The sequence below is a fragment of the Candidatus Fokinia solitaria genome (genome assembly GCF_003072485.1).
Taxonomy (GTDB): Bacteria; Pseudomonadota; Alphaproteobacteria; order Rickettsiales; family Midichloriaceae; genus Fokinia; species Fokinia solitaria.
Genome location: NZ_CP025989.1, coordinates 692059 through 749729 on the forward strand (window position 1 = coordinate 692059; position 57671 = coordinate 749729).

Consider the following 57671-nt stretch of genomic DNA (forward strand, 5'->3'; position numbering starts at 1 on the left):
TCAGCTTCTCTACCGCCCATACCAACTGCTATATCAGCGAGCATCTTTTCCTTCGTCTCTAAGTACTTATCATGCTCAGGTAATCTCGCAGTTGCGCCTAATGAATATCCGCGTGGCATTATAGTGACTTTATACAAAGCATCAGATGCAGGAGAATGCAAAGCTACAACACTATGTCCAGCTTCATGATATGCTGTTACACGTCTTTCATGCTCAGTCATTCCTATAGATTTTCTTTCTGGCCCCATCATCACTTTGTCACGTGCGTACTCTATACAATACATTTCCACTTTATTTTTACCGCACCTTACAGTGTAAAGTATCGCTTCATTGATCAAGTTGCTAAGGTCTGCGCCAGTAAATCCCGGAGTACTTCTCGCTATCGCCTTTATGTCTACATCGCCCGCAATAGGAACGTTTTGCATATGTATTTTCAATATCTGCTCTCTTCCTCTAATATCAGGCGCACTAACTACTACTTGTCTGTCAAATCTTCCTGGACGTAAAAGCGCTTGATCTAGCACATCAGGTCTGTTTGTTGCGGCTAAAACTATCACAGTTGGTGCTGAAGGCACATTACCGAAGCCATCCATTTCCACCAACAACTGATTAAGCGTCTGCTCTCTCTCATCATTTCCGCCACCGTGTCCGCTACCTCTTTTTCTTCCTACTGCATCTATCTCGTCTATAAAGAGAAGGCAAGGTGCTTTTTCCTTAGCTTGTTTAAACATGTCACGCACTCTACCCGCACCAATACCGACAAACATTTCCACGAAATCAGAGCCGGAGACATTGAAGAACGGTACCGAAGCCTCACCTGCAATAGCTTTAGCTAGAAGTGTTTTTCCTGTACCTGGAGGCCCTACCAATAAACATCCTCTTGGTATTCTTGCACCTAATGCCTTAAATTTTTCAGCGTTCTTCAGAAATAGCACAATCTCTTCTAATTCTGCTTTCGCTTCGTCTACACCAGCAACATCTGCAAACGTGACTTTATGCCCGTCAGTAACAAGCTGCGCGCGAGATTTCGAGAAGCTCATAACCTTCCCTCCTCCTTGCATCGTTCTCATATAATAGCTCCACATTCCAAGCAACAATAACCCTGGCACCCACGATAAAAGCACACCTAAAAATCCTCCTAAAGGAGTTTCTAGCGGAGTGAATAGCACCTTTACGCCTTTCTCGAGAAGAGTATTAACTAACGCCATACTTATATACAGCTCAGGCACTAAAGTACTGATCGTAGTACCAGAACTATCATTTGCTTCTACTATGCTTCCGCGAATCGTTACAGTTTTTAAGTGATTTTTATTCAGAAGCTCCATGAAATCCGAAAAACCTACTTTTTTTACACTCACTACGCTATCAACAAAAATACCGTAGAGTGCTACTAACATACCTACGATGAGGCACCATGTTAAAAGACTTTTTCTCTTTTTAAGATCGAACATTGTGTAAGTTACTATTATGTAGAAAAAATATAGTGCAAAATTCGTCATACGCAATACCGATTACGTTAGTACGATCACAGTATGTCTCATTATTTGCTTAAAACAGCGAAATAAAAGATCTGATTGGTGTTTTTTGTTTTCGTCTGCTATATACCGATCTTATGATTGATGTTATTTTATGACATTTAACGGATTGCACTTTCTCCGCAATAAGTATTACGTAGTTGTGGTAGTACTTTCGATATTAGTTCTGTGGATGCTCTCTGGTGTATTCACCTCAAAGCATGGTGAAATGCCTCAACAAGATGAGCACAACTACTATAAGGTAGAAACATTCACTCCAGGCAAGCACGCTTCTACCTTGAAAGCATTTGGTATACTGGAAGCAAGCGATAAAATTCTACTCACTGCTGTAACTGGTGGAAAGGTACTAAAGGTGTTCGTACAGTCTGGCACTTATTTAAAGAAAGGAGGTAGCATACTAAAGGTAGAAGACGGAAGTGCTAAGGAAAGGCTAACTAAGGCAAATGCAGCATTAGCGAAAGCACAGCTTATATATGATTCGATATCCAATTTATACAATAAAGGCAGTGCATCGAAGTTTGAGATGACAGATGCAACTGAAAAATTAGAACTTGCTACAGCTGAGTTGAAAGATGCAGAAAAAGCACTAGACGATACAGTTGTAAAAGCGCCATTTGATGGCTTCGTAGATTTTATAAGCGTAGCAAAGGACGATATGATAGGATATGGTACAAATGGCAATAGAGTAGTTGGAGAATTCTATAAAATAGGTGCGTTTAAAACAAAAGTATACCTTTCTCAAACAGAAGTAAGTCAAATTACTTATAATACTCCAGCAACTATATCCGTAGTAAACGGAAAAGGCGAAAGTGTCTCTTTAAACGGTATCATTACTTTTATCAGTAAAGTAGCGGCAAAAGACACAAAAGCATTTCTCGTTGAGATCGCTGTAAGTGATAGCAGAAACAATTTGATGAATAATATTGACGCAACAGTCACTTTCAATCTTGTTTTTGATAATTGTATCTTAGTACCAAAATCAGCGCTTTCTATAGATGCTTCAGGTAATTTTATTTTAAAATCAGTACAGAACAATAAAGTGCAGTCGCTTGTAGTGAAGGTAGTATTTGAGAAAGACGATTATATCGGAATACTATATGAAGATACATTGAATATAGTCACAGTAGGTGCGCAATACCTTACGGACGGCACTGTTATTGATGAGTCACAGAAGAAATAAATATTTCAAAAATCTTTTAAATTATCCTTAGGTTTCGCGCATCGCATCCAATCGCTCCTTACTTTTACGTGTAGCTGTAACTCAACTCTTTTATCTAAAGTAGCTTCTATCTGTCTTGTAACTCTCTCCCTCAAAGACTTTATCATCTTGCCTCCTCTTCCTATAAGAATCATTTTATGAGACTCTCTCGTAGTGATAATATTTTGAGATATTTGTATTCCACAATCTTCAAATTCTCTCCATACTACAGTTTCTACCATGCATGAATAAGGCACCTCTTGATGCACTAAAAAATATATCTGTTCTCTCGTAATTTCTTCCGCAAGAACCTTCTCAGATACATTCGTATATGCTAATTCATCAAAGCAACGGTAAGTCGGAGTACTATAAGAAGCACAAATATCTAATACATCGTCATAACAACTTGATGTTACTGAATTCATTATGCACTTCATATTATACTTCTCCGACAATTCTTCTAGACACTTAGCCACCATATCACGCATTTCATACGGTATCAGATCGTACTTTGATAATAGTAGTAACTTTTGCTTTTTGGAAAAATCGGTAAATTTCTTTTTCGTAGAAACAATATGTGGAAGCTTTTCCATTAAGGAAACAATATCGATTAACTCTTTTTCAAGAATAGAGTAAACTGCAGCTGTCTCATTACGTATACGTTCTGCTGAAATCATAATCATCATCACATTACACCAAGAAAGTGCTTGCACTGCTTGCGTAAGTAAATACTCGCGTAACTGATATTTAGATGCTTCAAAAACGCCAGGCATATCAGCAAATAGCATAGCAATATCTCTATGCTTTACCATTCCTACTACATTATCTCTTGTAGTTTGTGGCTTATGCGTAGCTATAGCAAGTTTTTGTCCTATGATGGCATTTAAAAGTGTTGATTTACCTGCATTCGGTGCTCCGCATATACCAATTTTCACACTCATGCATGGCGTAGTAGTATCTCTTATCATAATCGTAATAACACTTTCCGTATATCGTATTACATTTGATCAAGTTAGTAAAAGCCCCTTCATCATGAATCTGCAAGAAGTACATCGATCTTCTGAAAATTAATATAATCTTGAGATTTATAGAATATATATATATGATTATCTTATGCTTCATGATGCTGCATTCGTTTGTCAAACTTCAAAAGTATCCGCTGCATCACTGGCATAATATTAGTTGTACTATCATTCTTACCAAGCACTACCAGCGCTCGCCATCAAGGACAGTGCTACGCAGCAGATGATGTAAACGCAAGCAATACCGTTACAATATATTCTAATCCTCAAGAACTGATCTCTTCTGTGCCGCAAACACAGCAAGTCGCTCCATGGATAGACACAGGCTTGATATCAATAGGAGGCACAACTGCAGGCACATTTGCTATCACTGGCACTATACGTGGTTCATGGGGACCGCTTGGCAGTGCTGCTACTCCATGTAACTTGGTAGACTGTAATGTTAGCAATAGCACGGGATTTGGCAGCAATGAAGTAACAACAATATGTCTTGTACAGGGCACACCTGGCATACAGCATACGGGGCAAAACGTGGTATTTACAAGTACCACTTATCCATGCATTTTATCAAATGGTATAGGACTATATATGCTTATAACGGATGATTCAAACGGTTCATTCTCAGCAAATTACTCAGCGCAGCAAGCTATTAATTCAAATGATAACGTAGCACAACTTACGTCAAATGCACTTGATCCAAATGCAGACATCTTATCTGCTTCTGCACCAATGAATGGAGAATATCTTGTGCCAACATGGCATATGAACGACTACGTTACTTCTTCTACAAACGAAGTATCGCAATTTGCAATCAAAAGTGCAGTAAAGTGTCCAATGCTTCCAAGTACACTACAATGTGAAGAAATAAGCGTACCTGCAGGAAGAATATATTTGAAGATTGTAGACAGTTATTACGGCGATAACTACGGCTCTTACACAGTTACTTTTGATACTGGAGTATTTCAAGTAGGATTCTTATTTCGTGCAGTCCAAGCATTTGACACCATTCTTAGCAATAGCAGTAAGATAATCGCTACATATGTGATGCAGGCGCTACAGCCTATCTTCATAATTATACTTACTTTTTACATCATGTGGTATGGCATCGCATTCGCAGTTGGCGCACTAGAAGTAAAAACTCACGATATGGTAATGAGAATGATCAAATTATGCACCATGAGTTTATTATTTACTCCTTATGGTCTTTTCATTGTGGAAGCATATTTGATAGATCCGTTTTGGATGTTAGGAAGCGCAATGTCTGATATCATCTTAATGTCGGTACTATTCAACGCCACTACTGGAGAAATTCCTACTCTTTCAACAGCAGCAGAAACTGTAATGAGTAAATTATGGTATATAGCAGTGTATGATGCAGTTCTTAATATTTTATATTCTACGCCAATCAATGCTAAAATTTGGGGCATTTTATTCAGTTTGAAGTTTTACTACATACTGCTGTTATATGCTTTAACAATGGTATTGACGCTTTCTATATTTAAGGCGGTCATATACTCTTTGGAGGCAATGATAAGATTCTATCTCGTAAAAATGGTATTTCCTCTATTCATGCTACTCAGTGTGATTCCTACATTAGAGGATTTTTTAACAACGCTTTTCAAACAGCTCACAGTGGTAGCAATCACACTAATACTAGTAGCGCTATGCTCTGCCTTGATGATAACAATGCTCGATACATCGTTCCAATCTCTCTATAATTATACAGTTTGCTGGCGTTCTATCATCGATATTCCAGTATTAGCGCTAGTCAGATTCTTTATGCCTACTCCTTATGCAGAAGCAAAGGAAGCGCTAAAATTTGACGTATATATGTACACTATCGTAACAGCTGCTCTATTTTATGAATTATTCAATAAATTAGGTGGAATAATAGATAGTCTATCCAGTGTTACAACTGATATAGAAAAGATGATGAGTGGACGCACGGAAAAACTTTTTGAGAGTAAGATTAAAAGTAAGGTGAGGAGCGGTACATACAAAATACTCGCATATGCTGGAGATAAAACAATTGCAACTCCTTTATCGATACTCTTCTCTCCTCTAAAAGCACTTATTACGAAATTAAGAGGAAAAGGCGATCAATCAAAAATTTCACGAGATGGACTTTCAGGCGATTCCGCAGAAGCAGATACTCAAAAAGAGCACGAAGCACAACAATCTCGTGCGCAAAAAAAGAAACGTTCAGACTCATCGTCTGCTTCGCATCAGCATCAGCATCCGCATCACGGGCAAGAATCGCACTTACCGCCAGGAGATAATAGAGCACTCTCAGAAGATGATCACGAATCTCAGTCGCATCATGCGCAAGAATCGCACTTACTACCGGGAGATAATAGGGTACTCTCAGAAGATGATCGCGAATCTCATTCATATTCTCATAATCTAGAAAATGCTGATAGCTCTCTCTTCGATGATGATATGGAGGCGCATACTTCGAAACGTAGAAATACAAGACTTGGCAATCTTCAGCACGATAATGAAAATCTCAGTGTAGAGGAAAAACTTAATAAGCTGCGAGAGCAATTCGAAAATACCAAAAATAGAAAACAATCACATGTGAACAGAGATGGAGAAGGTAGCAGTAGCGAAGAAAGTGGAGAATTTGCGGATAGAGAACATAATGTATTTCACGAAAATGCAGATTCTGCAGAAGATATGGTAATTCATAGAGATAGCGGAAGTATGCAAAGTAAAAGTAATAGAAAATCCTCTCTAAGCAAGAGTTCTCCGGGCAAAAGTGATGATAGTTCTTCAAAAGGAAAAAATAACAAGATAGCAAGAGCAAGGACAGTTACCGATGAATATGCTAATAATCATAAAAAGAAAAATTCATGATATTATAATATATATTACATCTATAATTAAATACTATTTATTCTACTGCATCATACATAACATACTTCAAGACTTTTTATGCGTACTTCATAATCGAAAATACTTTTTAGTTAATTTATATATCGCTATTGCGCAATCTTTTATAGAATGGTTACACTTACCATGTAGTGTGGTACTCGTACTTATGAATACATCTTCTATGAACATACTTCATCCTAAGAATACTAATGGCACTCATAAAGCGTTCGAACTTTTGAGCGAATTTGACGTGGCAAAAGATGCGATTGATGATTATATTCCATCTCCAGATGAGGAATATATGTCGGAAAAGCATCTACAATTTTTTAAGAGTGCAATATCTAACTGGAGAGGAAGATTATTACGTGCACTGGAAAATGCTAAAGAATATTTAGCTAAGTGCGCAATCAGCAAAAGCGAAGAAATGGACGGTGCTGTCGAAGAAGCGAATATACATATAAAAGTGAGAGAAACAGAAAGATTACGGAAATTAATTGAACGCATAGACAGCACATTACGTTTAATAGAAGATAAAAAATATGGCTTTTGTGAAGAAACTGGCGAACCGATAGGAATTATGAGATTACTTGCTAGACCTACAGCACGTAAGTGCTTAATGGCGCAAGAAATACATGAAAATTTTGAAAAACGACATAACAAGCAGATCTTCCAAGAACATACATTTTTTGAACAGATAGACTGAATACAGATGATAGATTCATGTCACTTTCGACTCTCATAAGCTTTAGCGATACAATATCACTTTGAAAGCTTCAAAAAGTTCGAAAGTGACTGAAATCTTCTCAACTTGAAGAATACTAATCAGTGCTATGAGAAATCTCGAATCTAGCGGCATCGAAAAAGTAGTGCACGTTTACTTGCTACAAGTTTTGTAGTTATGCTCTCGTTATAAAAATGCCTTACAACTCTGTAGTGTTTTCTTAAATCATGCTCATAGTAAAGAACAACTGCCACCATGACTGAATTCAAAAACATCCGCTTATTGACCTTGTAAAATATCTTAGATACCATTAAGTGATTTCGTGTAACTTCACACTGCATGTTTTATAAAAAATTAGAAGTAATCAATGTTTAGGTGCGCGTCGTACTGTATCGGCTCTGGATGCGATTTATTCGCATTCTCTGAAGTCTTCACCAGTATTGAAACGCCGGTGAGAGTTTGCAGTTCTGATGCAATTCATGTGACAAATTCGTCAAAAACTCAGAAGGAAATATTCGTTTTTTCCTACGGATGCGTGATATTCTGGAATTATTCCGAAGAAGAGGAGGCGCTTTTCTTGAAGAATCTGATCGAATACGTAGATGCGCCTCTTGAAAACTATCTCTCAGACTTATGCTACTACGTTGTACTAGAGGATGGTCCAACTAATATAGATATGGCAAGTGATGTAATACAAATTTCTAAGAAGAATGACGACAATCCATATACTAAGTTGGCACTTTCTTATGGATTATCACAATCTGTTAAGCTGAGAGTATTCGAGATCTCAGTTTTCTCCTTGATAGAAGAGAACAAAAAAATCCCTCTTGAGTTGGTAAAAAGAGGATATATAAAGGTACCTAGAAGAGAACTTGCAAAAAAAATAGGAATGCTTTTTATGGAAAGAAGCGCAATAAATCTGAGTAATGATGTTTTAGATATTCCAGGATTTTTTTGGAAGAATCCGAAATATGAAAACGTCTATGATGCTTCTCGCAAATTCATGGATATTCAACAAAGGAGTGATAACTTAAACAGAAGACTCGCAATAATATATGAGTTATATGAGATATTGCGAGATGAGGTCAATCACTCGCATTCTCTAAGATTAGAAATGATAATAATATTTCTGATATTTGTGGAAATGGTACTATCAATGGTCGAAATAATATCCAAATTCTTCTGAATAATGAAGATCGTAGTAACGTATAATAATTAAGCAAAAAGAACATATATAGGGAAAAGTAGCAAATGAATAAAATGAAATTACATATTCATACTTTATTTTGGTAAATTTCTATGATACAAGAAGTTCGCATTTCTCAACTTTCTCAAACTTGGTAATGAAGCGCTTTCGCCGCATAATAAGCGCTATCATCTGCTCATCCCTCGTATGTGGATGTGCATCTAATGTGAGGAATTACTCTAAAAAAGATCCTGCGCGACTTTACAGTACAGCAATGCAAAAAAAAGATAGTCACCCTAACACTGCACTAGAGGATATAGCAGAGATAGAAACATACTATCCTACTTCTTCGGAAGCAGAAAAGGCATTGTTGCTGAAGATATATATCTTATATCAGGAAGGTCGTTTTGATGAATCTATAGAAGCAAAAGATGACTTTCAGATTCGCTATCCAACGAGTAAGTATATAGCTTACTCTTACTATATGAGTGGTATAAATTACTACACTCAAATTGTAGATATAGGAAGAGAGCAGTACATTACATATAAAGCAAAAGAAGCACTAGAGTTCGTCGCGCAAAATTTTCCGGATACAGATTATGGACGTGATGCCGCAAGAAAAGCTCGTTATTGTGCACATATACTAGCAGCAAAGGAAATGGATATAGGACGCTTCTATGAGAAAAAGGGCGATTATCTTGCAGCTTCTAACAGATATAAAAAAATCTTGGAAGGGCAATACGATAGTGCATTAACACAAGAAGCAACATATAGAATGGCTGTATCGTGGTATGGCATGGGGATGAAGCATATTGCAAATCTTTATTATTTATCCGCTAAGAAAGATTACCCTGATTCAATATGGACGAAAAGGATACACCAAGTGCTATTCCGGTAACGTTATATAGATAAGTATACGCGCATCACAATAGACGCTAGCATCATACTGTCAAATCTATCTAGCACACCACCATGCCCTGGTATTATACTGCCGCTATCTTTTACCATGAAATGTCTTTTAAAAACTGATTCTAAGAGGTCTCCGCAATGAGACGTAACACTCAGAAGCAATATGAATACTACATGCTCTAAATGCGATACAGTACAGCTATAAACACCATACCTTTGCATCATCTCAATAATCGGATACACAATTATGACTGTCATTATAATACTAAGAAACAGCCCTTCATAAGTTTTACTAGGGCTAATATAAGAAGGTAGACATCTCTTGCCAAATAACTTTCCGCTAATATAAGCACAGGTATCTGTACTCCATACAATCATAAATAGTAATGTTACAATCCATTTTCCATTTTCTACCTCTCTTATATACAGCATACTGTCAATAAAGCATAAAACACATGCAATGCTCAAAAGCATCCATTCTAGTATCTTCAATCTTCTATGCGCACCGCTTGATATTTTTCCGTAATAAGACACTATCATTTTTCGCAACTCCACTATCATCAGTAGTCCTATAGCTGCTAAATACAACAGAAATAAATATCCTCCAAAAAAATTGAAACATAATGACGCAGCTACTATGAAGCAACCGGAAAAACAGCGTGCTATAAAATTATTTCTCAAAAACCCTATATGATTCATTTTTTTCTTAAAGTATTAAAAAAATTCTTCAGTAATATACTGCTTTCCTCAGCAAACAGCCCTGAATATATCAAAGGCTTATGATTTGTGCTGGCATCATCAAAAATACGTACTCCATTTTTTATCGCTCCGCCTTTTGCATCATCAGCAGCATAGTAGATACTTCTTACTCTACTCAATGACAACGCCTTCGCACACATCGCGCATGGCTCTAATGTAACATAAATAGCGTGATGATCAAGAAAGCCCATATTAATAGAATCTGACGCTTTCGATATTGCAATCATCTCCGCATGTGCATTTCTATTACACTTTTGTATTGTGAGGTTATGAGTAGCCGCAACAATAGTATCGTTCTTTATATTAACAATTACCGCTCCTACAGGTACTTCTTTTACATCTGCGCCTTTTTGCGCTATATCCAATGCTATTTGCATATAAAAGCGATCTTTAGCGCTGTAATCACTCATAAGAAATACAAATAATTCTTTGCTCTAGTGACAGCGACATATAAAAGCTTATCAAGGTCCATTTGCTCGCACTGATTCTGAGTAGTCACACTCTTATAAAAACTCTCTCTTAGAGTTGGCAATTTCAACACAATCTCTTGGCTATCATTAATAACAATTCTCTTTCTATTTCTGCTGCGAAATGGATAGTCTGCTATTATGACGTGAGATGCTTCCATCCCTTTTGCACTATGCACGGTACTAAATACAATACCAGTATCTTTTTCTAAACGATCGTTTTTCTTTAATTTTTTGAATAAAACTTCAGAAAATTCATTCCATCGTAGACATAATTCAGCTATCGAAGTACACATCACATCAGATTCGAGATTCTCAAGTAACTTTTCTACGACAAAAATAGTAGAATCATTCATTAGAGATAGAAAACGACGTAATAGTATTAGAAGAAATCTAAACTCACTCCATTTACCTAGCTCACAACACTCTTGCAAAAAAATCACAAACTTTTCATTACCTCTTTTACTTTGCAATACCTCCCATAACGAAGAAGAATGTTCGCGCTCGCTATCTATATCGTTTTGAATATCTTGTATATCTGTCACGCATGATAAAGCGTAAAGGAGATTACTGTTATCATATGGATTGTAAATAAATTCCAACAAATATCTTATCTGAGTTAAAACTTTTTCATATTCGCTACTCGCACTGTGATGCGCTGTAAATCCAGCATCAATTGCTGCTCGTACCATTTTTTCATACCCTGTTTTTGCCGTACGAAATAATACCAACACATCAGATAGTTCAGAAATTTTCGCGTTAGATAACTCGGCAATTCGACATAACACTTCTATCAATCTTTCTTCGCTACACTCGCTACTGCTTTGTATTACCTCTATATCGCTTCCTTCATCAGCTGGAATATTCAAATATATTTCTTTATATGCTGTAGTATCTTGGAAAAAATACACTGCACCATCCGAATCGTAAGATGCAATCATTGCTGTATATTGAGGAAAGCGACTGAATAAGCAATTCGCAAAATTCACAATACTTTTATTTGATCTGCAGTTATCGGATAGTTTATTGCGAATAAAATCCTTTCCTTGAGAGCGAAAATGATTACGAAATTTCTGAAACTCTGCATCAAAAGAAGGAATTTCTTCGTTATGAAAGTTAAATATCGCTTGATTTGGATCTCCAACAATAAAAATGCTTTTACCTGTATCATCAAACGCAAACTCATCCATAATAGAATGCAAAGCCTGCCACTGCAATGAGTCTAAATCTTGCGCTTCATCGATAAGTATATGACTTATCTTTTGATATAACTGATACTTATTCGCCTCTTCTTTCAACATGAAGCACGCAGATGTCATGATATCATTATAGCTACGTACACATTCTGTATCTTTGAAATTAGAATACCCTATATGAGACACTACAGAAAAAAGCGCGATACCGTAAAATGTTCTGATATATCTCAGTTTATCTATAGCAATACTTAATTTTTCGATTTTTTCTCTTTCATTCTTAAAAATTCGTGCTGATAACTCACATGAAGAAAATTTGCATTTTTTTCTCATCTCTTTCTTCTCAGTAAGAAAGCATTCTATGTAATCATTGAAACGTGTTTTCTTACTCTCCGCACTCAGTTGCGTCCATTCTATAAACTTTTTGTACTCTACATTTGATTTCAAAGAATCAACCATTACAAACGGTGTAGACAGATATTCCTCTTCTTCAAATGAAGCGATATAAATCTTCAAATGTTCATCTATCAATTTCGTACAACTCTCTGCTAAGCAAAAATTGTCCACAAGAAGATTTATAGGATTCTCTCTATTGTACTCTTCTATTAAGCGAGTAATGCAAGTTTTGTCATCATCAATAGTGACTTGTTTCACGACATCAAGCAACTCTTCATACTTAATATTTTGTAACATTGATTCTATATCGCTAAAAATCGTCAGTACTGCTATCCGCTCTTTCAGCAGCATGTAATTGCTGCGCTTCTTGCTAAACCACATTTTTGTGAATTCATACACGAAATCACCACAACTATCTAAAAGACTAAAATTTAATTCCAACGATAGTATTCGTAATGCATTACATAATGATTCGATTACGATATTACCAGTATGAGTACGCAATAAATTTCTTACGATAGTAACAAAAACTTTTTGAAAAATTGCTTTATCATCTTCCTCGGAAATAATTTTAGCATGTATATGTGATATAGCACTGAAATAACCGTGAATAGTTTTGATCAGTACAATCTCATCCAACTTTGCATACAATTCGCTAAACATTTGGATATTCGTCTCAGAAAGCCATGCTTCTCCAATATAACTAACATACCTAGCGTCCAATTTTTTCCCTAAAGCCAAATCGTTTATCACTTTTGCTAATCTGTGAGATATCTCATCAACTGCAGTATTTGTGTGAGTAATACACACGATTTTGCAATAATTATGAGAGGAAAGAACTTTTGACACTGAAACACGCGACAGAAGTTGCAAAATATATCCTATTAATCTAGTTGTCTTGCCGCTGCCTGCAGATGCAGAGATAAAGCGAAAAGATGAAATATTCTGATCCATAAAAAAGCGTTGTAATTACTTTAAAATAATTTTCCTTCAATTTTCTTACAAAGCAGTTCTATAAGTAGTACTAAAGCGTAGTAATATAAACCTGCAGTTATTAGAGGCCAGAAGTATGAAAATTCCTCTGCTCCTACAATTTGCGCTCTTCTCATTATCTCCATTCCTCCAAGAGTAGCTACTAATGCTGTTTCTTTAAGTAAAGTGATAATCTCATTCGTAAATGCAGGAAATGTATTTCTGAAAACTTGCGGTAATATTATATCTTTCCACATTGGCAACACTGGAATTTGTAAAGCAATTGACGCTTCAAATTGCCCACTTGGAATACTTTTGATACCAGCTCTCACTATTTCCGCTATATATGCTGCGCTATTAATACCAAGAGTGATAAAGCCTGCACTCTCTGCTTCCATGGAAAGACCGGTAACTTGCGGCACAACAAAATACATAAAACTTAACTGCAATATCATCGGCGATCCACGTACAAACGATACAAAAGCACCTATACTACGAGAAAGAATCCCGTTAAATCTGAGAATTGCAAGTAATGTGCCTAAAAATAAGCCTATTGTAAAGCTCACAAACAATAGCTTTAAAGTTAATAAAGCGCCTGTTCCTATAAATAATATTTTAGGCAAAAATTCATCACTCATCACACTGATATAATAAGAGAACTAATATCGTAAAGTAGCATAAAAAACTAAAATGAACTGGTATTTTCCTTGTATTTATTTGATTTTCGTATGGAAATTAAATAAAATCCCGTGTAGCAGGACGATTACGTTCGCTATTGTATATAACTCTTTACGTATTATTGTGGCAATAAAAATCTTAGTTAGAAGAACGGATGATAAAACTTGCGATGTGAGTAGCGCACTTGCTGAGTTGTCACGCCGTATGTATAAGGAAAGGATATTAGAAACAGTGAAGATGAAGAGATTCAGAGAAAAGCCGTCTCAAGCAAAGAGAAGAGCAATGTTAGATGCTGCAAGAATGGTAAAAAGAGTAGCAAGGTTAAGAATGGCACAGAAGAAATAAGATTCATACGGATTTTATATTTTCCGATATTTGTCGGCAATGGCTGGATAGCAAAGTGGTAATGCAGCGGATTGCAAATCCGCTATACGTCAGTTCGATTCTGACTCCGGCCTCTTTTAGAAAGTTTAATGATACGATTCTTACTTTTCGTTATTTTTTCCAGTTTTCTTGTCACTGCTTTACGTTCTTTTTCGAATGCAGCGGAAGTAGATATGGATATCAAGCATAACTACTGTAGTTCCGGTGATTATGTCACTGCAAGTTACAATCTATTGAATATTCCATTTGCAATTATAGACGAAAAACAGATTTCTCTTGCGCATTTATACCGAAAAAAAGTAGTAGTCGCTTTTTGGACACAGTGGGATATAGAAGCATTCACTCTTTTAAAATCGATACATGTAATGGAGAGATACGCTATTATCAAAGATAGTAACGAACTCTTTCTCATGGCAATAGCAATAGACACGCCATCTATAGATGTGATTAATGAGATATTCGAAAGAAATGGTATTACTCTACAAAATTCCTTTATTGACGCTTCTTTAGTGTTCTCAAATGCAATACCGGCAATAATGAATCGCACTAACGTTATGTTATTCACAGAGGGTAAATATTGTATCTTAACGGAAAAAGAAAGAGCAGTACTTTCACATCAAGAACCGGAGGAGAATGAATTGATGATGATGAAGTATTTTTCTGATCTGATAAAAGCTACTGATAATAATACGAATAAAAACGATTTCGTTTTCCACGTGAATAATCAGAAGGAAAATCAAGCAACACAGTATAATGATAAAAATACTAATATCGTGATATATTCTTCACATTCTGAAGCAGCGCCAAAATTAATACAGTAATAACTATAATAATTCTCCAAATAACTTTAATTCGTCTTTATTTTGCGTAATTTCAACAATTTTCACTGGTAATAGCGCATTCTCTTGCACCTGCGTATTTACATATACCTTACTATTGTTTTCTGTTTTACCTTCATTACCTTTCTCAAAGAGGACGGTAACAACTTTTCCTATACATGTGCTATAGTATTCCCGTAATATACTATGACCTATCTCACGTAATTTATACGCTCTTTCTCTACGTATATGATGTGCAATCTGTGGCATTTTAGCTGCAGGAGTGCCATCTCTCTGAGAATATGGAAACACATGTAAATGCGAAATGGCATTTTCCTCTACCAGCTTGCAAGTATTATTAAAATGCTCCTCCGTTTCAGTAGGAAATCCTGTAATAATGTCGGCGCCAAATACTGCATCTTTTCTATATTCTCTTACTATTTTACAAAAATTCGTAACATCCTCGGGAGAATGACGACGCTTCATCCTTTTTAAAATCATCGCATCTCCGGATTGCATACTAATATGAAAGAAAGGCATCAATCTTTCCTCTTCGGCAATAACTTGTAACAATTCTTTATTTACCTCTGATACATCTATAGATGATAATCTCAGACGTATAATATTCGGCACACATGATAAAAGTCTTTTTACAGCTTCTCCTAATGTTATCTTTATCGGTAAATCTTGGCCATAATCTGTAATATCAACTCCAGTCAGCACCACTTCCTTATATCCGTAATCAATCAAATTTCTAACACGCTTCACTAAACTACCTAACGGTACACTTCTATTATTACCTCTACCAAATGGGATAGTGCAGAAAGTGCATCTATGATTGCATCCATTTTGTATTTCTACAAATGCTCTTGTCTTACTACCTTCAGCTATTACGTATTCATCTTCATACGTATGCTGTACTGACATGATATCACCAACTGCGACACTACCATATTCATTACTCAACATCTTTTCTTGTATATCGAAATATGTCGTTTCTTGCATTTTCTCTTTATTTCCTATAACAAAATCTACTCCATCGAAATTCTTGTAAAAATCTGGAGATATCTGCGCAGCACATCCAGTTAAGATGATAGATAAATGAGGATTCTTTTTCTTGAGACCTTTTATTGTTTTTCTCAATTTTTTTTCCGCTTCATTCGTAACAGCGCAGCTATTAATGATAACAGCATTTGTCAACGACGCTGTTTGCGCATTTCTCTTGATAATATCACTCTCATATGAATTTAGCCGACAACCAAACGTAATAACATGCACACTCATATTTCATATGATAAAATAACTAAAAGAACTTTCACTTCCTTACTATACAGTGATATCACTCGCATATTCTTTTTGATATCAGAGCGAAAATGCAAATTGTAATCAAACTATTACTCCAATATACTATACTATTCGCCTCGAACAAATAATTATCTAACTGTAAAAGAATGCAGAAATAACACTTAGCATTACTAGTACTATACTATTCTGACGTTATCGATTCACTGTCTGAAAATACAGTAAATGCTAGTACGCTTATTTGCATTAAATCATCACTCCTTTACTGCTATTTCACGAAAGCTACCTCTTACATTTCTCTTTATATACTGAACTTTTACCCCTCACATGAAGAAAATCGTGAGATATCTTACAACAATTACGATTTTTCATAGAATAATAAAGTGACTTTGTAATAATCAAATGATCGAATAATTTAATATTTGCTCTTCTTAAATGCTCTTCTATCACATTGGTAACTTCTATATCAGCTGATGAAGGATAAGGATTCTCGCTTACATGATTATGCACTACTATTAATGACGAAGCTTTCTTCCATGCTGCTAATTTAGCAAGTTCTTTCGGGTACACTGGTACTCTATCTGTTGTACCGATACCTACTACATCTTCGTCAATAATGATATTTTTCGCATCTAAATGAAAGATATACATACTTTCTCTAGGTGCAAACGACATAGTAATCCTGCAATACTCTACTAGCTGATTAATGTCCTTAGAAACATATAAGCCTATTAATCCTTTAGGCGAAATGAATCTGAAGAACACATTAGATAGCAGTGACATAAAAAATTCTACTTTTTCATTGATCTCGCCACGATACGGGAGATAGTAGCCGTGAACTATACTGGTGAGATTATCAAAATATGAAAGAAGCTGCTTTGCTATCACCTCCCCTTGATCTCTCCTTGCTACGTACTTACACACATATGCGAGAAGTTCTACATCTGTCATTGAAGAGAAATACGCTTTCAAATCTATTTGAGAATCTTTTTTCCGAATCATCACTCATAAACAATTTACTCTCAATGACAATATCGCAACTAAGAAAAGCTAAAATTTATAAGATAACTCAATTATACCATACAGTGATGTACTTCCGGATTTACTTATCGATGAAGGGGTGATTACATATGTTCTATCCGTCGATGATTTGGAAGCATTAAAAGTACCATATTGTGAACACTCTCTCACGACATCATTCTTCAATGTTGCATCTAATATTCCGCTATTTTGAAAATTCTGCTCTATTTTAGCGCCAAAACTGACAATCACATTTCCATCAGTAATACGAATACCAGCTACTGCCGCTCCATACATTCCTGATACATCATCTGCGGTAACTTTTCCTCGAATACGATAGCCCTCACTCTCTTCACAATCTCCTCTATCGATTATCCTTACGCTGGAACTCGACACATCAATAACATCTTTTAGAGAAGTATAGCTCATAATAGACCATCCTAACTGCCCTTCAACATATGGTATGATGTGAACATCACTCTCCGTGCTTAGCGGTAGCATAAGCAATTTTGAACTTACGCCGAACATCATACCTCTTCCACTTAAGATATCTCCTGCAACAAATTTACTACCTAAAAATGCCCCCACAAGTACAGCAAATGTTTTAGATTTCTGCACTTCTCTGCTAAGCGATAAGGTAAGATTATACAACGAAGCACCAACAACTCTATTTCTCTCTACAGTAGAGTTATCTATCAATTGCAATGAGTGTCCTATATTTCTGCCTATATCGATACCTATACCGATCTCATTTTTACACTCTACATCTTTGGAAGAACGCACTTCTCTCGATACTCCAGCATCTAAAGTTTTATTCGAATTGCTTATAGTTAAAGCATTATTACGATTATCTGTCGTAAATTTTGCCGCCGAATGACTAGCAACAACTACAGGAGTGCTATATTTTGCGATAGCTGCAGTAGATGCTTTTCTTAGCACAATAGCGCTATTCGAGATAGTGCTAGAAGGCTTCTTCTTAGCAGAGTGAATCTTTTTCTTATATATTTTCTTCATACGCTTTATCCTCGAAACAACTGCCACTTTCTTCTTGGCAATCTTTTTACGCTTAGTAGTTACAGATTTTTTTGTCGATTTCCTTATGGATTGCGTAGAGGAATATACATTAGTGAAAGTAGTAGAAGATCCTGTAAGATCTGCTTCTCCAGCACATACTTTATCATCGACTACGATATCATCTATATTACTTGCTGAGGCTACTTTTGCACCAGGATTTGCGTAAGCTACTTCCTCACGTACTTTAGGAATCAAAATAAATAATGATATCAATATTAAATAATATACTCTCATGGCACCACCGCACTATTTATAGAAGCACTTTGCATGCTTACTTAACAGAAAAAGCACATTTTGTAAACGCTGTACTTTTTACATAATTAGCAATCTACTTATCATTTTTCTCTGCTTTCGCACTGTATTTGACGACATAAGCCGCTTTCAAAGCCGCATACTCATCAAGAGAGATATCATTAATCTCTTGAAGCAAATCTAAATTCTCATCAATTGCTACTATTATTTCACCAGAAGAAATCGCAATTAATGCACCAATTGGAAGTACGAAATTTAACGGATCTAATATAAGATCCATTGCAAGCGCAAACGTATCTCTCGAGCAAGATGGACCAAAAAGAGGTAGCATATTGTAATTTCCTGCACGAATACCCCATTTGGTAAACGTGACGGAAAATCCATTTTTAATCTCCGCAATACCAATCTTTGAAGCAACATCGATAGTACCTAGCAATCCCGCTGTAGTATTAAACATGAATCGACACATACTTTGCGCAGCCGCTCTTGGATCGCCCTGTAATAATCCGTTCAAAGCGTATAATGGCTCTCTCAGATTATAAAAGAAGTTGTGTATAAAATTTCTATGATATTGCTTATGATTGCCTCTTATTGCCTTCGCAATCGGGAAAAGGACTTTATCACCTAATACGGCATTGAATGCCATAGTATTTCTGTGCGTACTTTCGCATACATCATTCAGCTCACGATACGTATTTTCCGCTGCAAAAATATCATGCGATATCGCAATGCAATGCCATAAAAAAATGAGTGAAATAACAATTTTACCTAACATTCGAATATTTGACTTTCTAAAAGTGTATCCATAGAATTGTAGTGCTACTTGCACCGGTAAGATAGATCTTAAGGAAACGTCAATGCAAAACAAAGAACAAAACGCACCTACATGGTATAAAGAATCATACGAAATAGCCATTGTGCAACGTAATGTTTTAGCAGTACTAGTTGTGTTATGCTTACTTGGATTAATAGCTTCCGCGCTTTTAATAAAACATATCAAGAATACAGAATCCATAGAGCCATTTGTCGTAGAAATCGATAGTATTACTGGTATTCCTACAGTCGTAAAATCTGTTCCAGTTGAAGAATATTCAACAAGTGTCGCAATGAAGAGAGCATTAGTAATGCAATATATCAGAGCAAGAGAGGAGTATATTCCTCAAACATTCAGATATCAGTACAAAATCGTAGTACCATCAATGTCATCTCCCGATTCTTACGATAGCTATGTGACAAAAAATACTCCTTCTAATCCTCAAAGTCCATCTGCAGTATATGGAGAAAAGGGGATTATTACGGTAGATTGGAAATCTATAGTATTTTTAAATGATAACACCGCACAGGTAAGAATAAATGTGAATTATCCTGGTAAAACGCCTGTAGGGAAATTGGTACTGGTAGCATTTGAATTTAAGAACAATAGACCACTTTCAGCAGAACAAGCCCTTGCTAATCCATTGAATTTTTACGTCACTCTCTATAGAGTCACTGACGAAAATGCATAGCTTAACAGAATGTCACCTTCTACTTCTGAAAAGAGCAAAAAACCGGATTGGATCAGAGTAAAAGCACCAAGTGCGCACTTTGACGCTACACATGATATTGTACAGCGCCACTCTCTTCATACTGTATGCGAAGAAGCATCATGCCCTAATATAGGTGAATGCTGGAGTAAAAAGCACGCAACTTTTATTGTAATGGGAGATACGTGCACACGCTCATGCGCATTTTGTAACGTCAAAACAGGAAAACCGCAAAAATTAGATTCTACAGAACCATTTAGAGTAGCCAAAGCAGTTCAAGAAATGGCACTAAAACATGTAGTCATCACCTCTGTAGACAGAGATGATCTAAAAGATGGTGGCGCTTCTCATTTTTCTCAATGCATCAAACTTATAAGAGAGTATTCTCCACATACAACAATAGAAGTACTTACTCCGGATTTCAGAAATAAGAACGATGCGCTCCACATTATAGCATCTGCAAAACCTGATGTGTTTAATCACAACTTAGAAACAGTACCAAGCAAATACATTGCAATCAGACCAGGTGCAAGATACTTCCACTCTTTGCAATTACTCTTTCAAATGAAGCAACTCGTACCAGATATTTTTACTAAATCTGGCATTATGCTTGGACTTGGCGAAACAAAAATTGAAGTCATACAGCTTATGGATGATCTAATCGCCGCTAAAGTAGATTTTATCACTATAGGACAATACTTACGCCCTTCTCCAAAGCACGTAGAAGTTTCAGAATATATCACACCTGCCGTTTTTGATGAGTACAAAACAATAGCACTGAGTAAAGGCTTTCTAATGGTAGCTTCAAGCCCGTTAACTAGATCCTCTTTTCACGCTGAAGAAGATTTTTTACAACTAAAGCGAAATAAAATCCTATCTTCACAGTCATTTAAATGAAAGGTATAATGTACTTTTTCTTGTGCTGTTTTTATGCTATAGATTGTGAACTGTATCGGCAGTTTTTAACAGATTATCACCGCTGTATGAGTAGAATGAAGTTTATGCTTATAATGCTTTTATGCATGCCTCTTTTCCTCAATAGCGCACACAGCATAAACGAAAATAATATATCATTCGGTTTTGGTGCAAGCGTAGGTACAATTGAACAAATAAGATTACGTACTTCAGAAAAAGCAGGTAGTATCGGCGCTGCTGAATCACTAAAAGGAGAATTTCCATATTATCTCGAATGTAGCTATGGTAGAAGTCTTTCAGACATCGCGCGTATAGGAGTTGATGTAATTTTCTCCAATATACCAATACAGAAAATCGCTTCTCTCGAACCAATTTTGCAGTGCTACGGTATTATGGCCGCAACAAAGCTTTTCATACCATCATCTATGCGAGTAGTGCCATATTTGAACATTGGCATAGGATATGGATGGTATAGCAGCAAGACAAGTGACGATTTATTCTCTGAAGAGATGGAGATTTATCTTATGCGCGAGTACAAAAATGTACGGTACAATCTTTTCAATGATATAGAGAGAAACGGCTTGTTATGGAAATTAGGCGCCGGCACAGAGTATAGATTAAATTCAAATTTATCATTATTCTTACAAACAGAAGTATTACGCCAGCCAAGTCTTACGCCTGCCGGTTCATTCGGTAATAAAGCAGCAATAAGATGGAGAGGTGTTCTATTTGGAGGAGTGTCAATGAATTTTTAATATAATACGTATGACTAAGAATAAAAATATTATCAAAATTCTGATAGGCGTATTCTTCACCGTCTTTCTAGGTTATAGACACATTATAAGATATTCAGTAGGAGTACTAGGTACTATCATAGGACGTTATATACCGATAAAATATCGCAGTGCACTATCGCATAACAGCAAATATCTCAGAATCCTTATTACCGTATTCTTAAGCTGTTTTTATGGCTATCAATACGTTATAAGAATACTACCAGCAATTTTGATAAATTACTTTCCAGCAAGATATCATGTCAGCCCTCATGAATTTGGACTTTTCGCAAGTATTTATTATATCGCATATTCCACCGCACACATTCCTGTTGGATTAGCATTAGATAGATTTGGACTAAGAAATGTAATTTTTCTATCTGTATTCTTATTGTCATCTAGCTTGATACTGTGCATTGTATGCGACACATGGTATGCGGTAATCTTTTCGAGAGTGATAGCTGGTATAGTATCATCTGCTGCCATTCTTGGCTGTTTTAAAGCATTATCAACAATGTTCTCGCCACAAGTATTCAACTTCAGTCTTGGCATTGCTGTGTCTATAGGATTAGCTTTAGCCGCTATTGGTAATGTGTTAGTGAATAACATGTTTTTAGCACGAGGATTTGATGCATTATTCATACATCTTTCACTCATCGGCTTAGGACTGACATTGATCATTTTCTTATTAATACCAAATGCTAAAAACTTCTCACTAATTTCGTATCATCATCAAAAGAGTGATGCGAAAATTACTTTTTCTGCGATCTGGTCTATCTTTAAGAATAAGCAAATAATCACTTTATTCTTAATAAATGGTGCAATGATAGGCGTAATGGAGGGATTTATGGATGCTTGGGGTAGCACATTTTTGCAAGAGAAAATAGGCATTTCCGCATTAGAAGCTTCTTACGTAGCGACAGTGATTTTGTCGGGACATGCTATCGGTGCTCCTATAATAGGGTATTTAAGCAGTAGATACATAGGATGCATACCATTAATCAGATATTGCGGTGTCGCTCTGCTAACGCTTCTTGTGTTCTTTGCTACAGTCTCTTCTGATGTGTTACAATACAGCATACTAGAGATAAGAAGTTGTTACATCGCATTATTCATCATGGGTATCGCAACTGCTTACCAAATACCGCTGATCGCCGCTACTATCGCGTTAGCAGATCCTAAAGTAAGCGGCCTTACTGGCGCTCTTTGCAATATGGTAGGAATGGCATTCGGCAGTCTTTTTCATCATACTATACCATTCATTAACTCACTGTGCGATAAAAAGATGGAAGGTGCACTGTACACACTACTTTGCGGTACAATCTTCGGATTGCTAGGCACTTTTTATCCAAAATGGACTCAGAAGCTTACAAAAATTTCAAATCATTAATGAATTTATAATGCTTAGGTATTTTATTATGAATATACTGACTCACTTTATTGCAAATACCTATCTCTCAATATAGTATTACACCACCTTTATGTGATGTAGTTACCTATAGCATGGCTGTACCTAAGAGAAAAACTTCTCCTTCTAAGAGAGGCACAAGAAGAGCGCATAATGCACTCAAAGCACTAAATATAGTGATAGATCCAAAGACAGGAAAACATCACCTCCCTCATATGATGTCTGACGACGGTTTATATAGAGGACGTAGTATACTAAAAAAGTCCTAGTTATAATTATAACTTGGATGTATGAAACATAGTGCAGTTAATGCACTTGATGAAGTACTTGGTCAGCGATTTGATGTACTAGACAAAGGCTTCATAAGAGTGATCGATTACATGGGTGACGATAGTGCAGTTGTTCAAGCTGCTAGAGTTTCTTATGGAAAAGGCACAAAGAAGGTGCTAGAGGATCGAGGTCTCATCAGATATCTGATGAGAAATCGCCACACCACGCCGTTCGAAATGTGCGAAATAAAATTGCATATAAAACTTCCAATATTTATAGCTAGACAGTGGATGAGACATCGAACTGGTAGTTTCAATGAGTATTCTGCGAGATATTCAATACTTGATTCTGACATGTATACTCCGGATGATTCTACACCATGTTTGCAATCATCATCCAATAAGCAAGGGCGTGATACAACTGTAGATACCACCTTAGGCAAACAAATTAGCAGTTCTATTCAGAAAAATAATGAGACAGCATATCTACTATATGAAGAGTTGCTTGCAAATGGAGTAGCAAAAGAAATAGCAAGAATTGTACTACCTCTAAATTGTTATACGCAATTTTACTGGAAAGTTAACCTTAATAATCTGATGCATTTCATAAAACTGCGTCTTGATAGACATGCACAGTATGAGATAAGGCAGTATGCTAAGATACTGTACGATATCCTAAAAATTTGGGTACCAACGTCGTTAGAAGCATTTAACGATTATCTGCTGAATGGTATGTACCTTTCCGAAAAAGTAATGACGATATTGAAACGCAAAATAAAAGGAGAAAATATACAATACGAAGATTCAGGATTATCTAAACAAGAATGGGCTATCATAGAAGATTGTTTTATTTAAACATCATTGAATAATGATCAGAGATTTTTTCGTAATCGCCAACTGGAAAATGAGTGGCTCATTGCTATTCATACAACAGATGAACACATTTATTGCATCATGGCAAGAAATAAAGGACGTCGCGTTTCGTAAAAATTCCGTACGCATTAAGATTGTAATATGTCCTCCACATCCCTATATCTCATCACTACATGATGTTATTACATCACTCGATTCAGATCTGCTTTACTTGGGTGCGCAAGATTGTAGCAAGTATGAGAATGGCTCTTATACAGGAGAAGTAAGCGCTAAAGCGCTGAAAGAATTTGGATGCTCATATGTAATACTTGGCCATCAAGAAAGAAGGCAAATGCATGAAAATCATGATATCATTACACAGAAAATTGAAGTAGCCAAGAAATATGATATCGTAACAATACAATGCGTAAATGATCACGACATACAAGACAAAGTTGCTTTATCTGGCGATATAATAGCATATGAGCCTGCACAACATATTGGTGCTACAGAATGCGAATCTATGGATAAAATATCATCAATTACGCAATTAGTAAAAAGTACCGAAAAGCGCAAAGTAATATACGGAGGCGCCGTCAACTCTGATAATGTGCATCTCTTATACCAAATCACTGAATTAGATGGCATACTCGTCGGAAGAAGTAGCCTCGATTATACAGAATTCACGAGGCTGCTATATAACGTAGCATAATCGTCATACATATAGTTTTCTTCTCATATCTTCATTTAGCAGAATCTAGATAGTTGCTTTTTGTAATAGTCAAAACACTCTACAAACTTATTAATAAACACATTTAGATCCCCTCCTCTTGATGAGGCCCTCCAACCACAAGATTTATCTCCTGTCCGAAGAGATTATCCGGATCGTGTGGCACTTCCTCATAATTAACTTCCTCATGATTAACTTCCTCATTATCGTTAATGTCATGAAAAACTTCTTGTACTGAGCTATCCCGATTACTACCATCAGCTTGCGGTACTGCAATATCCCGATTACTGCCAACTTTCCGAGCACCACTGACTGGTAAAGGAATCATCCTAGAACTACCGAAATTTGGTATCTCCTCAGCCATAAAGATATTATTTGCATCTCCGATATCAGAACCACTTGCAACACTTGAAACATCTATATCATCCTCTTTTTGCAATAGTGGTGTAGAGAAAATATCGAAAGAAGAGGTGCCATCATTGTACTTTCTCTCTTCTAAAGAGATTTTATTATAAGCGGCTATTTGTAACATTTCGTTATATAATTTCACCCCTTCTGAGGCAATATCTTTAGCATTAGGATCTTTCTTCAACATCTGCATCTGTGCATTTAATACAACAATTTTTCTATCATGCTCCAACGATAGATCTTCTATTTTATGCAAATGATCTATACGTTTCTTCTGAAGCGATGAAAAGAGCGCATGCTCTCTTTTATGAGGCTTTACTTGCAATAAAAATTCTGTTGTTCTGTCGCTTTCATCTGCATATGCACTTTCCTCTTCCTCATACTGTAATCCTAATGCAATCAGATCTTTTTTTCGCGCATCTCCTCCTCTTTGAATCTCCTGCAACTTCTGCTTCAATCCCTCAACTTCTATAATCCCTTTATCGAATTTCATCTTTTGCATACCTGCATCGCGCACCTCTTCTGCATACGTCACGCCATTAACAAAACTGATGGTAGCAGCGTCAAAATCAGCAGACTTCTGATTACGTAGTGCGATTTGATCACCACTATACTTACCATCTACAATTTTCCCTGCACCATCCTTAACAGGTCGTAAGCTTTTGATATATTCTTCTGCAGCATTCAATACATTTTCATACTTGCTAGATAATGCATCTCTCTCGTCCTTTATAAAAGACGCTGCATCTTGAGCATTTTGATCCAACGTCAATTGAATAGCATTAGATTGGCAATTCAAATCCTCTCGTTTCCTAACGTTTTCTTCACTCTTCTCTGATAGCTTTTTTTCTTCCTCTCTTATTTCATTAATCTCATCATGCAGCTTATTCATTCTATCAGCAACCACTTTTATCTCATCATCATGCACTACACCGTCTTGTATCAGAAGTTGATACTCTTTATCATTTTTAGGCATGCCGTGCTTATTTAATGCTACATGTATCACATCATTAAGTTGAGCAGCTAAAATATACTCACGTGCATCAAATGCTTTAGTCAGATAATGTAATAGTTTTCGCATCTCCTTCACTACATTCTTGATCTCACTCTCTAATACATATTCTTTTCTCTCTAACGTACGTATTGCTCCATCACAAGTTAATAAAGCATTTTCATCATACAATACTCCAAACTGCTTTGCATGCTGCGCTAGAGTTGTAATTTGCTTGAATTTTTCACGTACTTCAGGGAGAGAAGTGTCTTTACGTATAATTACTTTTTCATAAATTTTGGCAGTTCTCGTAAAGCCTTTTAATGAAATCACATTTTCCAATATCTTTCTGGCTTCACTATTACCGTAAAGTATAGAATTTTTATTCAAATAATCGCTATTAACTGCAGCGAGAAAATACTCTTTATCATCTGGACCTAAATGATCGCGACGTAATGGAAGGCACGTAGTACTTTTATACATTGAGATCTTATCCGTTATTTCGAGAAGCTCTTGCTTTAAACGTTGTTGCTCTATTTTTGATAATTCCACTTGTGCTGAAAGGATATTCTGTCTTTCAAAGCTTTCTGTCTCCTTCCTGAGAATAGCATCACCTTCCTTCTCTAGAAGCATACTATTCTCTGCATGCACATCAGCTTTAAATTCATTCTCTATTCGCCACATTTGGTTATCTATCTCATCATAAAATCCCGGCTCATTGGCTTGAATTTTTAATTTTGCATTATTGGCTATCTCCAGCTTACACTTTACAATAAAATCATTTATCTCGTTTTCTTCTCTATAAGAAGCGAGACGTAGCACTTCTTGAGCCCTTACTTGCTCCGATAGCTCTATCATCACTGTTGTTCTGTCAATTACACTCTGCTGACGCACCGCTGCTTTTTCATTCAGTACTCTTATACCCTCTTGTAACGCTGCATGTTCTTTCTGAAGATTTAGCAGTTCTTTTGAGTAGCGCGCATGCTCTTCTTTACGCGAAACTTCATCATCAATTGGCATTCCAATATCTCTTAACTTTTCCTCCAACAAATTGAGATATAGAGATGATATAATAGGGATATCTGAAGAAATATTAAATTCAACTTTTATAGCTCGCAACTCGAGTGCTATAATTTTCTCCTGCACAGCTAATATTTCAGCGTCTGAAGCGCCATTGTCTAACAATCTTCTTTTTTCTTGCTGCATTTGCGGCAATTCCGGATACTGTAAGGTAAACTTCCCCTTCAATGCATTATCATACTGACGATTATTCAGTTGTAATATCACATCTCTTTGCATTAATTTTATTCCTTGCTCAGATGCTGCTTTTTCTAATGAACTTTTTGTTTGGTCTTTTTGGATCGACTGCGCTGTAATCATGCTTTGTTTTAATCCAATCAGTACTTGCAACTTCGGATCTTGGAAAAAAATACTGCCTTCTACACTATAACCAGCTTCCATTACTCTGATCATATCATCGACATCTACCATCACTTTATTCACTTTTTGCTCATATTCTTTCGAAGTAGATTGAAACTTCTTTGCTAGCACCCTACTCTGCTGCGAAAGAGATGATACTTCTGGTTCTGTTCCTGTCTCTGAATTTGGTATTTTCAACTGCGAACCTCCTTTTCGCGCTGAGCTTTGCGAAGTTTGCACTATCTTGCGCTGCATTCTATCATGAAAATCTTTTCTAGCATTACGTTCTTCAGCGAGTTCAGATATATTCTTCGCTTTCTTGAAAGCATCATATAATTGTTTTTGCTCCGCGCTAAAAGCATTGTCATTCTCGATCATAAGAGAATTTAGCTCAGATATTTTCTGAGTAAGTGCGATTTGATTTTTGTCTAGTTCTATAACATCTTTATTCATTAGATTAATTTTTTCCTGATATTCTTTCAATATCTCTTGATCTGTCTCATGCATTCTCTTGTATTCCTTTTGCGTTTTCTTCATCACAGTATACGTCTGCGTCTCGCTCTGATATCGCTCACTTACTTCTCGTTTTTTTATGAGAGATTTGTCCAGCACCTTCATTACTGCGAATTGCCGTATTTCTGGTGACGTTGCTGCTGGCTGTATACTTCCTTCTAATATTTTTTTATTGTTCTCTAATCGCTGCACATAAGCATCCTGCAGAGGCAGCAGTTTTTGGAGCTTGTCTGATATGATTTTCTTTTTATACGCTTCAGTATAAAGATTTACGCATTCATCTGTAATATCTGGGACGCCATGTTTCATCATGTTTATATTATCCGTGCCTATTACTGCTCTCTCCTCCTCCAATATTGCGCCTCGTTCGTCATACATAAGCTCGAGCTTTTGTTCTGATACAACTATAACATCCTGCACTACCTTTAGCTTCTCGAGAGTCGAATCATGTATTTCCTTTGCCGCATCTACAACGGTTTTTTCAGTAATCTTCATGATTCCTAATTTCTTCTGACATGCTAGAATAAATGCACGTAACGCAGAATCGTACTCTTGCATTAATACTGCTTCCATCGTCTCGTCTATTGTATCTTGAGACTGAAACCTTCTAATTTTCACTCTCGATTGATCCAAATCGCTCAAAGCTTTCTGAGTATCTGCATCAGATATAACGGGATTATTTTTTTGAATTTCATCTACTATGTCGCTAAAATTTGAATCACTAACTGGCTTTAATATTTCTAGCTTTTTTGTATTATCACTTATTTCGTTCGTTATTTCCGATCGCTTCTTCTTTAGATGCTGCCATCTCTCGTCTTGCTCTAGACTACGAAAAGGACGTTCGTCTAATTCTTTATATTCCACATTCATCGTCTTCAGCGACTGCTCATCAGCGTCAACTTTGCGCTGTAAAACTAGTAATTCACTCAAGTTCTGTAACTTTTTATAATAGCCACTACTTGCGGCATCACTTGCATCCTCAGCATCTAATATCTTTTTCTTCTGGTCAAGAGTATACTGTAACAACTCTTCTTCGTCCATTTTTTTCCCTTTCTCATCCGATACTAGGTCTATTCTCTTGTCTATTTTTTTTTGCTCTTCTAGATAAAACATGCGAGCAGCTCGCACTTTTCCTATCTCCTCGGATAGCTCATTACCCCCGAACCTTTCATTTATGGACGTAAGCTCATGCTGTGCTATATCTTGCAGGTTACTCGTCTTTATCGTAGAAAGAGATGATTCTTCCATCTGTATAAGTTGAGTATGTAACGAAGATGCTTCTTTCTTTATCTGTAGCAGCATTGCACCATTTGACAACGTAACTTCGCCGCCCTCTTTTTTCTCAGCATCTTCTACTGTTTTTAGCTCATTCTCAGCACTTTGCTTTAACTTTTGCATTGCATGATATAATTTCTCTCTCTTTTCATACTGATTACTGAAGTCAAAGTATTTCATCGCATCTTTCACTGCTAAAATATTATCATCTAGAAATGCTATTATTGCTTTTAACTGCTTTTTTAATACACTGCTACGACATACAATCCCCTTACTAAGCCAGTCATCCATTTTCATATCTTTGAAAGTAGGAATAATATCATCAGAACGTGCTCCTACTAACTCCATTAAATCTGCGTTTAAAACTGCGATTTCATCGCCAACTGCTTTCTTTTCAAGCTCAATCTGCCTCTCATCTACTTGCAGTAATTGAGCTACATCTGCAGCACGCTGACTTTGATACGCATCATCTAGCTTTTGAATATCTGTTTTAAATTGCTCGTTTAGAAAATCTTCGCCTCTCTTCAAGCGCTTTGCTAGCTTATTATCTTGCCTCCATAAATCTTGCCTTTGGCGCTCCAATTGCATCAACTTCTCTTCGCCTTCCTGTATATCAGTGACAAATCTCAACTCTTTCATTATCGCTTTCTGCAGAAACTTTTGCTGTAACAGATCCTTATCAGCGTTTGCTTTATTATCTTTTAAGTCTTTCAGATCTGACATCATTCGAAGTATAGTCTCCATTCCTCCTCTTCCAGCAATATCTACTCCGTTTAGATCTGCATTATCGAAAAACTCGCCTATCTCTGAGGCCTGAGCATCACGCTGCACTATAGCTTTATCCGGAGATAATTCTAGCGATACGGTAATTTCTAATTTTCTCCATGCATTTTCCATCTCACGATGTCGGAAAACTTCTCTTATAGCTTTTTCACTTGAGAAGTTTTCATTTTTTTCATGATATTCTGCGTTCTCTTCATCGAAAATTTTCGATATTGCATGATGTAGATTTAATATTTTCTCTTTTTCAGACTCGATACGCTCGCGCGCCTCAACTCTAGAATCGCGCTCGTGCTGCCGCTGCATCGCTATATCAGTTTTTACCATTTCAGCTTTAAAAAGATCTACCGCATACGCTACTAATGGTGGCATCTTTGCTACAAGCTTCTTTGCACTCTCATGATTGAGTAACGACAACATCTTTGCAGCATAAGATGAATACTGAGTAGTACTCCCTGGCGTTATCTTGAGATTATTAGCACTATCTAGAATCTGCACCAAGAATTCTTGAAACTGAGACAAATATTCCTTTTGCTCAACTAATGTTTTCTTGTATAACTCTTCTTTTTCCTCTTCCTGCTTATGCTTTTCCTTTAAGTACTGTAAAGATTTGAATGCATCAGACACTGGGATACTATCACGATAAAACTCCGTTTCTTTTAGAAATTCTTCTAATTTCTGGCGCTCTTGTTCTATTTTTACCATCCCTCTAAAAGCCTCTTTTTCATCATCAGAAAAACGGCCCCATTTATTGAAGTTGGTTTCATGCAGAGAAGTTATCTTCTCCTTCGTTGTCTTATTCCATTCTCTCCCCTCCTCTGTTTTGTTACTCTTTTCGTAACGCAAATACTCCAAAACTAAATCTAAAATATCCCTTCCATATTGAGTCTTTCCAGCTCGCTGTAGCAACTCTACTTCATGATTCTGTTTTGCTTTCGCTGCATCAAACTCACGCTGAATGCTATTAACTGCATCCTTGTAGGATAACAATACATTATCGTATACACGTTCTGCATCACTCTTCTTTGGTAGTTTTGCTAATACTTTCTTTATATCGTCTTTTCCTTTCTTTATTAGCATCGCTTTCTCATCTTTATTTTCTAAAATAGCAATAGTCTCCTTTAAATGCGCAACAGACTGAGCGTGCAAATCGACATCGCCGCGTACTGCTAAATCTTCTTCCGCAGCATTCCACAGTTCTAATTTACTCAAGAAGCTTTCATTTGCCTCTATATGGCTCTGTACTTGCACCAAGAATGCACTTCTCGTAGAAGTATATAATGCAACGGCTTCTCCTACTGTTGCAGGATGTTGTGCCTGCTCTATGTTAATTTTATATTTCGCAAAAACTTGCCCCGTATTGTGATTGCTTATCGCATTAACTGCCGTTGTTAAGGAAGTACGTAGCTCTGCTTGATTCTCTGGTCGTTTTTGCCCCTCTAATGCTTGCAATAATTTCTCGTCAGCCTCAGCATTCTGTTGAATTTGTGCCAGGATATCATTTATCAATTGATCATGTAATTGACAAGCAGCCTGCCACTCTGTTTCAGATAACTGTCTCCCTGCATCACTGATAACATCTTCATTAGGATTTTGAAATTTTTGCAGCATCGTCTCGATCTGCACCTTCTGTGCGGTAAGAGAGCTCTTTTCTATAAGCTTAAGCAGATCTTTTAAATCTTTGTACACTATAGCAGAGTTAGACTTTTGAAGAACAAACTCACCAGAAAGTTCAGTAAGTTTTTGCTTCAACACCAAACTACGACCGATGTTTCCACGAATGTCAGACTTAAGATGCCCTATCATGTCTTGATATTCACCGATCTTTTGATCTTCCGGAGAAACTGCTCTTGGATTCAGCAAGTCTTTAAGCGCTTTAAGAGTCCTATCCTTCGCGCGTTGCATAGTGTCTCTTTCCATAGAGCAATTTTCTAATAGCCCGGTAACTTTTGTATAATGCACACTTACTGCTTTAGTATTGGCACTTTCCACGTTTTCAGCATTAGTTGGAGCATTTAATTTCTGCGACAATCCCGAATTCGTATCTTGTTCTTTTTTAAGCGTGACAACGAGAGCATTTCTGAGGTCTTTATATGATATAGCGGCCTCTTTATACGCTGCCTCTTCAGGAGACGTATTTTCTAAAACTTGCAACTTTTCTTTCATCTTACCAACGTCAGAGAATGCACTTCGTACTTCAATTCTTTCTGCAAAAGTATCAAGCTTCTTTAAATAAAGATTTATTTCTTGACCATCATTACGTCCAGATGGCACTGGTATGGCATTCAACTCCTCCAAAAGTAGTTTATTTTTACCGCCATTATCTGCAGTCAGTTTTGTAATAAGAGCATTTTTCAATTCTACGCATAATGCTATAGCATTTGCGTACGTTACTTCATTTTTTACGCGATATAACTTCATCGCATCGATATCGTTCTTAAAATCTTTCTGACACTTTTCCAAGATTGGAGAGACATTCGCCTCCCACTTCGAGTCTGCTACTGGATTTTCTGTCACTAGAGTAGATAAGTCTTGCAGCACTTTCTCATCGTAAACACCATCATTTTTCTTCTCTTCAATTGTAACAAGAAGAGCCTTGATTTTAGGATCATTTTCTATCTTCAATCTCTCTGAGAAATACACATTCATTTCCTCTCTTTCTTTCATCGCTGCTTCAGATATTTGCCATGCTTTTATATCTGCCATGAAAGACGGATGTGCGTTTATGCCTCTCTCTAATGAAGCCATCAAACTCGAATAATAATTTTTCTCTTTCTCTAAGTCGCTCTGCTGCTTCTTCTTTTCGTCTATCTGGTCTTGAATCCCGTCTATAGCTAAAGAAATTGCATTTCTTTCGTCCTGAAGTACAGGTATTTTCAACCTATCATATGTGTTAGCTAACTCGTACTCTTTATCTGCTAGCTTCACTTCCTGCAGCTTTTTATCATTCTCCAAAGCAATAATTTCCATAGATACTTCATTTAGTTCCTCATTTATCTTCTCAAGCTTTTTCTCCTTTAATAGAGTGTGCTTACCTACTATTTTCTTTAAATATGTATCATAATATTCTGGAAGTATAAAATCTGTTCGATGTTGTATTCTAATATCTTGCAATTCCTCCAACATTCCTGCCGCTTTATCTAACGAATTCTCCTTCTTATCAGAATAAGTAAGCAGCATTGATAAATTGTGTAGCATCTTCCATATAGTCAAATTATGCTCTTCCACACCTATTACCATGCGTTGTGTATCTGATGGGTTTATTTGCGGTAATGCAGCAGCGCATACTCCTTCCGTGCTTCTTCTTAATATTGCTAACGCAGTATAAGATTCGCTATAAGGTATAACTCTCAATACTATGATTCCTTGCGGCACTAATGCACTCGATAGCTTTGCATATGCTGAATCTTTTTGCTCCTGCGTCAGCATCACATCAGTAACATTTTCAGATTTCCATTGTTCTATCTCTCTTAACCTTTCTTGTATTTCAAAATCTTTCTCTGGACTTGCTATAGTATCATGTCCGCGATCTGAATTTCGAAGTCTTACCAACTCCGACCATAATGAATCAATGTTATGCTCGTATTCTTTTAATTGCTGCAATACATGTTCTCTATTATATTGCATTACCTGTAATAGCATAGCTTTCTCTTGTTTCTGTGCTCCGTCCGCTAATAAAGCAAGATCATGATTTGCTACTTTAATAGCTTCGTCTAATTCATTCAGCTCGTCACGGCAATTCATACGCCCTTTTCTTGCAGCGTATAAAGACTGCCTCACTTGATCTATCTCGAATTGTATTGTTTTATCCGCTCCTGTGACAATAAGTCCGTACCTTACTTCAAAGTTATGCAATTGGTCATACGCTTCTCTAATAGTATTGCTGAGTTCAAATCGCTGATGTTTTAACGATTGTAACGCCAATGACGTTTCATCAATCTGCCTTTGCAGAAGTACTTTCGTTATCCCATCTACCGGCTGTGATTTTGATAATGTTAATAATGTTTCTTCATGCGCCATTATACTTTGCCCTATCACTGTAAAATCCTCAATTTTCTTCGATATCATATCCTCTAATCTTGTCTTTTGTTCAGGTTCCGATATTGATTGATCTCTCGATGTTCTTTCTTCAAACGTGCTAAGCCATTTTTCATTCTGACTTACAGGCGTCGTCTCTAAAAGATTAAAACACTGTGTTTCCGCATCTCTATGTGCATATTTTTTAGCTTCCAAAGTATACTTTTCATTCATGTATAGTGGATGCTCTATCATATCGTCATCACATAATCCCTCAATCTCTTCCAACTTTTTCGAAACGTATAATACCGGGCTATCGCTCAATTTTACAGGAGGCACTAGCTGTTGCTGCATATTTTGAACAACTCCTCCTTGCGCAAAAGCTTGGCTGAGATCCTGCACTTGTACTACTGTTTCTTGCTCTACAACTATTCGTTTTGCTGCAATCTCAAGATCGATTTCAGCTATCTTAGCAGCTATCGAGTTCTCTTGCTCACATCTACTTATTTCCAATTTATTTTGCGCAAGCTTCTGCGCTTGCAGATCTTTTATTGCATCTTGTGCGGACTTGATATTATGCTCTACACCTATGATTGCGTCTTTTGTCTTCTCAATCGCAGCATCATACATATGTAATGTCTCTATAGAATCATTTACAAACACGCGTTGCGCATCGATGAGTTCTTGATCTTTCTTTACTGCTCTCTCCAACTCTTGTAATTTCTTTACTTGTGCATTTTTATCTTTTAAGGCCTGTAAACGAAGCTGTTCGATCTCTTTCAACTCTCCTTGATGCTTTTGCAATGTCGTTCGAGCATTTTGAAGATTAGTCGCCAAAGCAGCATCTCCTGCCACTTGTCGTTCTAAATGACGTAATGTATCAATCTTCTTCTTTGCTGCATCTCCTTCTGTTATCTGTCTTCTTCTAATCTGCTGCAGGAGAGCTATATCAGGCAATGCCTTCAAATCAACATCTCCTCTAATCACTCCTTCTATTATTCCTTGGTAAATTGTCTCATAAGAATTATTCTCTGCACTAGCACGCGCAAGATTATCTTTCATGCCCTTTACTTCTACTATCATCTGCTTCAATACTTCCACTTCTTCCTTTTTCATTTCTAATTTCTGTAATTCGCCTTGCATTCCTACAACACCATCTTCAACTGATAGCAATACTTCGTTAACCTTCGTTTTTTTGGCTTGTAACTTATTCAAGGCTTCTTCTCTCTTCTGAATTTCAATACGAGTGTTTTCTGCATCGTTCTCCGGCAACATTTCCGCTTCTAACGCCGCCTCTATATCAAGATAAAGACTTATCTTGATATTCGCTTGCTCTAAATTACTTCCTGTTAATGTTTTTCTTTGCGCTCTTGTATTTATAAGTTCTTGATGTACATTTGCTTTGAGTGTTTCAATCTCTTCTCTATTACGAAATTTTTCAAAATAAGGCATTGGCTGCCCATTTAAATACATCTCTTTTTTTTTGTAAAAGTCAAGCTTTTGCTTAGCGCCATAATTGCGTAATGACTCACTATACCAGTCTTCCGCAATTTGACATATACTTTCAGCAATAGATACTTCATGTACTGCTTTATGTATTCTTGCAACAACGTCTATTGCTTCTTGACTACTTATAGTCTGATGCTTTTGCTCTAATGCTCTTTTTTTATCAAGTAATTGCCGTACTTTCGTATCAGGATTAGCGAAATATGCATCCATTGATTGGAATTGCTGTAGTACATCTGACTTTAGACCAAGAGAAATTAACTGCTGTTGATGCATATTCATCCAAGCGTCAAAACTGCCGTCTATACGATTAAACGTAACATTATCAGCAGGTAAAACATCACTTTTTTTCCATAACAAATTCTCAAGTAGTACCTCTTCTATCTGCATTGCTGATTGAAGCGCATCACGCCTAAAAGCATATGTTGTAGCACTATCTGGATTGAGAGGTATCGCTTGTTCCTCTCCAGTAGCTTCTGGCGCTATGGCTGATCTTATCAGCCCTCCTATATTGACAGAATCTGCAGCAATCTTATCAGACAGATCTGCATCATTCATTGTTGTGTATGCTTTACCATATGCATCTATTTCTTTACGAAGCTGAATTTCATTCTGTTTTACAATTTTCATTTCATCTTCTGTACTTTTCAAGCGAGCGCGCATTTGGCTTATATTCGCATCTATACCACTCACATCAACACCATCTTGAATACGAAATGCCCGTACAATAAGCATATTCTCTATTCTCTTCGCGTCCGCAAAAATCATATCTTGCAATACTGCACCATACGATTGATGATCTTTTAGCTTTAATTTCGCAATTTCCACCGTAATTATCAATTTCTGCAATAGAGTATAATTTTCACCTTGTAGAGTAGGTATCAAACTGTTTGCTGAATTCTCATTTAATACGATGTCTTTTTCAAGGAGTGCTAGCTTCTCTATTGAATCATTCCTCAATTGGTGTTTTTGTATAATATCAGACTGTATTTTTTCTAGAAGAAATCTTCTGTAATTTTCATCGCTGGAATGCCAAAGATAGTACATTCCGTGAAGCTCACTTTCTTTGAAATTACTTTGAATAACATGCTCGACTCCATCTCTTGCGGTTGCATTCAAACTTTTCGCACTTCTGAGCACCTCTTTTTCAATAGATTGTGCAGTTGCTACAACTACATTTTGGTCAGTACGTGCTGTTAAAGGTAGCTGAGAGAAATATTGCCCCGCTTCTTGCAAGCGAGACAGCTCTCTATCTATCTTGCCAAAATTCACTCTCTCAGACGCCCAATTAGAGTAAGCTGTAGCTGTTCTTTGCAATTCTGCTGTAACAACAACGCAATCTTGCACAGTATGTCTTTGCGCAGGAGACATCTCGTTAAATTTATCTATCCACTGCGAAGTACGTTGCCGAGTTTCTGCTCCTAATTTAAAGAGTTCTCTTGCATTAGCTCCTTCAGACTGTTTTTGCTCATACAATAGCGTAACTTGACCGTTTCGTTCATAATATTCTTGTCCTTCAACTGCAACTCGCAATGTATTGTACAACTCTTTTTGACGTTGAGAATTAATTGTCGCTTCTCTTGATTGCTTCAGATAAGACGATATTAAGTTCTTTTGTAATTTTTCTTCTGCAATTTCAAATTCAGTCCTTGCGTAATCCAAATCTCCAGCAACTTTAGTAGCTAAAACACCTTCAAGCTCTACTATCTTATTTTCTGATGCGACAAGCGCCTGCTCTAACCTTACAATATTACCTTCTGCAACATTGAGAGATAAGTCATTCTGCGCAGCACTGTCCTCTAATGCCAATAACGTAGCGTCGCGTATAGAATTATCCGTTGATGTAGATTCTGCTAAGGGCTGAAGAGCAGGTACGTTGGTATAATCTTTATTAATAAACTGATACTTGCTTACTGCAATAGTGATCTCTTTTATTCTCTCTTTTGCAAAATGTATCGTTCTGTCGTATCTTCCTATCTCTTCAATAAGTTGAAGATGTTTCTTATATAGATCGTATACTTCTCTATGCTCAGCATCAAGCACTGGATTTGATGCGCAATATTTCAGGAAATGTTCCAAAAGCAGCTGATAATTTGACAACTCTGCTACTGTCACATTGCTTTTATCCATTAGAATGGCTTCATTCATTTTCCTTTCAATATGCAGGCTGTTCTGCGCTGCTATTAAAATAGGTATTAAATCGATTTCTTTTTGTATTGCATCCTTCATATCCTTAATATCCAACGCTATTTCTTTTTTACTATACGATCCTGTATTTTCTCTCACTGCGCTATACTCATTATTCGCTTTTTTCAGTTTGTCCTTTATATCATCAATCTCTCTTTCAAAAGCTTTCTTCTGAAGCTCTTTTTGCTTTAAATCTCTAGCACAATCCGATGACTTTTGCGCACAATCTTGAGAATTGCAAGTAACAAGTAAATTACTTAGCTTTACATTTTCTTCTGCTATTTCTGCACTAAGCCGTAATATTTTACTTTCTAAATCGGTTATCTTGAGATGGAAGCTTTCCTTAATATTATCTAACTCTCCTCTTCTTTTGTAAGACACTGCACCATTTTGCATTGCATTGCTTTTCTGCGAAGGTTTAATCTTTCTTCCAAGAACGGCTCCATTCTCTTTAAAGGTGACATTTTTCTTTTGAAGATTACGATTTTTTTGTGGCTTCTCACCTAATACGCAAAATTCTCCATAGCAAGGCGTTGTAGTAGAATCGAGATTTTTGAGATCAAATTTTTGCTTGAACTGTAGCGTATCAGGCGCTTGTTCTAATATATGCGATTGGGAATCATTGCTCTCTGAAACAACGGTAGCAGGCCCTTGCTTCAATTGTAACCGACTCATTACATTTTGATGAGCTGCATTTGATTGCGAAGCTGCTCCTGCTGCTTGCTTCTGTGGCTCTACAGTTGTTTCTTCACGCTGATATAGCGGCACATGAAGTAATTTCGCTACAGAAGAGAGATCTTTGTAATTAGATAATTCCTTTTCCAATTGCCGTATCAAATTCGCTTCCTGCACCATCCTCGCTATATAAGAGTTACCACGCTGCTTTAATGATTGAAGCTCGGATTCTAGTGCGCGTACTTTCTGTTCACGTTCTGTAACAGTATTTATACTCTTCTGTAAGCGTGCTTTTTCTTTCAGTAATCTTGCAATTTGCCCTATAGTTTCTGGAGGATGTGCTTCTCCTTCTTGCAATGAAGCAAGTGTTCCTTGTAAACGACGTATCTCACTATCTAATGCCATTATTCTATTGGCATTAGATTGTGCTTCTGCAGCAATAGCTTGAGCGCCTCCTAACTCCTGTATTTTCGCGACGATTTTTTTCTCACTCTCTTTTTCATGAATCATTTTTGAACGTAAATCCGCTATCTTTGTTTGCGCTCTAAGTAATCGATTTTTCGTTTTTATGAAATTGAACCTCTCTTGTTCTTCGCCTTCTTCAAGATTTTGCAATGTACTACCAAAGTTATTCACACGATCTTCTAAAAGCTGTATATCATTGTAATACGGCGTAAGCATAGATTGAATATTGTAATGAGTCGCTAATGCATCTACCGCATCCAATCGCATTCTCATCTCATCTATAGATCTACGATATTCACCTATATCTCTCACATGCACATCACGCGCTTCACGTAGCATCCTTGCTCTGCTTTCAATATTACTAAGATTTATATCGTCTAAAGGCGTACCATTTTCTAAACCAAGATAATAATCTTTAAGTGTATCTTCTAATTCTTGCTGATCTTGTAAAACGTCCTGTAATTGCGCTTCTGCAGCTTTTAATTTTTCGGATAAATTATCGATCTTTCTTTCCACGTTCTGCAACGTTTTCTCATTTCCTTGCTGCGCTTCTGTTTTCTGACCGTTCTTTCCTGCATTATGATACATTATTGCCTTCTGCTGTATTGTTTTACCTCCACCTGCAAAATTCACGTTTATCGGTACAGATTGAGGTTTAGAATTCTCTTCAATAAAACGTTTTAATTCTTCTAATAGACTTTCTTCTGTCGATGGCGAACTATCATCTCCTAGAAAACGCTTCATTTTTTTAGGAAGATGCTTTTTTATGATTTCTATTACTGTATTGCGGTTTTGATAAATAGCCCAAACAGCGCCTATACCGAACTTAATATATGTATCATACTTCGATAAAAATGTTTCATCGTCCTCTTTTTCTATTGCTATATCTGGAATCACGATCTGCTCATCACCATTTTCCTTCTCAGGTACATTCTCTTGCATCTCTTCTTCCGTAGGTACATCTCCTGACTCTTCTCCTTCCGTAGACTCGCTCTCTTCCTCAGATGGTACAGTATCATCCAAGTTTCCTTTATTATCATTCTCTCCTTCCTTAGGTACACTTCCTTCCTTGGGTACAACATTCTTTACTACTTCTAGCAATGTATCATCCTTCTTATTTTCCACTGTATCTACTTCATTATCTTGTATCTCAATCTCCTCACTTACTTCTTCAACATTCTCTTCATCATACTTCACTTCTTCAACATTCTCTCCATCAGGTACATTCTCTTGCATCTCTCCTTCCTTAGGTACATTCTCTTGCATCTCTTCTTCCGTAGGTACATCTCCTGACTCTTCTCCTTCCGTAGACTCGCTCTCTTCCTCAGATGGTACAGTATCATCCAAGTTTCCTTTATTATCATTCTCTCCTTCCTTAGGTACACTTCCTTCCTTGGGTACAACATTCTTTACTACTTCTAGCAATGTATCATCCTTCTTATTTTCCACTGTATCTACTTCATTATCTTGTATCTCAATCTCCTCACTTACTTCTTCAACATTCTCTTCATCATACTTCACTTCTTCAACATTCTCTCCATCAGGTACATTCTCTTGCATCTCTCCTTCCTTAGGTACATTCTCTTGCATCTCTTCTTCCGTAGGTACATCTCCTGACTCTTCTCCTTCCGTAGACTCGCTCTCTTCCTCAGATGGTACATCATTACTTAAGTTCTCTTCTTCCTCAGGCAGTATATCACTTAAGTGCTCCTTATTATTATCATCACCATTTTCCTTCTCAGGTACATTCTCTTGCTTCTCTCCTCCCGTAGGTACATCTCCTGGTTCTTCTCCCTCCGTAGAGTTACTCTCTCCATTAAGTGGCACATCATTACTTAAGTTCTCTTCTTCCTCAGGCAGTACATTACTGTTTCCTTTATCATCATTCTCCTCCTTCTTTTCGAAGATATCTTTCACTACCAACACACTTTCGCTTTCTTCCTCGCTTACCTCTTCTTCCATAAATGCATCTTCTTGTTTCTTCTCTATTAGCGCAACACTCGCCGCTACTTCTGATGATGTACCCTTCTCTTCCTCTATAGAAATATCTTTTTGCTCTTTCTCCTCCTCTATAGGTACAATACTCGCTACCATTGCTTCCTGCCGTTTTAGAAACATTCTATGTTCAATATTCAGAAGCAGCATTTTAATTCTTTGAAACAGCAATATGCTTCCTTCTGATATGTCATTCTTTATTCTTCGTGTGAAAGTCTCATCACTTTCAAAGTTCTCATTTTTACCGTTCTTCTCTGCATTATTTTCGAAAGAGACAACATTATCTTCGAAAGAGACGGTATCATCGTCATCTTCTTCTGTAATCGATGATTCTTGAAAATCTACAATTTCCTCTTGCTCTTCAGTCGCTTCTTTCATAGAAACTGCTTCCTTATTATCATCTAAGAGAATTAGATTAACAGCTGAAGCAACATTAGGTCCGTTTTGCACCATCATCATCTGTCGTACTTTTTGTAGCAGACTAACTTTTCTTTCCTGCATTATACGATTTTTATACGACTCAGTAGGACGTACACGAAGCGCATACTCATATCGCAAACGATGTTGCTCAAGTTCTCTTATATATGGATGCAATAGTGCAAATTCCACGATAAGCGCTTCCTTATTTTCGGCACTATTAACAACACTGATGTCAGCTTTTTTTGAAGCATCAACATTAACCTTCGGATCGTAAGCACTTCTATGAAGATCATAACACACTCCACATTCATACCATAAACCCGCAATCAGAACATCTCCCCATCCAATATCGAATATTTTTACCCTGCGAAAAGCTCTGTCTTCTACCTCTAGATGCCAAAATAATGAATTAAGCATTACACTTTAAAGTATAGTAACACACGAGCATTATAGCATGAAGCTTGCGCAAAGAGAAATGTTTATCTGCTTTTACGAAGAGATAAATATCTTATATCTTTCTTTAATCTTAATCTTACCTGTAACTGCAGAAATATCGCCGTTACAGGAAGATTATATCATTTAAACACAGCTAAGCAACTGCGCACTTCTTCTTCAATTTTAAGAGGCATTTCTGAAGTTTCTTCGTACCATCCATAATTTCTGTAAAATCGGATTTTCTCATACTTTCTAATGCTGTTTCCGCTCTACGTAGAACATCTAAACTTCTGAAAAATACACTATCCAGAATATTCATTGCTCTTTTGCCAGCTTTCAAAGCATCCATAACACTTTGATGAATCACTTTCACATCACAACCTTTGACTGCGCCAATACTTTTTTGCAGCAGTTCACCAATCATATTAATCTTGGCAACACAATCTAATGCAGAAGATATAGAAGGCTGTTCTTGACTGACAGTATGTGCGCGATAATTAAAATCTTGCGATATGCGATTTTTCATAGACAGTACAAGGTTTGAAAATGTGCTTTGTAATTTTCCAGTACCGAGAGACGCGGAAGTACTCTGTAAAGCATCTTCATACATTTTCTCCAAGGAGACAAGTTTTTGTGATACCGCATTTAAAGTGCACCACGCAAAATCTTTTGCTTCCGTAGTTTGCTGTTTTCCTCTCTCAAGCATTTTCTGCTCGTATTCTCTTTGTACCGCAGCTACCCTCACTTCTGGAGTAACATGCAAATCTCTTGCTAATCCAATCTTTGACATACACCATATAATCCACTTATGCACATCGAGATGATACCATTTATGGCCATTTCTATAATCTTTACCAAATGCATGGTGGTAATTATGCCAATTCTCTCCTAATAACAGCAATGCAAGCCACCACACATCTACAGAACTATCATCAGCATAACGTCTCTTACCCCAAAAATGACATATAGAATTCACAGAAAAAGTCATTTGCTGCTGCAATGCTCTACCTAAGCCACAGAACAAAAAGCCTGCTAGCATAGCTTGAATTGGCGCATTGAAAAAAGCAAAGCCAAGAAGTGCGGTAGGCACTACTTGAGTAAATAAAGCTAATTGCCAATAATTTTTTAGTTGCCACACAAGCATCTTATCTTTCCCTAATGTAGATATCGTACCTTTGTCTATGTGCTTCGTAGTAGATTCTCCAAATATCATCCAGCCGAGATGCGCCCAAAAAAAGCCTTTCAGAGGATTTTGATATTTCACTGGAGTATGCGGATCTTTATCTGTGTCAGGGTATGCATGATGAAATTTATGATCTGACACCCAGGCAAGTACTGGACCTTGTAATGAAAAAGCGCTTGTAAATATCAATATTATTTCTACAACTCTATTAACTTTATAAGCACCGTGCGACCACAATCTATGTAGCCCTACTCCGACTGATATATTAGAAACATAGTATGCTATCACTGCAAGCCATAATTCTTTCGTGCATACTCCATAAAACGCAATGTACAGCGCTATGCCAAGTAGTATGAGAACAGGATATACCACAAGAACGGTAAAAACAGGCCAATTAATCTTAGAATTCATGCCAATATCTTGAAAGTAGAATAAATTTTATATGCCGTATAAAGGTAATCTTACCTTAGAAATAACAACATATACTATACACGGCTATGGTATACCCTTCTTAAATATCATGTCAACAAGAAAGGTGAAAATGCGCAAGATATGCGCTTATGAGTCATTGATAAGGTGTACATCTTGCGAAGTAATATCAAGTAAAAACATGATAATTAATCCTTGTCATCGTGAATCGTCCTATCTACTTCAAAATCGCTCATGAATTGTCGTATTGATTGAATAAATGGCGCGTCTTGCATTTTCTTAAGTGTTAAATCTTGCCTTTGCTTTTTTAACTCTGAGTAAGTGAAGCATTCGGCATTTGTTGTAAACTCTAACTTCCAACTCTTACCCGTCACTTCAGTTAAATGAGATATGAGGTAAGCTTTTTTTTCATCACTAATTGGATTAGCTTTTATAATACAATACTCATGATCTACATCTGCAATTTTCAATTCATTACTGACAACGTATAAAAGCTCGCTTCTGCCCTTCGCAATAATATCATTGATCAATCGCTCTATCCTATAAAAAAAATCTTCCGTAGTACGAGTATCATTAACACCATCACTAATAAACGATGGTTGTACTATTTCATCACTTATAATCATTTTTAAAACATCCATTAATTTATCAGTATTTTCAAACGTACCTACATATGACATTTTTACCAATACCACTTCTAACATCTTCGTGATATCAGCAGTGTACTTTGCTTGTTTTTGAAGCTCAATGAGTAAATTCCACGCTTTCAGCAAAAACGCTCTATCCATCACACGACTATCTTTCAACAATATATTAAGACAACTATCAGATTCCTTTAAACTATCACTTTGCATGATGCATTCATACACTACAGTAAGCATTGCTTCTAATATAGCTTTTGCTTCATTTGCACCACCGTCATACAATTTTCTACTCTTTTCTAATGCTGCGTGCGTATCTGAATAAGCTACATCTCTCAGAATTTCTGCAATAGTAAGTAATGATACTTTACCAAGTAACGACTCAATATCATCAAGCGTAATGACAGGACTACATCTATCATTGAATAATGCTACAGTTAAGGCTTGCTCCAAGATCGATAATCCGTCTCTTATTGAGCCTCTAGCTGCTTCTGCTACCATATCTACAACACCGCTTTCTACTTTACATCCTTCTCTTTCCAATACATTAATATAATACTCAGTTAATTCAAACTGCGATAACGCACGAAGGTGCATCCTTTGACATCTAGATATTATCGTTTCCGGTATTTTTCTAAATTCTGTTGTAGCAAGGATAAATTTTACATGAGAAGGAGGCTCTTCTAATGTCTTTAATATTGCATTAAATCCACTGTTTGAAACCATATGCACTTCATCTATGATAAAGATTTTATATCTAGAGTGAAGTGGCATATATTGCGCTGTTTCTATGATATCTCTAACGTCATTCACACTAGTATTACTCGCCGCATCTATCTCCATCACATCAGGATGTTGCATTCGTGCAATTTGCACACAATTACTACACATACCGCATCCTTCTCCATTATCCATCAGACTCGTACAATTTAATGCTTTTGCAATCAAACGCGCGATAGTTGTTTTACCTATTCCTCGTGTACCTGTCAGAAGAATCGCATGAGGCACTCTATCTAAGAGAATGGCATTTCTTATTACTTTTATGGTAATATCTTGCCCAACTACATCCAAAAATCTCGATGGCCTGTATTTTCTTGATAATACAATGTGCGAATTATTGCTGCTCATATATAAAGTAAATAGTACTTTCGATGTGTTATAACGCATTTTTTACAGTATAGCACTACCTTTTTGTAAGAAAAAATAAAAAGACAAATTTCATTACAACATATACATACGAAAATTGCTTTTGCATCTAAGAATTAATTACAACTAAGAAGACAATTTAGTATATAAGAAGTGATATACTATCAAGTAATGCATATCATAACTACTCATAGAAAAATATATACAATGCAATTACAAAAGGAAAAATTTAATAAGTTTGAAATACCAACTTTATACAACATAATATCACTGCTGCCAAAATCTACAAATGTACTTGCTTTGTTGAGAGATCTATGTACACCACCTGAATTGAGAATTTTAAGAGAAAGATTGACAATAGCTTTATATCTTCAGCATAAACCTAATTTCTCATATAAGATGATCAAAAATCTCACAGGAAGCAGCGTGACAACTATAATGAAAGTAAATCACGTACTACAAAATAAAATTTGTAATGGATATAAAACGATACTACCTCAGTGTAATATCTATACTTCGCTTGAAGAGGCGCTTTTAAAGACAGGCACTGCGGAAAGATGTAAAGATCTCATATCGGATCTGTGTACCACTTATGAAATAAATATATTCGAAACAAGATTAGTCGTGGCGTATTTATTATCAAAAGGCTCTAGTAATAAGGAAATAATAAATTTTATCTCAGTCAGTACAGCGACATTAACTAGAATAAGAAGATTTTTAAATTATGAAAATAATAGAGGATATACGGCGGCATTTCATCTATTTGACAAGTACAACTGCGATAACAATACAGCTATGTTAAAATTTAAAATATAAATACAATCTTATTATTTCATTTTTCTATCGTTTAGCACTCTGTAATTCAATGCTTCACTCAAATCATATTTCGATAATCTTGAAGTGCTCTGCTTTAGATCCGCAATCGTTCTTGCGACCTTTTTTAATTTATTTATGCTTCTTGATGAAAAATAGAATTTTTCCACTATTTTCAGAAATAACTTTTCTCCTTCTTCGTCCATCTTCGTTACATCATGTAATAATTCCCCTTCTAGTTCCGAGTTCAAATATGTTCTTCCATTTCTTACATTACGTTCTCTCTGCAATTCTCTTGCCGCTATCACACGCTGCAGTATTAGACAAGAACTCTCTTCTCTCTGTTCGCTATGAAAAGAATGATATTCATCATTCATAGTCACTTGTAAATCGAATCTATCAAGCAAAGGGCCGGAAATTCTATTTTGATAATCAATCGCACAAGATGGCGCCTTTTTACATATTGCATCAACATTTTTACTGCCAAAATATCCGCATTTACATGGATTCATCGCCCCTACAAGTTGAAACTTCGCAGGATATGCAACATGATTGTTAACTCTTGCAATCTGCACATATTTCGCTTCTATTGGCTGCCTCAATGATTCTAAAGTTCCTCTTCCAAATTCCGGCATTTCATCAAGAAACAATATACCTAGATGAGAAAGAGTAACTTCTCCTGGACTTGCATCTTTTCCTCCACCAATCATTGCAGGTGTTGTACATGAAGAATGTGGTTCTCTAAACGGGCGTTCCGTAATCAGACCATTCTCAGGGCGTAATATACCTGCTAAACTAGCAATAATCGTAGTTTCTAACTGCTCTTCAACAGTAAGAGGAGGCATTATTGTATGTAAACGACTCGCTAACATTGATTTACCAGAGCCTGGAGGGCCTACCATTAGCACGTGATGCCCTCCTGCAGCAGCTATTTCCATTCCTCTTTTTGCTAAAATCTGCCCTTTTACATCAGAAAAATCCTTGTTATGTTCAGTACTTTTTTCCTCTTTTAAGTACGAATCAGCATATCGCTGATTACTGATGAGCTCTCTGCCTTTCAGATGATTCACTAACTCCACAATATGCGACGCTACTATAATATTCTTATTACCAGAATATGATACCTCTCTAATATTCATACTTGGACATATAACACCACATCCTATTTCCGTCGCTTTAATAGCAGCGGGCAATACTCCGTTCACATGCCTTATACTGCCATTTAATGATAATTCTCCTAATATTACGAAATTGCCAATCTCTTCCTGCGCTATCACTTCCATCGCTACTAAAATAGATAATGCAATACATAAATCGAAATGCGTGCCGCTTTTTATAATATCAGCAGGCGCTAAATTAATCGTAATTCTCTTAGCAGGAAGACCAAATCCTATACTATTAAATACCGCTCTTACTCTATCTCTCGATTCTGCTATCGATTTTGCTGCAAGACCAACAATGTTAAAACACGGCAATCCTGCACCTATATGAGTTTGTACTTCAATTTCTTGTACCTCAATTCCAGAAAATGCTACACTCTTCACCGTAGATAGCATAATGCTCTCATTCTGCATAGACTTTTTGCGCTATCATTAGCAGTAAGCGTTACAAAATGAAAGAAAATTCTTAACGATACGAGGTAATAAATTATCTATTATGAAACTTAACTGAGATTTCATGCAAAATCTCGTATTTCCCCTTTCATACTATTAGTAAATGCTTCGGTAATTTTTACAGTCACTATATCTCCTATTTCTACTCCATGTGGCACTTTATCCACTATCACAGACTGCATATATTCTGTTTTTCCAATCCATTGAGATTTTTTCTTACCATCTTTCATCAATAATACCTTCATCTCTTGCTCTAACATTTCTTGATTAAAGTGCAGCTTTTGCACCTCTAACAACTCTTGCAATTTTGCTAATCTTTCTTGCTTCACTTCTTCTGAGATTTGCTCTGACATTATGGAAGCTGGAGTACCAGGTCTTGGACTATACTTAAAAGAATACGCCGAAGCATATTCAACAGTTTTCACCAACTGCAAAGTATCACTAAAATCCGCCTCCGTTTCTCCTGGATAGCCTACTATAAAATCGGATGAAAACTGTATTTTATCAGAAATTGCTCTGAATTTTTCAATTATTTCAAGATATTCCTTCGTAGTATGTTTTCTATTCATATTTTTCAGAATTTTATCTGATCCGGACTGCACTGGTAGATGTATAAACGGCATTATTTTAGGATGTTTATGAATCATAAATAGCAATTCATCATTCATATCACGCGGATGAGATGTGGTATAACGTAATCTTTTAATACGCTCATCTTGTGATAAAACTTCCAATAAACGCCCTAAAGTCCACAAATTGCCATATTCATCCACTCCATGGTATGCATTTACGTTTTGCCCTAATAAAGTAACCTCTGAGACATTTCTACTATCAAGAATATATGATAATTCCTTCATTATCTTCTCTGGAGAACGAGAATATTCAGCGCCTCTTGTATACGGCACGCAACAGAAATGACAAAATTTATCGCATCCCTCTTGAATAGATATAAATGCTGAAATGGACTGCGAAGAAATATCTATCGGCAATGCATCAAACTTTTTACTTTCTTCAAAGGAAAGCTCTACTAACCATTTTTTCTCTCTTCTTATTCTTTCTATTAGAGTAGGTAGTTCGTGATATGATTGAGGACCTACTACTATATCTACTACGGGGGCTCTTTTTACGACTTCCGCTCCTTCCGCTTGTGCCACACATCCTGCTACCACTATTATTATATCTTTACCCTCTTGCTGTTTTCTACGCTTAAAATTTGCTAATCTACCAAGTTCTGCATACAACTTTTCAGAAGCTTTTTCTCTTATATGACACGTATTAATTACGATAACATCCGATTCTGATGGAGTATCGGTAATTATGAAACCATGCGGCAGCAATAAATCTTGTATTTTTCCAGAATCATACACGTTCATTTGACAGCCATAAGTCTTGATATAAAGCATTCTAGGCATCACAAAAGCAGAATTGAATTACTTGGAAAAATAATGTACCATACGGTAATAATAGGAAAAACTGTATTGATTTACAGCAGTAGATGAGGTATTTCACTTTTTTTTTGCTATGCATCAGTTGTCTCTTTTTAAAGGGTTGTACCAGTACGCGGTGTAACAGCTCCATGAACGATGATGAAAAATTTGAATATGCCGTCAATCTCGTACTTGCGATGGAAGGCGGATATGTCAATCATCCATCTGATAAAGGAAGAGAAACAAAGTACGGCATCTCCAAGAGATCTAATCCTAATGTGAATATCAAAAATCTCACCGTAAGGCAAGCAAAGCAAATATATTACATAAAATATTGGAGGCCAAATCGCTATTATCTGATAAAAAATACCATAATAGCAGCAAAGATCTTTGATATTGCGGTACATGCAGGTTCTCAAGTAGCGAATAAAATGTTACAACGTGCACTTTGGGCAACAGGCTGTAAAAATGTAGCGGAGACTGGCATATTGGACGAACAAACTCTTAAAGCAACAAACAGAGCAAAACCTGCTGTACTTTTAAGTGCACTTAAATCGGAAGTTGCAGGATATTACAGAATAATATCTTCTAAAGATGATAACAAACTCTTCTTAAGAGGATGGCTTAGAAGAGCTTATTCATAATAAAAAGTATTCTGTGATTAAGTGAAATATTCACACGTATTTATGCAATAGTTTTATAATGCACTGTAAGCATCTTACATAGATCCAGCATTCTATTTGAAAAACCAATTTCGTTATCGTACCAACATACGATTCTTGCGTTGTTATCATTGACGAATGACTGAGTCGCATCAAATATACAGCTGTGTTTACAGCCGTTAAAATCGCATGATACTAATTCCTCTGAATTTAATGCCATTATGTCAGCGTAGGTATTTGCATAATCTGTAATGCAATCAAGCAAAAGCTCTACAGAAAGCTTACAATTTGCCGAAAATCGAAAATCTACAGTCGAAACATTAGCAACTGGTACACGTAGACTAGCGCCTCCGATCTTATCACCTAATTTAGGAAATAACTCAGATATCATTCCGGTAAATCCAGTTTTAGAAGGAATAATTGATAAATTCGCAGCTCTACCTCGTCTTTTATCTTTATGTGATTTATCTAATAACGCTTGATCATTGGTATACGCGTGAACTGTCGTTACAAAACCTGCTGTAATCTCAAATTTGTCATTTATTGCCTTAATCGCTGGCAAAATGCAGTTTGTTGTACATGAGCCAAGAGTTACTATATGACCTTTTTTTACCTCTTCTATTCTGTCATTGTTTACACCTAGAATAATTGCATGTTCTGCTTTTTCACACGGCGCAGAGACGATTACATTGGTAACGCCTCCTTTTAGAAAATACGGCTGTAAGAGGCTCTTTTTATTAAATGCGCCACTACACTCTAGCACTAACTCGATATCACCGTTTAAGGTATCTGAAAGTATTTCCACATTCTCATAAGCAGTTACTTCAATTCTCTTGTTTATGGTAGGAAAGAACAATCCATCATCGATACACTGCACAGGTATATTCAATACACCATGAGTAGAATCATATTTCAATGCATAAGCAGCATCCTTAGCAGAAAGAGTACGTCCATTGATACGTACTATGTCAAAGTATTCTCTATATCCAGCATCAGCATCAAGAAAACTGCGTAACACACTTCTCCCTATTCTACCGAATCCATTAATGCAAACTTTCATATACAATGAAAAACGATGAATTATTGAACAGCGTGAGACACTGTCACTTGTTTAGCTTTTTTAAATCCTCCTGTAGCGGCGAAATCATTGTACAAAACTGCTCTTTTTTTCTGTAGATATGCTTTATCTTGATAAGATCTGTCGCTGGAGCATGCGACGAGAAAGATCCATGACAAAAGAAGCATCGAAAAGCGTAACAGCATACAGAAGCATATAAATATAAATCTCTTCGAAAGGATAGTAAATCAAAGCTCTCTTAGCAAGAAAAGCACTTAAATTCAGATATATATTTTTTTCGATTCCAATCGTCCTATCTTACACAGCATTTCGTGCGCTAACCTTTCATGGAGATTTGAGATCTTCATCACATCATCTATCAAATTTACGGATTGTGCTGATAAAAAATCCGCATCTGACATGGAAGAAGCATCAAAGATCGCTAATTGCATAGCGTTTGAAATCATATGAATTTTATGCCCCATGCACATGCAAAATCCGCGACGTTCCTTCTCATACCAACCGTACCAATAGCCACATTCAGCAGTAATTATTTTACTTCCTCTCTTCAATATAAGATTTCCTCCATACCCTACTACCGCATCTTCATCTAAAATAACTTTTTGCAATATATTCGCACTTATTTTGATCACTGATTCAGAGAGATTAAGAGATGGATGAGAAGCGATGTCAGAATATAGCAAAACACCAACTCTCACCATGGAGAAATGATACTCAGTACCAAGTAGTACGCCAAATGAATTTGCAAAAGTATGTTGCATTACAACACTATTCCATACATTTTGCACTAGAGAAACGGCACTTTTAAATCTTTCCAGTTGTACCTCATTTAACGGATGAGAATGTACCTCAGAAACACTCATATGCCCCATCAATCCAATACATTCGATACCTAATATTAGCGGTAACAGATTTAGATCGTGATTCTGATTTGAATATTTGGCAGTAAATGAAGATAACTCCACTGCGCTAAAACCAGTTCTCACCATTCCTACTTCAACGTATAAGATCATTCTAGGCGTAGGTATTTTATCTGATGCAGCCTTCAAAGCTGCAACAAGCAGCAAAAACTGCGCTTCGGCATTGATAACGAATATAAATCTTCGCTTTATACCAAGTAAAGCATTATCCACCGAATCAGGACCATGCAAAACGTATATATTTACATTATCCGACAAATTCGCTTCACTCGCTACATTGAAAACTTCTAGCGCTTCACTAATATCCGCTACTAAAAAGTCTTTGCACTCAGGTAGAAGAGCTGCAGCTACATTTCGCAGCCCTATTCCATAAGCATTTCCCTTAACAACTGCGCAACAACGCACATCTTTTCCAACAAAATGTGCGATCTCTAGATAATTATGCTTGATATTAGTAGTAGAGATGACAGTTTCCATACCTCAATGCGCATTGTTTACTGCAGCTTTTTATCATATGGAAGAGTGACAAGCAATACGTCTGAAAATCCAGCATCTTTTATCAGATTAAACACAGAAACTAAAGCACCATATGTGACACTTACATCTCCTTTAAGCATTATCACAGGATTCTTTTTTTTCTTAGCAATTGCCTTTAATTTATACGGAAAATTCTCATCATTTGAGATTTTTATTTCATCTATAAATATATCTCCATTAGATGCTATCGACACAACAATAGACTCTTTCAAATTGTCTTGCTGTATGGCTGCTGTATTTGCATCTGGCAAATCTACATCTATACCTCCAACCATCATGGAAGACGTCACCATAAATATCGTAAGAAGCACAAGCATTACATCTACGAGTGGAGTAATATTGATATCAGAATTGATGCCCCTTGTTTTTCTGTAAGATGTCTGCGCAATACCCATACTATTGAACTAAGAAAGAAATTATGTGATTGAGAAGTCTGAATTTATCTCGCGGCACTCCGATGCAGCACATCTCTTCATCATACCAAAGCATATTATCATTGCATAGACTTTGTACTTTTGAGAAATCTAAATTTTGCATCATCACATCGTCAATTTTGATGCCTGCTTCTAATCTTAACCCCATAAGCAACTTTTCCACAAAAACTGCCTTTTCATCAAGAAACTCCACAGTACTAATAGCGCTATCATTCTGCTTTATTTTTAAAAGCCATTTTTCATAATGATATTCATCAACTATAGCAACAGAATGACAGGTATTGTGAGAATTCGTTAATAACTCATATGATTGCGATCTGAGTCTACTATGCGCGCCTGGACCTATGCCAATATATTCTTCATATTTCCAATATGATAAATTATGCGCACTTTCATAAGTTTTTTTCGCGTAATTCGAAATCTCATATCTACATAAGCCGTAACTATCTAAGATTTCACCCGTAGCATCATATAGCTGCAATGCTATTTCATCATCAATTTCTCGCAATAAGCCTCGCTTTTTTAAATTACCGAACTTCGTCTTTGGCTCTATCGTAAGCTGATAAACGGAAATATGAGGAGGATTATATCTCATTACCACCTCAAGCTCCTGCTTCCACTCTTCAACAGTCTGACCATCTGTACCGGATATCAGATCAAATGAGTAGTTATTAAAAATAGAAGATACAGCATTCATTGAATGAATTGCATTCTCAGCAGAATGATCTCGACCTAGAAACTGCAATCTCTCTTGTTGAACACTCTGTATACCGACAGAGACTCGATTTACTCCACAATTCTTTAAATCTAATAATTTCTGAGATGTTATATCACGTGGATTCATTTCTATCGTAACTTCAAATGGCATTTGCTGAAAGCTACTCACAAAGCGCACTATATCTTCTATTACCGTAATAGGCGCTAGCGAAGGCGTACCGCCTCCGATGAACAAAGTCGATACTCCATGCTTTTGCAACAGCGGCTTGTAAAATGATAAGCATTTTATATACGCATCACTCCACTCTCGAGAGTCTGCTACTTTTTTGACAACGTACGTATTGAAATCGCAGTACGGGCATTTCTTGCCGCAAAACGGCCAGTGTATATATATGGAGAGAGACAGCGAAGCTACGCGTAAGTTTGTAAATTTTTCTTTACGTAATGAGTGATGTTACTCACCATTCTAGAAGCAGTATTTAGTTTCAGCACGCCTTTCGATTTCGCTTTCATGATTTCGGACTCTACGGTACGTAACAGAACAAAGACTTCGTCCTTCGGCGAATCATTACGCACTACGTCAGTGACCTTCTTCCGCAAACTTGAAATGAAAGTCTTAACCCTACTTTTAACCGCTCTATTTCTCTTATATCGTTCCAGTGAGCGCGCACGCGCTTTAACTGCAGAAATATGTTGTGCCATAGGTATTGTTATCGTTTGCACCAAGTAGTAACACAAAAATATCGCTGTATCAATATCAATTGCGCACTCTTATCACAATTATCCCTTCGTAGCTTTTTCATCTCCAGGTAATACTACATCCTTCCATGGATTTTCTGAATCAAAATTCCTATATGCCTGATCTAATACTATAGGTTTTTTCACAACTGTGCCTGTATTAGGTTCGAAACATGCATCATGATATCCACTCAAAGGAAAATCTTTTCTTAGAGGATGATGAGTAAAGTCGCTCTCATTTAATATTCTCTTAAGATTAGGATGCGATAGAAACTTAATACCAAACATGTCATACACTTCTCTTTCGTACCAATCCGATGATCGGTATATTTGATACACTGAAGGTATCGCCTCATCTTGAGAAATAGGCAAGTGCACTCTTAAACGCCAATTATTAGTAACGCTTAGAAGATGATATACGACTTCAAATCTCTTCTCTCTGTCCGGATAATCCACAGCACAGACATCTAAGAGCATTTCAAATGATAAAATCTCGTCATTCTTTAAAAAATTCAAAAATTGCACAATGTGAGTGCATGAATGTAGTGTCGCATAACTCTCTTTCAAAGGAGAATTGTGCTGAAATTCGCATAAAGAAAGAACATCATCTTGTACTATTGCTTTATACTTCACAAGCAGTGAGTATAATTCGCTTTGACGAGTCATAAAAGTAATATTAAGACGTGGGGAATTCTGTTGCTCGGCTCCCCAAAACCGCCGGTTCAGAGAAAACTGTTATGCAAAAGCAGTTTGTAGTCTCTCTTCTCCATGCATTACGTTGTCGTTTGCATTTATTTTTACGATCAATTTTACAGCTGCATCACGCTGAGTAAAAGCTGCACCCTTTGAATATATGTCGAATCTATTTCACCCCCTCTTTGGTGGAGATGTCGAGTTCTGCCCTCGAGTCCATTATATTTATTACGGAGAGTATTTATTACCATAGACTGACTTGCGTCGATCGCTTTTATGGTATCATCATTAAAATAGCTAGTAAAGTACTACATTTACCTCACGCCAAGATAAAATATACCAGCCATCGCACGCGCGCGCGGAAACGTTGAGACAGTTACTATATAATACAGTACGAAAGATCTTATAGAGTAAGACATAGCCAACAAGAAAGAAAAAGAGAAACATTAAGTCGTGCATGCTTAACAAAAAAGACAAGAAAATTTTACTCACCTTCAAGATAACCATCTCTCTACAGCTTACAAATAATCCGTTAATACGATCTTGGCACTCTACTACCACATACTATATTTCTCCGCGAAATTCGTTAATTCTGCGCTTCTCCTTCCAAAAAAGAACAGATAAAAATTAATCAAATTCTATCAATGCATTTAATCTTTCGACGTACTTTACCTTCTATTTCACTCAGAAAGTAAGAGTAAGGTTCTTTTCATCTATCACTTTAACTTTTTTAAGTGAAATAGATGGTAAAATGCTGCTAATACTTGAATTTAAATAACGTAAAATTTACTCTACCTACAATCATAGATAATAAATTTAAACTTCTTACGATGCATGAGGTAGAATCGATGCTACAAGCAGGTACAGATATCGTCTTGCATTCATGTTGCGCACCATGCTCTGGAGAGGTGATCAGAAAAATGAAAGATGCTGGACTTAACATCACAATTTTCTTCTATAATCCTAACATACATCCGAAAGCAGAATATGAAATACGTAAATCCGAAAACATAAGATATGCAGAAAAGCTCGGAATAGATTTCGTTGATGGAGATTATAACGTTCAAGACTGGTTCGCAAATGCAAAAGGATTAGAAAAAGAACCGGAAAGAGGCATAAGATGCACAATGTGCTTCGATATGCGCTTTGAAATAACGGCAAAATTTGCTAAGCAAAGAGGTGTGAATATATTCACCAGCTCACTAGGAATATCGAGATGGAAAGATATGAGTCAAATCAATAACTGCGGTATCGCAGCTGCCAAAAAGCACAACGTACAGTATTGGACGTATAATTGGAGATTGGACGGAGGCAGTGAAAGAATGTACAAAATAGCTAAATCAGAAGGATTCTATAAACAGGAGTATTGCGGATGTATATTTTCTTTGAGGGATAGCAATGAGTGGAGAGTAAAAAAAGGCAGAAAGCCAATCACTATATGCAAGGAATTTTATGAAGAATGAAAAAAACATCGTACCATTCAGCGCGAAGCAGTAATACGAAAAGAACTAGTGATAATTGAAAAATACTACAATTCACAAAATTAGCATGTATTTTACTTCTCTATAGACATGGCTGCTGCCAGTTAGCTACTATCGCAACTATCAAATAAGCATACAAATTTTTTACACTAAAATGCAGCGAAGATCAGGATATCACTCTCTAAAGTTCATTTTAGTTACAGTCGTTGCTTTCTGTTGCTGCTGTTGCGATAACAACGATAATCAATATGGCAAATATGATAATCACAATAGCTTAAACAAACGCTCTTTTTCACTAATAAATGAGATATTAGCACTTTTTGGTGACAATGAAGCACGGTTAAAAACAGAATATTACACTGTCTTCTATTGGGAAAGGCTTTGGGAAAAGGATGAAAATTCAAATAGCATAAAATTTGTAGGCATCGCAAAAGGGCTTTTGGCATGTAGAAATTTAGCAAAGCGATATGCGGGAGATATCAAAGAAGATTGGTGCTGGAGGTCATATTGCTGCAAAAGTACTGATGGTGGCGTTTATCGCTATGAAGATTATTTTGAAGAAACAGACTTTGGTAACTGCTGGTGGCTCCGATAGTAATCAATTCCATAGATACATCGCGAAAGAATCATGAAAGAGTAAAAATCTACCGCTTTATTTCAATAATCCTACAGAATTGTTCTTCTCTGCAAAACGGTGGTGCCTAGGAGAGGACTCGAACCTCCATGACCGTAAAGTCATCGGCACCTGAAGCCGACGCGTATACCATTCCGCCACCTAGGCATTTCGACTAATTGCATTAATCGACTTTTCGTTGTAAACTATACTACGTATATTTTCTCACA

General features: G+C 36.6%; 40 protein-coding genes, 2 tRNA genes and 1 other RNA gene (1 of these 43 running past the window's edge). 19 read left to right on the top strand and 24 right to left on the bottom strand.

Going from position 1 to position 57671, the window contains the following annotated elements:
• Window positions 1-1451, bottom strand: the 5' portion of a protein-coding gene (ftsH, locus tag Fsol_RS03125; protein ID WP_158521638.1) for an ATP-dependent zinc metalloprotease FtsH. 361 nt of this gene lie to the left of the window's left edge; only the first 1451 of its 1812 coding nucleotides appear in the window; its start codon is at window positions 1449-1451; its stop codon lies beyond the left edge, outside the window.
• 256 nt (window positions 1452-1707) lie between these two features.
• On the opposite strand from ftsH, the gene Fsol_RS03130 reads away from it, so the two are divergent.
• Window positions 1708-2715: an efflux RND transporter periplasmic adaptor subunit gene (locus tag Fsol_RS03130; RefSeq protein ID WP_158521639.1), complete on the top strand. Its 1008-nt coding sequence runs from the start codon at window positions 1708-1710 to the stop codon at window positions 2713-2715.
• A 5-nt stretch (window positions 2716-2720) separates the two neighbouring features.
• On the opposite strand, the gene era is transcribed toward Fsol_RS03130, so the two are convergent.
• Window positions 2721-3701, bottom strand: a complete 981-nt coding sequence (era, locus tag Fsol_RS03135) for a GTPase Era (protein ID WP_108673431.1) — start codon at window positions 3699-3701, stop codon at window positions 2721-2723.
• A gap of 168 nt (window positions 3702-3869) precedes the next feature.
• Between era and Fsol_RS03140 the strand changes: the two genes are divergently transcribed.
• The 4 genes from Fsol_RS03140 to Fsol_RS03155 all read left to right on the top strand — a co-directional run bounded on the left by Fsol_RS03140 (window position 3870) and on the right by Fsol_RS03155 (window position 9434).
• A complete protein-coding gene (locus tag Fsol_RS03140) occupies window positions 3870-6611 on the top strand; it encodes a TrbL/VirB6 family protein (protein ID WP_108673432.1) in 2742 nt (913 codons plus the stop codon).
• Window positions 6612-6795: 184 nt separating this feature from the next.
• On the top strand, window positions 6796-7332 hold the full coding sequence (locus Fsol_RS03145) for a TraR/DksA family transcriptional regulator (protein WP_158521640.1): 537 nt from the start codon (window positions 6796-6798) through the stop codon (window positions 7330-7332).
• 385 nt (window positions 7333-7717) lie between these two features.
• Entirely contained in the window at window positions 7718-8536 is an 819-nt protein-coding gene (locus tag Fsol_RS03150; RefSeq protein WP_108673434.1) for an RMD1 family protein, read from the top strand.
• 157 nt (window positions 8537-8693) lie between these two features.
• On the top strand, window positions 8694-9434 hold the full coding sequence (locus tag Fsol_RS03155; protein ID WP_108673435.1) for an outer membrane protein assembly factor BamD: 741 nt from the start codon (window positions 8694-8696) through the stop codon (window positions 9432-9434).
• A gap of 2 nt (window positions 9435-9436) precedes the next feature.
• Here the strand turns inward: Fsol_RS03155 and Fsol_RS03160 are convergent, their stop codons facing one another.
• Genes Fsol_RS03160 through Fsol_RS03175 form a run of 4 tightly spaced genes read right to left on the bottom strand, consistent with a single transcriptional unit; the run spans window position 9437 to window position 13870 of the window.
• Window positions 9437-10144, bottom strand: a complete 708-nt coding sequence (locus tag Fsol_RS03160; RefSeq protein ID WP_108673436.1) for a phosphatidate cytidylyltransferase — start codon at window positions 10142-10144, stop codon at window positions 9437-9439.
• Complete coding sequence (locus tag Fsol_RS03165) at window positions 10141-10614, bottom strand: nucleoside deaminase (protein ID WP_108673437.1); 474 nt, start codon at window positions 10612-10614, stop codon at window positions 10141-10143. The genes Fsol_RS03160 and Fsol_RS03165 overlap by 4 nt, the downstream gene beginning before the upstream one ends.
• Window positions 10611-13214: a UvrD-helicase domain-containing protein gene (locus tag Fsol_RS03170; RefSeq protein WP_108673438.1), complete on the bottom strand. Its 2604-nt coding sequence runs from the start codon at window positions 13212-13214 to the stop codon at window positions 10611-10613. Before Fsol_RS03170 ends, Fsol_RS03165 begins: the two co-directional genes overlap by 4 nt.
• 20 nt (window positions 13215-13234) lie before the next feature.
• Window positions 13235-13870, bottom strand: a complete 636-nt coding sequence (locus tag Fsol_RS03175) for an amino acid ABC transporter permease (protein WP_108673439.1) — start codon at window positions 13868-13870, stop codon at window positions 13235-13237.
• A 163-nt stretch (window positions 13871-14033) separates the two neighbouring features.
• On the opposite strand from Fsol_RS03175, the gene Fsol_RS03180 reads away from it, so the two are divergent.
• From Fsol_RS03180 to Fsol_RS03190, 3 genes are all read left to right on the top strand, one after another.
• Window positions 14034-14255, top strand: a complete 222-nt coding sequence (locus Fsol_RS03180) for a 30S ribosomal protein S21 (protein WP_158521641.1) — start codon at window positions 14034-14036, stop codon at window positions 14253-14255.
• A 41-nt stretch (window positions 14256-14296) separates the two neighbouring features.
• Window positions 14297-14368: transfer RNA gene (locus tag Fsol_RS03185), tRNA-Cys, on the top strand.
• A gap of 15 nt (window positions 14369-14383) precedes the next feature.
• The gene (locus Fsol_RS03190) at window positions 14384-15115 is read left to right on the top strand and encodes a hypothetical protein (RefSeq protein ID WP_108673441.1); all 732 of its coding nucleotides are present in this window, start codon (window positions 14384-14386) and stop codon (window positions 15113-15115) included.
• 3 nt (window positions 15116-15118) lie between these two features.
• On the opposite strand, the gene mtaB is transcribed toward Fsol_RS03190, so the two are convergent.
• From mtaB to Fsol_RS03210, 4 genes are all read right to left on the bottom strand, one after another.
• Window positions 15119-16396, bottom strand: a complete 1278-nt coding sequence (gene mtaB, locus Fsol_RS03195; protein ID WP_108673442.1) for a tRNA (N(6)-L-threonylcarbamoyladenosine(37)-C(2))-methylthiotransferase MtaB — start codon at window positions 16394-16396, stop codon at window positions 15119-15121.
• A gap of 300 nt (window positions 16397-16696) precedes the next feature.
• On the bottom strand, window positions 16697-17416 hold the full coding sequence (locus tag Fsol_RS03200; protein ID WP_108673443.1) for a JAB domain-containing protein: 720 nt from the start codon (window positions 17414-17416) through the stop codon (window positions 16697-16699).
• Between the two features lie 48 nt (window positions 17417-17464).
• Window positions 17465-18742: a hypothetical protein gene (locus Fsol_RS03205; protein WP_108673444.1), complete on the bottom strand. Its 1278-nt coding sequence runs from the start codon at window positions 18740-18742 to the stop codon at window positions 17465-17467.
• A 94-nt stretch (window positions 18743-18836) separates the two neighbouring features.
• Window positions 18837-19535, bottom strand: coding sequence for an MlaA family lipoprotein (locus Fsol_RS03210; protein ID WP_158521642.1), 699 nt, complete (start codon window positions 19533-19535; stop codon window positions 18837-18839).
• 82 nt (window positions 19536-19617) lie between these two features.
• Here Fsol_RS03210 and Fsol_RS03215 point away from each other — a divergent pair, with 82 nt between their 5' ends.
• From Fsol_RS03215 to Fsol_RS03245, 7 genes are all read left to right on the top strand, one after another.
• Window positions 19618-20265 (top strand): VirB8 family type IV secretion system protein, encoded by a 648-nt coding sequence (locus tag Fsol_RS03215; protein WP_108673446.1) that lies wholly within the window; start codon window positions 19618-19620, stop codon window positions 20263-20265.
• A gap of 9 nt (window positions 20266-20274) precedes the next feature.
• Entirely contained in the window at window positions 20275-21180 is a 906-nt protein-coding gene (gene lipA / locus Fsol_RS03220) for a lipoyl synthase (protein WP_108673447.1), read from the top strand.
• An 86-nt stretch (window positions 21181-21266) separates the two neighbouring features.
• Window positions 21267-21953: a hypothetical protein gene (locus tag Fsol_RS03225; RefSeq protein ID WP_108673448.1), complete on the top strand. Its 687-nt coding sequence runs from the start codon at window positions 21267-21269 to the stop codon at window positions 21951-21953.
• Window positions 21954-21963: 10 nt separating this feature from the next.
• Entirely contained in the window at window positions 21964-23361 is a 1398-nt protein-coding gene (locus Fsol_RS03230) for an MFS transporter (RefSeq protein WP_108673449.1), read from the top strand.
• 113 nt (window positions 23362-23474) lie between these two features.
• Window positions 23475-23648 (top strand): 50S ribosomal protein L32, encoded by a 174-nt coding sequence (gene rpmF / locus Fsol_RS03235; protein ID WP_108673450.1) that lies wholly within the window; start codon window positions 23475-23477, stop codon window positions 23646-23648.
• A 21-nt stretch (window positions 23649-23669) separates the two neighbouring features.
• Window positions 23670-24503, top strand: a complete 834-nt coding sequence (thyX, locus tag Fsol_RS03240) for an FAD-dependent thymidylate synthase (protein ID WP_108673451.1) — start codon at window positions 23670-23672, stop codon at window positions 24501-24503.
• 13 nt (window positions 24504-24516) lie between these two features.
• Window positions 24517-25212 (top strand): triose-phosphate isomerase, encoded by a 696-nt coding sequence (locus Fsol_RS03245; RefSeq protein WP_108673452.1) that lies wholly within the window; start codon window positions 24517-24519, stop codon window positions 25210-25212.
• 103 nt (window positions 25213-25315) lie between these two features.
• On the opposite strand, the gene Fsol_RS03250 is transcribed toward Fsol_RS03245, so the two are convergent.
• The 3 genes from Fsol_RS03250 to dnaX all read right to left on the bottom strand — a co-directional run bounded on the left by Fsol_RS03250 (window position 25316) and on the right by dnaX (window position 45697).
• Window positions 25316-42298: a hypothetical protein gene (locus Fsol_RS03250; RefSeq protein WP_108673453.1), complete on the bottom strand. Its 16983-nt coding sequence runs from the start codon at window positions 42296-42298 to the stop codon at window positions 25316-25318.
• A gap of 172 nt (window positions 42299-42470) precedes the next feature.
• Window positions 42471-43910, bottom strand: coding sequence for an acyl-CoA desaturase (locus Fsol_RS03255; protein WP_108673454.1), 1440 nt, complete (start codon window positions 43908-43910; stop codon window positions 42471-42473).
• Between the two features lie 206 nt (window positions 43911-44116).
• Window positions 44117-45697 (bottom strand): DNA polymerase III subunit gamma/tau, encoded by a 1581-nt coding sequence (dnaX, locus tag Fsol_RS03260; protein WP_158521643.1) that lies wholly within the window; start codon window positions 45695-45697, stop codon window positions 44117-44119.
• Window positions 45698-45922: 225 nt separating this feature from the next.
• Here dnaX and Fsol_RS03265 point away from each other — a divergent pair, with 225 nt between their 5' ends.
• The gene (locus Fsol_RS03265; protein ID WP_158521644.1) at window positions 45923-46531 is read left to right on the top strand and encodes a YerC/YecD family TrpR-related protein; all 609 of its coding nucleotides are present in this window, start codon (window positions 45923-45925) and stop codon (window positions 46529-46531) included.
• An 11-nt stretch (window positions 46532-46542) separates the two neighbouring features.
• Here the strand turns inward: Fsol_RS03265 and Fsol_RS03270 are convergent, their stop codons facing one another.
• Together Fsol_RS03270 and miaB are read right to left on the bottom strand one after the other, a co-directional pair.
• Entirely contained in the window at window positions 46543-48102 is a 1560-nt protein-coding gene (locus Fsol_RS03270; RefSeq protein WP_108673457.1) for a YifB family Mg chelatase-like AAA ATPase, read from the bottom strand.
• A 101-nt stretch (window positions 48103-48203) separates the two neighbouring features.
• Window positions 48204-49553 carry a tRNA (N6-isopentenyl adenosine(37)-C2)-methylthiotransferase MiaB gene (gene miaB / locus Fsol_RS03275; protein WP_108673458.1) on the bottom strand — a complete coding sequence of 450 codons (1350 nt, stop codon included), beginning with the start codon at window positions 49551-49553 and terminating at the stop codon, window positions 48204-48206.
• A 164-nt stretch (window positions 49554-49717) separates the two neighbouring features.
• Between miaB and Fsol_RS03280 the strand changes: the two genes are divergently transcribed.
• Window positions 49718-50212, top strand: a complete 495-nt coding sequence (locus tag Fsol_RS03280; RefSeq protein ID WP_158521645.1) for a glycoside hydrolase family 108 protein — start codon at window positions 49718-49720, stop codon at window positions 50210-50212.
• A gap of 40 nt (window positions 50213-50252) precedes the next feature.
• On the opposite strand, the gene Fsol_RS03285 is transcribed toward Fsol_RS03280, so the two are convergent.
• From Fsol_RS03285 to ssrA, 8 genes are all read right to left on the bottom strand, one after another.
• Window positions 50253-51290, bottom strand: coding sequence for a type I glyceraldehyde-3-phosphate dehydrogenase (locus tag Fsol_RS03285; RefSeq protein ID WP_108673460.1), 1038 nt, complete (start codon window positions 51288-51290; stop codon window positions 50253-50255).
• Between the two features lie 20 nt (window positions 51291-51310).
• A complete protein-coding gene (locus Fsol_RS03745) occupies window positions 51311-51493 on the bottom strand; it encodes a hypothetical protein (protein ID WP_145958134.1) in 183 nt (60 codons plus the stop codon).
• A gap of 75 nt (window positions 51494-51568) precedes the next feature.
• Window positions 51569-52705, bottom strand: coding sequence for an alanine racemase (locus tag Fsol_RS03290; protein WP_108673461.1), 1137 nt, complete (start codon window positions 52703-52705; stop codon window positions 51569-51571).
• A 17-nt stretch (window positions 52706-52722) separates the two neighbouring features.
• On the bottom strand, window positions 52723-53160 hold the full coding sequence (locus Fsol_RS03295) for a biopolymer transporter ExbD (protein ID WP_108673462.1): 438 nt from the start codon (window positions 53158-53160) through the stop codon (window positions 52723-52725).
• A gap of 1 nt (window position 53161) precedes the next feature.
• Window positions 53162-54322, bottom strand: a complete 1161-nt coding sequence (gene hemW / locus Fsol_RS03300) for a radical SAM family heme chaperone HemW (RefSeq protein WP_108673463.1) — start codon at window positions 54320-54322, stop codon at window positions 53162-53164.
• A 5-nt stretch (window positions 54323-54327) separates the two neighbouring features.
• Window positions 54328-54639: a 30S ribosomal protein S20 gene (rpsT, locus tag Fsol_RS03305; protein WP_199405093.1), complete on the bottom strand. Its 312-nt coding sequence runs from the start codon at window positions 54637-54639 to the stop codon at window positions 54328-54330.
• 57 nt (window positions 54640-54696) lie between these two features.
• Window positions 54697-55320, bottom strand: a complete 624-nt coding sequence (locus Fsol_RS03310) for a complex I 30 kDa subunit family protein (protein ID WP_108673570.1) — start codon at window positions 55318-55320, stop codon at window positions 54697-54699.
• A 16-nt stretch (window positions 55321-55336) separates the two neighbouring features.
• Window positions 55337-55656, bottom strand: a transfer-messenger RNA (tmRNA) gene (gene ssrA, locus Fsol_RS03315).
• Window positions 55657-56177: 521 nt separating this feature from the next.
• Between ssrA and Fsol_RS03320 the strand changes: the two genes are divergently transcribed.
• Together Fsol_RS03320 and Fsol_RS03750 are read left to right on the top strand one after the other, a co-directional pair.
• Complete coding sequence (locus tag Fsol_RS03320; RefSeq protein WP_108673571.1) at window positions 56178-56810, top strand: epoxyqueuosine reductase QueH; 633 nt, start codon at window positions 56178-56180, stop codon at window positions 56808-56810.
• Window positions 56811-56982: 172 nt separating this feature from the next.
• The gene (locus tag Fsol_RS03750) at window positions 56983-57423 is read left to right on the top strand and encodes a hypothetical protein (RefSeq protein ID WP_145958135.1); all 441 of its coding nucleotides are present in this window, start codon (window positions 56983-56985) and stop codon (window positions 57421-57423) included.
• Between the two features lie 100 nt (window positions 57424-57523).
• On the opposite strand, the gene Fsol_RS03325 is transcribed toward Fsol_RS03750, so the two are convergent.
• Window positions 57524-57609, bottom strand: a tRNA-Leu gene (locus Fsol_RS03325).
• Between the last annotated feature and the right edge of the window lie 62 nt (window positions 57610-57671).

What these genes read in the sequence shown, in the direction of transcription:
- Fsol_RS03175 (WP_108673439.1), bottom strand. Translation starts at nt 13,870, where the DNA reads ATGAGTGATGAATTTTTGCCTAAAATATTATTTATAGGAACAGGCGCT.
- Fsol_RS03190 (WP_108673441.1), top strand. Translation starts at nt 14,384, where the DNA reads ATGATACGATTCTTACTTTTCGTTATTTTTTCCAGTTTTCTTGTCACT.
- lipA (WP_108673447.1), top strand. Translation starts at nt 20,275, where the DNA reads ATGTCACCTTCTACTTCTGAAAAGAGCAAAAAACCGGATTGGATCAGA.
- Fsol_RS03155 (WP_108673435.1), top strand. Translation starts at nt 8,694, where the DNA reads ATGAAGCGCTTTCGCCGCATAATAAGCGCTATCATCTGCTCATCCCTC.
- Fsol_RS03310 (WP_108673570.1), bottom strand. Translation starts at nt 55,320, where the DNA reads ATGACTCGTCAAAGCGAATTATACTCACTGCTTGTGAAGTATAAAGCA.
- mtaB (WP_108673442.1), bottom strand. Translation starts at nt 16,396, where the DNA reads ATGAGTGTGCATGTTATTACGTTTGGTTGTCGGCTAAATTCATATGAG.
- Fsol_RS03150 (WP_108673434.1), top strand. Translation starts at nt 7,718, where the DNA reads ATGTTTAGGTGCGCGTCGTACTGTATCGGCTCTGGATGCGATTTATTC.
- Fsol_RS03205 (WP_108673444.1), bottom strand. Translation starts at nt 18,742, where the DNA reads ATGAGAGTATATTATTTAATATTGATATCATTATTTATTTTGATTCCT.
- Fsol_RS03225 (WP_108673448.1), top strand. Translation starts at nt 21,267, where the DNA reads ATGAGTAGAATGAAGTTTATGCTTATAATGCTTTTATGCATGCCTCTT.
- miaB (WP_108673458.1), bottom strand. Translation starts at nt 49,553, where the DNA reads ATGCCTAGAATGCTTTATATCAAGACTTATGGCTGTCAAATGAACGTG.
- dnaX (WP_158521643.1), bottom strand. Translation starts at nt 45,697, where the DNA reads ATGAGCAGCAATAATTCGCACATTGTATTATCAAGAAAATACAGGCCA.
- Fsol_RS03270 (WP_108673457.1), bottom strand. Translation starts at nt 48,102, where the DNA reads ATGCAGAATGAGAGCATTATGCTATCTACGGTGAAGAGTGTAGCATTT.
- Fsol_RS03285 (WP_108673460.1), bottom strand. Translation starts at nt 51,290, where the DNA reads ATGAAAGTTTGCATTAATGGATTCGGTAGAATAGGGAGAAGTGTGTTA.
- Fsol_RS03750 (WP_145958135.1), top strand. Translation starts at nt 56,983, where the DNA reads ATGCAGCGAAGATCAGGATATCACTCTCTAAAGTTCATTTTAGTTACA.
- Fsol_RS03170 (WP_108673438.1), bottom strand. Translation starts at nt 13,214, where the DNA reads ATGGATCAGAATATTTCATCTTTTCGCTTTATCTCTGCATCTGCAGGC.
- rpmF (WP_108673450.1), top strand. Translation starts at nt 23,475, where the DNA reads ATGGCTGTACCTAAGAGAAAAACTTCTCCTTCTAAGAGAGGCACAAGA.
- Fsol_RS03160 (WP_108673436.1), bottom strand. Translation starts at nt 10,144, where the DNA reads ATGAATCATATAGGGTTTTTGAGAAATAATTTTATAGCACGCTGTTTT.
- era (WP_108673431.1), bottom strand. Translation starts at nt 3,701, where the DNA reads ATGATAAGAGATACTACTACGCCATGCATGAGTGTGAAAATTGGTATA.
- Fsol_RS03280 (WP_158521645.1), top strand. Translation starts at nt 49,718, where the DNA reads ATGAACGATGATGAAAAATTTGAATATGCCGTCAATCTCGTACTTGCG.
- Fsol_RS03320 (WP_108673571.1), top strand. Translation starts at nt 56,178, where the DNA reads ATGCATGAGGTAGAATCGATGCTACAAGCAGGTACAGATATCGTCTTG.
- Fsol_RS03200 (WP_108673443.1), bottom strand. Translation starts at nt 17,416, where the DNA reads ATGATTCGGAAAAAAGATTCTCAAATAGATTTGAAAGCGTATTTCTCT.
- Fsol_RS03295 (WP_108673462.1), bottom strand. Translation starts at nt 53,160, where the DNA reads ATGGGTATTGCGCAGACATCTTACAGAAAAACAAGGGGCATCAATTCT.
- Fsol_RS03265 (WP_158521644.1), top strand. Translation starts at nt 45,923, where the DNA reads ATGCAATTACAAAAGGAAAAATTTAATAAGTTTGAAATACCAACTTTA.
- Fsol_RS03145 (WP_158521640.1), top strand. Translation starts at nt 6,796, where the DNA reads ATGAATACATCTTCTATGAACATACTTCATCCTAAGAATACTAATGGC.
- Fsol_RS03165 (WP_108673437.1), bottom strand. Translation starts at nt 10,614, where the DNA reads ATGAGTGATTACAGCGCTAAAGATCGCTTTTATATGCAAATAGCATTG.
- Fsol_RS03230 (WP_108673449.1), top strand. Translation starts at nt 21,964, where the DNA reads ATGACTAAGAATAAAAATATTATCAAAATTCTGATAGGCGTATTCTTC.
- Fsol_RS03255 (WP_108673454.1), bottom strand. Translation starts at nt 43,910, where the DNA reads ATGAATTCTAAGATTAATTGGCCTGTTTTTACCGTTCTTGTGGTATAT.
- Fsol_RS03210 (WP_158521642.1), bottom strand. Translation starts at nt 19,535, where the DNA reads ATGTTAGGTAAAATTGTTATTTCACTCATTTTTTTATGGCATTGCATT.
- thyX (WP_108673451.1), top strand. Translation starts at nt 23,670, where the DNA reads ATGAAACATAGTGCAGTTAATGCACTTGATGAAGTACTTGGTCAGCGA.
- Fsol_RS03215 (WP_108673446.1), top strand. Translation starts at nt 19,618, where the DNA reads ATGCAAAACAAAGAACAAAACGCACCTACATGGTATAAAGAATCATAC.
- Fsol_RS03745 (WP_145958134.1), bottom strand. Translation starts at nt 51,493, where the DNA reads ATGCTGTTACGCTTTTCGATGCTTCTTTTGTCATGGATCTTTCTCGTC.
- Fsol_RS03250 (WP_108673453.1), bottom strand. Translation starts at nt 42,298, where the DNA reads ATGCTTAATTCATTATTTTGGCATCTAGAGGTAGAAGACAGAGCTTTT.
- Fsol_RS03245 (WP_108673452.1), top strand. Translation starts at nt 24,517, where the DNA reads ATGATCAGAGATTTTTTCGTAATCGCCAACTGGAAAATGAGTGGCTCA.
- Fsol_RS03130 (WP_158521639.1), top strand. Translation starts at nt 1,708, where the DNA reads ATGCTCTCTGGTGTATTCACCTCAAAGCATGGTGAAATGCCTCAACAA.
- Fsol_RS03290 (WP_108673461.1), bottom strand. Translation starts at nt 52,705, where the DNA reads ATGGAAACTGTCATCTCTACTACTAATATCAAGCATAATTATCTAGAG.